Raw genomic sequence first — 55869 nt, forward strand, 5'->3', positions numbered from 1 at the left:
CTCGGCCTGAATTCCCAGGAAATGGCCAAGCTCGAGGAAATCGTTTCCACCCGCAAGCGCGTCAAGCGCGGCGACCTGCTCTACCGGGCCGGCCAGCCCTTCGAAGCCCTCTACGCCATCCGCAGCGGCTTCTTCAAGACCGACGTGATCATGGAGGACGGCCGCGACCAGGTCACCGGCTTCCAGATGTCCGGCGAACTGCTCGGGTTGGACGGCATCAGCAGCGAGAACCACTCCTGCAACGCCATCGCCCTGGAAGACAGCGAGGTCTGCCTGATCCCCTTCGACTACCTGGAGCGCCTGTCGCGCCAGGTGCCGACCCTGCAAAACCACTTCCACAAGGTGATGAGCCGGGAGATCGTGCGCGACCACGGCGTGATGATGCTGCTCGGCACCATGCGCGCCGAAGAACGCCTGGCGGCCTTCCTGCTCAACCTGTCGCAGCGCTTCGTCGCCCGGGGCTATTCCCCCGCCGAGTTCTACCTGCGCATGACTCGGGAGGAGATCGGCAGCTACCTGGGCCTCAAGCTCGAAACCGTCTCCCGCTCCTTCTCCAAATTCCAGGAAGAAGGGCTGATCGCGGTGCAGCAGAAGCACATCCGCATCCTCGACATCCCGGGCCTGAAGCGCCTGATGAGCCACACCCCGGTCTGACGGCCCCTTCAGGGCACATCGCCAGACCTCTCCCTCTCATCGCTTCACGACGGCATCGGCGCCCCGCGCCGTGCCGCCATGTGCCCGCCCAGACGGCGCGCCACCTCCTCCGGCAGCACCCGCTTGGCCAGGGGCAGCAGTTCGGCCGTTTCCAGCGCGATGTGCTCCCGATACAGGGCCGCCAACCCCGCCACCATCTCGGCCGACAGGTCCGCCGCCCCACCGGCAAGCAGCTTGCCCAGGTGATCGAGCATGGCGTCCCGGGCCACGTCCATGCGCCGGTGGTCCTCTAGCAGGCGCCCGACCAGGGCCTCCACCTCGCCGCTGGCAGCCTCCTGGCCAGTCACAGCGGCCTTCAGGGCGGGGAACAGGTCCGTTTCCTCGTCCTCGTGATGGTGCGGCGCGGCCACGGTGAAGTAACGCACCACCCCCTCGATGGCCTGCCGGGCGGCGGTATCGACGCCATGGCGGGGCAGGTGCTCCACCAGGCGTTCCAGGGTCTTCAGCTGGGCTTCGATGCGGCCATGGCAGGCGTCGAGCATTTCCAGGGGTTCGTCGAAGGACGGGGCGGCCGGGCCGAGCAGGGATGCGGACATGGAACGGACTTTCAGGCGAGGAAGAGGAAGAAGCCCCAGGGATTGCGGGTCAGGGCCACCGAAACGATGTAGGCGAAGCAGGCCAGGGCCAGGATCAGAAAGACGATCCGCACGCCCTTGGTTCGACCGCGCTTCAAGGCCACGGTGCCGCACAGGATGTAGGCCAGCAGCCCCAACACCTTGGCGGTGAGCCACCCTTGGACGAAGGGGTATTGGTGCAGCAGGGCTGCCAGGCTGAGGGCGCTGACCAGCAGCAGGGTATCGATCACGTGAGGCGCGATGCGCAACACCCGGGCCTGGAGCCGGGGCGAATCGGCCAGCATCAGGCCGCCGCGCAGCAGGAAGCCCAGGCCGGACAGGGCCACGCAGGTGACGTGCAGGTGCTTGAGGATCAGGTAGGCAGTGGTCATTCGCTCATCCTTGGTCGAGGCAGTCGGCGATGCGTCGGCATTCGTGCCGGTAGAGGCGCAGCCCCCCCAGCAGGTTGGCGGCGAGCAGGGTGAAGGCGAGCAATACCAGGGCGCCGGCCAGGGGGGCCAGCCAATCCGGCGCCAGGGGCGCGGCAAGCAACGCCACCAAGGCCGCCGCGTGGCCGCGCAGGTGGCGCATCATGCCCGCTTCTGGCAGCAGGCGCTTCATGTTGGGCGGAATCACCCGCCCCCGTCCCCGGTTCTGCAAGTCGAGCCAGATCAGGAACGGCATTATTTTGTAGAGCATGCCGCAGATCACCGGGATGAACCCGCCGAACAAGGCCAGCACCCCGATCCACAGGGCCAGCCGGTCGCCGTTCCCCACACCCCAAACGCCCCGCCCCGCTTCCCCCGCTCCCCACAGGAGCGCGGCCGCCGCCAGGCCCACCAGTCCCAGGCGCCAGAAGCGCTGGGTCGGGTCCCCCCAGGGACGGCGGCTGCGGCGCTGCAAACCCAGGGTGACCAGGCAGAAGCCGAAAGCCACGGCCGCGAGCAGCAGCGACCAGGGCAGCACCTGCACACCGCTGCCTTCCCCGGCCCCCAGCCGGGCAACGCTCCAGCCCAGCAGCAGGAGCGTCAGGAGCGGCCCCAATCCCCGGCCGACCCAGCCTGGATAGGCCGGGGTGAGCTGGAACATGGGCACCACCACCAGGGAAACACCCAGCAACAGCCCCCCGGCCCAGCCAAACAGCCCCCAGCCCGCGTGCAGGGCGGTGGCCAGGAAAACCGGCGGATTGCTCCAGCCGGCCAGGCCGCCGACCAGCCACAGCCCCAGCAACAGGGTAGCCAGCAGGGCCGGGAATGTCAGATGCAGCGCCCCCACGATGCCCACCAGGGCGAAACGTCGGCGCAGGGCCATGACCCCGGCCAGGGCAAAGGCGCCAACGCCCAGGGCCAGGGTCGCCCCGGCCAGCAGAAAGGCCGGCTGCCCCGCACCGAGGAAGGCAATCACCAGGGCCAAGCTGCCCGCCGTGACCGCCCCGTGCACCAGGGGCACCAACCACCGCTGCCCGGGCAAGACCACGCCCGCGCCCACCGGCAGGAACTGAACCAGGGCACCAAGCATGATCTGGAGCATGAACCCGGCGGTCAGGCAGTGGGTGGCGGCCAGGGCCTCGCCAGTCCAGCGCGACGCGAACACCGCGCCGCCGCGAACGAGCAGCAGCCCGCCGGCCAGAATCCCGAACAGGGGGGCGGTGAGGAAAAAGCGCAGCGGCAGGTGCAGCGGCGGTGCCTGGTCGTAGGACAGGGCGCTGGCTGGGGAGCGGGCCACCCGGGTCAGTCCTTCATGGTCGGAAGATGCGCACCACCACCAGGCCGTCGTCGCTGTAGGTGGTGTCGTGGGTGAAGCTGTTCATCGCCAAGGCGTTGTAGAGGGGAAAGGGCTCCCGGGGCAGGACCAGGTAGAGGGACTGGCCCGGCCCCACGTCATCCAGAGCCGCCATGGTGCGGACGAAAGGTTCGGGGGGTTCCAGCTCCCGGGCATCGATGACGGGGCCGTCGAAATTGGCGAAATTGAGTGGCATGACGAATCTCCCCGGACGGGGCGTTGAATTGACTGAACGGTGAATTATGCGACCGTTCTTGACGTCACATCGTTCCCAGCGCGGCGGCGCAGCGCTCCAGCAGTTCGGCCGCCCGGGGCGCCAAGTGGGCGTCGCACATGGGGTAGAGGACGCCTTCTTCCTTGAGGTTGTGCTGCTCCATGAGGATCAGCAGGGTGTCGGTCTCGCCGAGAAAGGCGTCCGCATCCCGGTCGGCCAGGGCCTGGCGGGCATTGGCCAGCAGGCCACGCATCTGCACGTGTTCGTGGCGCATCACCGAAGTGGGCCCGCCGGTCATGCCGGAGGCGGCTTCGAAGGCGGGAAAGAGCTGCTCCTCCTCGGCGGCGAAGTGGGCCAGCAGGTCGGTGGAAAACGTATCAAAGGCGGTCTCGGCCACAGCCCAGTCGCCGCCGGATACGGCTTTTTCCGCGGCGGCGAAAGCCTCGTCGCAGTGGCGATGGTGCTGGGAGAACAGGCCGGACAGGGTCGTCGCGGCAGAAGCGGATGTCGGGGAGGCAGTCATCGGGGCACCCTGTCTGGGAATCTGAAAATCGTGGGCCGATTCTCGACAGCCCCCCCGCAAGGCGCCTTGATGGCTGTCAAAATGCGCCTGCCGCACTCCCCTGTCTCGTCAAACCCCAGGCGGGGCGGGCTTCTCCGCGCCTCCCCCGCGAAGCCCCGCACCCGCCCTCGGGCTTCCGCCCCTCTGGCTGAAAGTCCGCATCTGGCGCGGACTTTCAGGGCACGGCCGAACGATCCTCAACACGTTCGGCAGCGCAACCCCGCGCCCCTCCCCGGCGTCGGGGCCGCCCAAAGGAGCGGCTTGGCACTCGGCCAGCCACGGCCTGGACCGTGGCAAAAACCGGCCGGCCGCACCGACGGCGGCTGGCCTGGGATGGCTCAGGCCAGCACCGGGCGCTGGCCTGTCATCAGGTAGTGGATCAGTTCCTTCACCGGCCGGATCTTGTCGCCGAAGGGCAGGCTGTCCGCCCCGCGGAAGAAGAGGCCCTTCTGCACGTCGCCGCGCAAGGCGGCAGCCAGCTGGCTGTCGATGCAGAACTGGCCGAACTTGGCGATGCCGTCGCGCAGGCCGCACTGGACCAGGCAATCCCAGGCCAGGGTGCACTTATGCTCGCCGCTGGCGGCGGCCTGGAGCTTGTCTTCGCGCTTCAGGTACTTTTCCAGCCAGGGGGTGCGCACCGCCCGGGCGGGCAGCCCGGCGCAGCTCATGAACTCCACCACATCGTCGGGGGCGGCACCGGCCAGAATCTGCTTGAAGGCCAGATCCGCGTCCCCTTCCTCGGTGACGGCGAAGGCCGAGCCGAGCTGAACACCCGAGGCGCCCAGGCCGATCAGCTCGCGCACCTTCTCGTGGCTGTTGATGCCACCGGCGGGAATCACCGGGATGTTCTCCGATTCGATGCCCAGGTCCTTGTAGGCTTGCAGTACGCCGGGGATGACGTTCGCGAAGGCAAAGCGCGGATCGGCCAGATCTTCCTTGCGCGCCGCCCCCAGGTGGCCGGCGGCGTGGGCCGGATGTTCGATCACGATGGCGTCGGGCAGGACGTTCTTGCGCATCCATTTCTTGAGCACCACTGTCACCCCGCGCACGTCGGAAAGGATGGGCACCAGAGCCACGTGGGGATGGTCCCGGGTCAGTTCGGGCAGTTCCAGGGGCAGGCCAGCCCCCATGACGATGGCCTCGGCGCCGGATTCGCAGGACTGGCGGATGCAGGCGGCGTATTCGGACACGGCGCGCATGACATTGACCGCCACCAGCCCCAGGCCCCGGGCCATGGCCTTGGCGGCCTGGATTTCCCGGTCCAGGGCCACCAGGTTGGCCGCGTCGATGCGCGCCTTGTCCCGGCAGCGGCCGGTTTCTTCCATCAAGTCCGGATGGTGGCGGCGCAGATCCACGCTGGCGATGGTGCCCACGGCGTTCTCCCGGGCCACGGCGCCGGCCAGGCGGTGGGCGGACACCCCGACCCCCATCCCTCCCTGGACGATGGGGAGGAGCGACTTGCCGCGGATCTTGAGGGAAGGAAGCTGGAAGGACATGGGGGCACCGCCGTTGAAGTGGCGGCGACGATAGCACAGCCCTCCGGGGCGCCTTTGACGTAGGTTAACCCTGGCGCAATTCCTTTTGCGCCAGGGATTTAGCCATCCTTCAGGCAGCGCGCTCAGTGCTCCAGCACGTAAGTGCCGGGGGCTTTTTCCAGGGCCGGATAGCTGCGGTGGGATTTGGGCGGCGCCACCTGTTCGCCGCACCGTTCGTCCAGCCATTCGATCCATGCCGGCCACCAGCTGCCGGCATGGCGCGGCGCCCTCTCCTTCCAGCTGTCGCTGCCCTCGCCGCGGCTGGCGTCGGCCATCCAGTAGGCCCGCTTGGGCGGATCCACCGGGGGATTGATGATGCCCAGGATGTGGCCGGAGGTGGACAGCACGAAACGCATCGGCGCCGGAATGTGGCGGCGGATGTGGAAGCATTGCTTCCACGGCGCGATGTGGTCGTCCTCGGCGGTGACGGCGAACAGGGGCTGGACGATGCACTCCATGTCGATGGACTCGCCGGCCAGGGCGATGGCGTCCTTTTTGACCAGGTTGTTTTTCAGGTACATCTCGCGCAGGTAGTAGCTGTGCATGGCCATGGGCATGCGCGTGGTGTCGCTGTTCCAGAACAGCACGTCGAAGGGCGGCAGGGGCTCGCCGTACAGGTAGCTGTGCACCCAGTAGTGCCAGATCAGGCTGTTGGAGCGCAGCATACGGAACGAGGAGGCCATGTCCTTGCCATCCAGGTAGCCCTGCTGGGACATCTTCTTTTCCAGCCACTCCACCGCCCCCTCGTCGAGGAACACCTCGATATCGCCCGGGTGGGCGAAGTCGGTCAAGGTGGTGAAGGTGCTCCAGTGGGCCACCGGCACCTTGGCCGGGTCGCCGTAGCGACGGTTGGCCCAGGCCAGGTAGGCGGTCAGCCCCGTGCCGCCGATGCAGTAGCCCACGGCATGGACCTGAGGCACCTTGGCGATCGCCGTCGCCGCTTCGATGACCTTCTGGTAGCCCTCTTCGAGGTAGTTGTCGAAGGTGACGTCGGCCATATCCGGCGTCGGGTTCTTCCAGCTCGCCAGGAAAACGGTGAAGCCCTGGTCCACCAGGTATTTCACCAGGCTCTTCTTGGCGTTCAGGTCGAGGATGTAGAACTTGTTGATCCAGGGCGGGAAGATCACCAGCGGCATGGCCCGGACCTGGTCGGTGCTGGGGGAATACTGGATCACCTCCACCAGGCGGTTGCGGAACACCACCTGGCCGGCCGTGGTGGCCAGGTCCTTGCCAACGGTGAAGGCATCCTCGTCCACCATGCGGATATTGCCTGCCCGCAGGTCCGCCAGGAAGTTGCGACAGCCCTGGGCGAGACTGTCGCCGTGGCTGGCGGCAAACTTGCGCATGGCCACCGGGTTGGTCCAGAAGAAGTTGGTCGGCGCCATTGCGTTCAACCACTTGCGTAGCCAGAAAGCGGCCCGGCGGCGTTCCTTGTCGGACTGCCCCGGGGTTTCGAAATACATGTCCTGGAGCCGGTGGGTGATCGCCAGGTAGGTTTCCTTGAGGATGTCCCAGGTCGGCGCCTCGGCCCACACCGGGTCACTGAACCGGGCATCGCCGGGGTCCGGCGTGACCACATCTTCGGAAGGCAACCCCCAGGCGCGGCGCAGGATGTGTGCTTGCAGGGCCAGGGCGTCGCCTGACAGGCCCATCGCCACTCGGGCCATTTCCTGGGGGTGGAGCCACCAGGCGATCTGGGCATTGGCCAGGGAGGTGGCGATGCCGAAAGGGTCCACCTGCTGGGCGAATTTTTCGCCCAGGGCCTCCAGCGGGCTGAGCCCTTGTAGGTCGACGGTGCAGTGACGGTGTGTGGGGGACTTTGCCGAAGCCATCATTGGAATCCTTGCGGAAAGGCGAGGCGCGCGCCAACGCGAACGTGGCCCGGCACTCGTCGCACCGGGCCGCTTTTCTGGATATACCACAAATCCATGCTAGCGTTATGGCCATGGCGCCCCAGGCGCAAAGTCCGCGCCCGGCGCCGCTTCCGGGGCCATACGCCGCTTTTCCCGACAGGCTGGGCGGCGTACCATAGGTCAGGAAGAAACCCCGAACGAATCATTTTGCGGAGGCACCATGTTCAAGCATATTCTGGTTCCCACTGACGGTTCCGAGCTTTCCCAGGAAGCGGCCCAGCGGGCCGTCGGCTTCGCCAAGGAAATCGGCGCCCAGGTGACCGCGTTCTACGCCAAGCCCGAATACCCGATCACCTATTACGGCGAGGGTGCGCTGATCGACCCCACCACGCCAGAGAAATTTGCCGAATTGGCCGAACAGCAGGCCCAGGAATTCCTCGGCTCGGTCGCCAAGCTGTGCGGCGACCAGGGCGTGGTCTGCAAGACCCTGTCGGTGACCAGCGACGTGCCCTACGAGGCGATCATCGACTCGGCCAAGGCCAACAACTGCGACCTGATCTTCATGGCCTCCCATGGCCGCCGGGGCATCTCCGGCCTGCTGCTAGGCAGCGAGACCAACAAGGTCCTGACCCACTCGACCATCCCTGTGCTGGTCTACCGCTGATCGCCGCCGCCCGGCATCGGGCGGCACCAAGGCATCAGCCATGAAAAAAGGGGCCGGAAGGCCCCTTTTTCGTTACGGTGTTGCTTGCTTCTCGTTTCCCTTGTTGCGGGATTCTTCATTGATTTTTTTGTTGAAATACCAGGCGTAGTACGCGGACATCAGGATAACAGTGACGATCACTGCCAGACTGAGGAGCCCAACGTCGGTACTGAACAGTACTTGCCAAGCCATAACTCACCTCCCTGTCGTTGAAGAAAACCCGGTGCCGTCCTGCTTTTTATTTTTGCGGCTCGGACTGCAGATTTGCGGCCAATGTATCGGTATCCCATTCCCCGACCAGCCGCCAGCTGGCCTCGGGATCTTCCAGGGCCAGATGGCGCTTGCCGCTGGCCTGGACTATCGGTTCCTTGAGCATTCCCACGTACGTCCCTTTGCCGTCGAGGCTGAGGGGCACTACCTGGTCCTGGCCGCGCCGGGTCGGGTGGACCAAGGCCAGGTTGACGCTGGGCGGCAGGGGAGCGCTGCTGTTGTGCTCCACCTGCACCTTCAGGGTCTGACGGTCGTCGCCGAAGGCCACCGAAGCCTTCAGCCCCAGTTCGGCGGCCTTCCGGTCACGGCCGATGTCCTGGTTCACCGCCAGACCACGCTTGTAGTAGTCGTCGGCGACCAGGCCATCGTCGGACTTGATGGCCAGGGAAACGGTAATGGCGCCGGCGACGATGACCATCGCCGGTCCGGCCATGAGAATCCAGGGCCATGGTTCGCGGAACCAGGGCTTGCCGGAAGTGCGCAGGGAAGCTTCGCTCACGGAATTACCTTTATTGCATCAAGAAAGTGGTTTTTTCATGGACGGCCACCGAACTGTCGTCCAGGGCCTTGATGTCGAAGAACAGTTTGTTCGATCCCTGGCGCAGGGACTCGGCCGGCACCTGGACGGTCACAGTCAGTTCCGCAACCTGGGCCGGCTCCATGTCCACCACGTGGCGGCCGGCCAATTCGGCACCGTCGATGCCGCTGACGTTGATCTCGAAGTGCCGCGGCTGCTCGGCAGCGTTGATGATGCGCAGGATGTAGCCGTTTTCGATCTTGCCGTCCTCCGCTTCCCGGCTCAGCACCGCGCGGTCGCGCAGCACGTCGACCTTGAGGGGGATGCGGGTGGCGATCGACCAGACCATGGCGGCGACGATGATCACGAGAATGCTGGAGTAGAGCAGCACCCGCGGGCGCAGCACATGGCCCAGCATCTGGCGCCGGTTGTAGTGCGCCGCCACGGCGTTTTCCGTGGAATAACGGATCAGGCCCCGGGGGTAATTCATCTTATCCATGATCTGGTTGCAGCCATCGACGCACAGGCCGCAACCGATGCACTCGTACTGGAGCCCCTGGCGGATGTCGATGCCGGTGGGACAGACCTGGACGCAGACGCCGCAATCGACGCAGTCCCCCAGCCCCTGGCCTTTGTAGTCCGTGCCCTTGCGGCGGCCGCCCCGGGGCTCGCCACGCTCTTCGTCGTAGGTCACCACCAGGGTGTCGGGATCGAACATGACCCCCTGGAAGCGGGCGTAGGGGCACATGTACTTGCACACCTGCTCGCGCAGGAAACCGGCCTGCATCAGGGTGAAACCGGCGTAGAAGAACATCCAGAACCCCTCCCAGGGACCCAGGTTCCAGGTCACCAGGTTGTGGGTCAGTTCTTTGACCGGCGTGAAGTAGCCGACGAACGTCAGGCCGGTCCAGAAGGCGAGAAGGCCCCAGACCAGAAACTTGGTGGCCTTGATGCGCAGCTTGCGCGCACTCATCGCCTGGGCGTCGAGCTTCATGCGGGCGTTGCGCTCCCCCTCGATCTTGTTCTCGATCCACATGAAGATTTCGGTGTAGACCGTCTGGGGACAGGCGTAGCCGCAGAACAGGCGCCCGGCGATGGCGGTGAACAGGAACAGCGCATAGGCCGAGACGATCAGCAAGCCGGCCAGATAAATCACGTCCTGGGGCCAGAACACCAGGCCGAACAGGTAGAACTTGCGCTGGAGGATGTCAAACAGGACCGCCTGGCGGCCGTTCCAGTCGAACCAGCACAGACCGTAGAAAAGGGCCTGAGTGAGGAAGACCAGCAGCCAGCGCAGGTTGTTGAAGTTCCCGGCGATCGGCCGGGCGTAAATCTTGATGTGCTTTTGGTAGAGACTGCGCGGTGCTTCAGACGCAGCTGCCTGAGTGGCGGGGGATTTGGCTTCGGCGGGCGCCGCTGCCTTTTCGAGGGGAGAAGTCATTTAAGAACACTGCCTTGTTTCAGAATCACACATCACTGGACTTCGCCGAAGCTGCCAGTAAGGATCAATCCACCCGTGCGATTTTGATACAAGTCGGTGCTTGTATCGCTTCTTTTTATGGCCCGGAGCGGACGCGCCGCCCCGGGTTTTGCCGGCCCCGCAGAGATAGCGGGACCGGACGATTGCTGCTATGACTTACTTCTGCTGCTCGCCAGCCTTGCCGGAGAGGCTCATCACGTAAGCGGCCAGGATGTGCACCTTGGCGTCGCCCAGGAATTCCTTCCAGGCGGGCATGCGGTTGGCGCGGCCCTTGGTGATGGTCTCGACGATGGTGGCTTCAGAGCTGCCGTACAGCCAGACCTTGTCGGTCAGGTTGGGGGCGCCCAGGGCGTTCATGCCCTTGCCTTCGGGGCCGTGGCAAGCCACGCAGACCTTGTCAAACTTCTCCTTGCCCTTGGCTGCCAGGGCGGAGTCGTGGGACAGACCGGACAGGGAGCGGACGTAGTTGGCCACTTCCTTGGCACCGGCTTCGCCGCCGATCACGTCGGGCTGACCGCCGTAAGCCGGCATCATGCCCATACGACCTTCGGCGATGGTGGTCTGGATAGTTTCCGGCTCGCCGCCCCACTGCCAATCAGCATCGGTCAGGTTGGGGAAGCCCTTTGAACCGCGGGCATCCGAACCGTGGCACTGCATGCAGTAGGTCAGAAACAGGCGCTTGCCCATTTCCATGGCTTCCTTGTTGGCAGCCACTTCATTGAGGGGCATCTTGGCGAACTTGTCGTAGATCGGACCGTACTGGGCATCGGCCTTCTGCACCTCAGTCTTGTACTGACCCACCGACGACCAGCCCAGGATGCCCTGGAAGCGGCCCAGGCCCGGGTAGAGCACCAGGTACACCAGGGCGAACACCACGGTGATGTAAAACAGCCACATCCACCAGCGCGGCAGGGGGTTGTTGTACTCCTCCAGGGTTTCGTCCCACACGTGACCGGTGGTCTCGACCTTGCCAGCCGGAGCAGCTTTGACCTTGCTCTGGCTCCACAGGACAACGCCGCAGGCGATCACGCTCGCCAGGACGATGCCCACCACATAAAAATTCCAAAACTCGCTAACGAAATCGCTCATGATTCCATTCCTTTAGTCCCGACGGACGAGGCGGGTTTCCGCCTCATCCACGTCCTTATCTGCGAACGGCAGGTTTGCTGCCTCGTCGAACCGAGACTTGCGTCCCTTGCTGAAAGCCCACCAGATGATCCCGACGAAAGTCGCAAGCGACACGACGGTCATGATGGATCGCAGATCGTTGATGTCCATAGGACCCCTTACTTGGTGTTCTTGAGCGCCAGGCCCATACCCTGCAAGTAGGCGATCAGGACGTCTTGCTCGGTTTTCCCTTCGAGCGCCTGCTTGGCACCGGCGATTTCTTCATCGCTGTAGGGAACGCCGACCTTGCGCAGCGCCTTCATCTTGGCATCGACGTCGGAGCCGACAGTGTCGAGCGCCTTGGTCTGAGCCAGCCAGGGGTAGGCAGGCATGTTGGACTCGGGAACCACGTCGCGCGGCTGGTTCAGGTGAGCACGGTGCCATTCGTCGGAATAGCGGCCGCCCACCCGGTGCAGGTCGGGACCGGTACGCTTGGAGCCCCACTGGAACGGGTGGTCGTACACATACTCACCCGCCACCGAGTAGTGGCCGTAGCGCTCGGTCTCGGCGCGGAAGGGACGGATCATCTGGGAGTGGCAGTTGTAGCAGCCTTCCCGGATGTAGATGTCCCGACCGACCAGGCGCACCGCATCGTAAGGCTTGACGCCCTCGACCGGAGTCGTGGTGGACTTCTGGAAGAACAGGGGAACGATTTCCAGCAGGCCACCGACGCTCACCACCAGCAGGGTGAGGACGATCAGCCAGCCTACGCTCTTTTCAACTTTGTCTTGAGAAACCATGGTGATCCTCCCTCAGATCAGGCGTGGTGAGCGGCCGGGGCCAGCACCGGGGCTTCCACTGCCTTGTTGCCGGATGCCGTCTTGAGCACGTTGAAGAGCATGACGAACATGCCGCCGAGGAACAGCAGACCGCCGATGAAGCGAATGGCCCAGAACGGATAGGAGCTCTTCACGGCTTCGACGAAGCTGTAGGTCAGGGTGCCGTCGGCGTTGACCGCACGCCACATCAGGCCTTGCATCACACCGGAGATCCACAGGGAAGCGATGTAGAGCACCACGCCGATGGTGGCCAGCCAGAAGTGGACGGTGATCAGCTTGATGCTGAACATTTCCTTGCGGCCGAACATGCGGGGGATCAGGTAGTAGATGGAGCCGATGGACACCATGGCCACCCAGCCCAGGGCACCGGAGTGCACATGGCCGACGGTCCAGTCGGTGTAGTGGGACAGGGCATTCACCGTCTTCACGGACATCATCGGGCCTTCGAAGGTCGACATGCCGTAGAAGGACAGGGAGGTGACGAGGAACTTCAGGATCGGATCGTCACGCAGCTTATGCCAGGCGCCGGACAGGGTCATGATGCCGTTGATCATGCCGCCCCAGGAGGGAGCCAGCAGAATCAGCGAGAAGATCATGCCAACGGACTGGGTCCAGTCGGGCAGCGCGGTGTAGTGCAGGTGGTGGGGACCCGCCCACATGTAGGTGAAGATCAGGGCCCAGAAGTGCACCACCGACAGACGGTAGGAATACACCGGGCGCTCAGCTTGCTTCGGCACGAAGTAGTACATCATGCCCAGGAAGCCGGCGGTCAGGAAGAAACCCACGGCGTTGTGGCCGTACCACCACTGCACCATCGCATCCTGCACGCCAGCGTAGGCGGAGTAGGACTTGGTCAGGCTCACCGGGATCTCAGCAGAGTTCACGATGTGCAACAGGGCCACGGCGATGATGAAAGCGCCGTAGAACCAGTTGGCCACGTAGATGTGGGAAATGGTGCGCTTGGCGATGGTGCCGAAGAACACCACAGCATAGGCGACCCACACCAGGGTGATCAGGATGTCGATCGGCCATTCCAGCTCGGCGTATTCCTTACCGGAGGTGAAACCCAGCGGCAGGGAGACGGCAGCCAGCAGGATCACCACTTGCCAACCCCAGAAGGTGAAGGCGGCCAGGCCGTCGGAGAACAGGCGAACGTGGCTGGTGCGTTGAACCACGTAGTAAGACGTGGCGAAGAGAGCCGAGCCACCGAACGCGAAGATTACCGCGTTGGTGTGCAGCGGCCGCAGACGGCCATAGGACAGCCAAGGAATGCCGTACGTCAAATCGGGCCAGACAAGCTGAGCCGCGATGAAGACACCGACGGCCATACCAACGATGCCCCAGATGACGGCCATGATGGCAAATTGCCGTACAACCTTATAGTTGTATGTGGTTTGCGTTTCCGACATGGACCCACCTCAGTTTTTAGAAAGTAAAAATCTTGCGCCGCCTCCCTGATGATGAGCCTCGACCGATGCCATGACCGACACTCACCCCCACTTTTGGCGGCTATGCGCATGCTATTTTACGGTCCCCGGGGGCTTTTTGACATAGGTCAACCTGCTATTGATCTGGGTCAATTCAGGTGCTAGGGAGAAGCCAAACCCCGCGCCAGCATTGGGGTTCCGCTAGGCAGGCAGCCTAGGAAGAGAAAAACTGAGGGCGCTGCACGGCACGGGGCCGTAAACGAAAAAAAGGGTGCGTTTCCACGCACCCCAACCCCAACAGAGAAACAAATCAGATCGCCCCACGAAGGCAACGATCTGGGACGGATTATGTCCGACGTACCCAAGTTCGATTTTGACCCAGATCAAACCCCGATGCCCCCGGCAAAGCACGGCTCATCCATGGCCCCAAACCTCCTGCTGGCCTGATCACGCCTTTGGCGGCGATGTCGAATCGGCGGCCGGCTTGGCCCCCCTCTCCTCTCCCGGCTCCTTATCCATCAGGATCCGGTAGGCCGGCCCTTCCAGGTCCTCAAACTGGCCGCTCTTCACCGACCACCAGAAGATCAGGGCAATGAGGAACACCAGGAGCACGGAGAGGGGGATCAACAGGTACAGGCTTTCCATGACGACTCCGAATCAGGCCTCCGTGTCCACAGCACGCTGCAGGCGCAGGGAATTGAGGACGACCAGCAGCGAGCTTCCCGACATGACGATGGCCGCCAGCCAGGGGGTGACATAGCCGGCGATGGCCATGGGAATGGCCACCACATTGTAGCTAACCGACCACCACAGGTTCTCGCGGATGATACGCAGCGCCTTGCGCACCAGGACGACAGCCCCCGTCAGGTGACTCAGGTTGTCGGACAGCAGCACCAGATCCGCCTGGGTCCGGGCCAGGGGCGCACCGCCGCCCATGGCGATGGAAACCTGGGCCTGGGCCAGAACCGGCGCATCGTTGACCCCGTCGCCGATCATGGCCACGACTTCACCTTCGGCCTGCAAGGCGGCCACGGCGTCGTGCTTGCCCTGTGGCGACACGCCGGCCCGCACGTCATCGATGCCGAGCTGGGCCGCAACCCGGGCCACGGCCGCGGGCGCATCCCCGGACAGCAGTACCACCCGGCGCCCTTCGCGGCACAGGCGGGCGATCAACTGATCGGCGTGGGGCCGGATGTCGTCGTCCAGATCGAAAAAGGCCAACCAGCCCCGGGCATCGCCCAGGGCGACCCGGGTGGCCGACGCCTCGGCAGCATTCAGAAGCTCTTGCGGCAGCGCCTGCCCGTGCAGGTCGGCCACATACTCGGGACGACCGCAGCGCAATTCCCGGCCATCGATCCAGCCGCTCACCCCTTGGCCGGCCACAGCCGCCGCCGTGGTGACGGGGAGCAACGGGTAACCCCGTTGCTCCACCGTGCCCACCAGGGCACGGGCGATGGGGTGGGCCGAGGCCTGCTCCAGCGAGGCCGCCAGTTGCAATGCATCGTCCGCCGCACCCCCTGAAACGGAATGGATGTGCTCGACCCGCATCTGCCCCATGGTCAGGGTGCCGGTCTTGTCGAAGACGAAACAGGTGGCCCGAGCTAGGGTTTCGATGGCATGGCCGCGGGTCACCAGCACGCCGTCCCGGGCCAGGGCGCCGCTGGCCACGGTCAGAGCAATCGGCGTCGCCAGGGACAGGGCGCAGGGGCAGGTCACCACCAGCACCGAAACGGTGATCCACAATGCCTGGGACGGATCGAACCAGGCCCAGCCGATGGCCGTGGCGGCGGCAATGGGCAGAATGGCGGCGATGAAGCGCCCCGCCGCCCGGTTGGCGATTTCCACCAATTGCGGCTTTTCGCTGGCTGCCCGCTCCATCAGGCGCACGATGGCGGACAAGCGGGTCCCCTCGCCCACGGCGGAAACTTCCACCACAAGGGGGCTTTCCACGTTCTGGGCACCACCCGTCACCACATCGCCGGGGCGTTTGGCCACCGGCCGGCTTTCGCCGCTGAGCAGCGCCTCATCCGCGGCGCTCACCCCTTCCACCACAATGCCATCGGCAGGAATGGTTTCCCCCGGCTTGACCAGCACCCGGTCACCGGGACGCAAATCCGACACCAGCACCTGTTCGGTTGCGCCCGCGCCAGCAGGCAGCAGGCGCAAGGCGAACGCCGGCATCAGCTTGGCCAGAGCCTCGGTGACGCTAACGGCCTTCTGCCGTGCCACCATTTCGAGGAAGCGCCCGCCGAGCAGGAAAAAGACGAACATGGCGACCGAATCGAAATACACCTCGCCGGTTCCCACCAATGTTGCCCAGACGCTGGCGACAAAGGCCGACCCGATACCCAGGGCCACCGGCACGTCCATGCCGACCCGGCGGAAGCGGAAATCGCGCCAGGCGTTGCGGAAGAACGGGGCCGAGGAGTAGATCACCACCGGCAGGGTCAGCAGCAGGCTGGCCCAGCGCATCAATCCCTCGATATCCCGGGTCATCTCGCCATCGCCGGCCATATAGACGGGAATGGCGTACATCATCACCTGCATCATGCCGAACCCGGCCACCCACAGGCGCCACAGCATGTCGCGGCGCTCGCGGCGGGCGATTTCCTCGTGGCGCGCGGCATCGTAAGGATGGGCCCGATAGCCGATGGCCTGGATGGCCGCGAGGATGCCGGAAAGCTGGATGCGGGATTCGTCCCAGCGCACCCGGGCGCGGCGGGTGGCGTAGTTGATGTCGATGGCCACCACCCCGGGCAGCCTAGCCACGTGCTGCTCATTGAGCCAGACACAAGCGGCGCAGGTGATGCCCTCCAGGATCAGGGACGCCTCGCGCTCATTGTCGCCAAGGGCGCGCACGAAGCTTTTCTGGAAATCGGCGTGATCGTAGAGCTTGAGTTCGCCGACGATGGCCGGCAGGGCTTCCCGGGGGGATTCGGGCAGGGCATCGCGGTGGCGGTAGTAGTCCTCCAGCCCGTTGGCGACGATGGCCTCGGCAACGGCCTGGCAGCCATTGCAACACAGCTGGCGATCAACCCCGTCGACCGTAACGGCCAGATGAACGTCGGCAGGTACGGGCAACCCGCAGTGGTAGCAATCCCCCACGGCAACAACCCTCGGCTCTGTAAAAGGGGCAGAGCATACCACCCCCGCCCCCCGACCGCCCCGCCGCTCTTGAACGGACTCCGGGTACCGGAGCAGAAACGACGAGGCCCCGGGGAATCCCCGGGGCCTCGTGTTTGTCCTGGTGCTGCTGACCGGAATCGAACTGGTGACCTACTGATTACGAATCAGTTGCTCTACCGACTGAGCTACAGCAGCGTGGGGGCGGATTCTAGCACAGCGGCGAAAACGAAGTCACTGCCAACAGGTCGCCAGAGTCCCGCTGGCGCTGCTTTTGACGTTGGTGCTGCTCAGTGTCAGCTGACCGCATCGGGGGTCGCTGAAACCATTGGCAGGCGTAGCGGTAATGATGTAATCGGTTGCCAGGTTGGTCGCCGCAGCAACTGTAATGTCGTACCTACGATTGGCGGCACTACTGCCCGAAAAATTGGCCCATCCGTTCGGTGCGGCCGTGGGCAGTGCGCTGACCTGAAGGTAGGTCTGATTGTCCGAGTAATAGCGCTCTTCCTGCTGGGCAAGGTTGGCCATGGCCGCCCGCGCCTCGGCACGGGCTCCGGAACGGACCGAGTCCATGTACGACGGATAGGCGATTGCCGCCAGGAGGCCAACGATGGCCACTACGATCATCAATTCGATCAATGTAAAACCCCTGCATCGCTTCATTGCTGATCCTCAACGGATGATTTGCCGCCAGAGCATGCGCCCGGTCGGCGTGGAAAAACATTTGCCGGAACCAGCTAGGCTATTGCCCGTGGAACCGATCAACTCACCAGAAGTAACGTCAATGACGCATTTGTTGCGTAGCGCCAACTGGGACGGGCACCCCCAACCTGGGATGAAATCGGGGCAGGCCGTTGTCTGGGTTCCCGTCCCGCTGGACGCGGTAGGTGGCGGAGTCTGCAGGCGCACCGGAGTGTCGCTGGCTCCATTCAGACGGCGACCCGACGGGGGGAGCGCGAGATTCGCACCTCCGGAAACCAGGCTGGTCGTCACCCGATCAAGACTATTCAAGAAGCCATTGCCGTCCAAGTCGAAAACCCCCTGAGACGAGGCGCCACCGGTCAGGTAGCTTACGTCGTATTCCCATCCCGTAATGTTGCCGGTGCAGGGGTCGGATGCCGGCGTCCGGGAGGTAAAGGTCACGATCCCGCCCTCCACCAGCGGATGATCCGAAGCCACCCGTTCCCCGCTGCCGGGGAAATCGAATACCCACCCCCGCTGTAACCCGACGCTGGTCGGCGCAATAGCCGCCGGGCACAGTACGGTGGGCGTAAAGGTCAACGGAGCGGTGGTGTAATTCACTGGACACTGGGACATGAACGTGAACAAATCCCCGCCACTGGTCTGGGTAGTCAGAATTTGCTGTGGCTGCAGGGCACTACGGCCACTCACCGTAGACCCGGTCGACACTTGATTGGTCGTGGGATCAACCCACCCCATATTGTCCCAGATACCGTAGTAGGAATCTGTCTTGAACGGCGGCAAGGCATCGGTGGTTTCGATATAGGAGCCCGTACCGAAAAGCACCATGTAACCGCCGTTGGGGTGGCGGGACAATTCCACGCCTGTTGTAATTCGCTGGCGATTGCCGGAAGGATCGGTTGCCGTAAACAGTGGGAGCGGATTTGCCGTAGTGCCGAACGCGGCTCCCCAAGCTGTCGGATCCGTGCTGGTGACGTCGATTTTCCACATATTACCTTGCTGGTCGCCGGCATATATGTAATCCACCGTACCATCCAGATTCACATCCAGCCCCACCGCAGAAGACAGCCCGTTCGCGGGATTAAGGGGCAATGTCGGATTTGTCGGTTCGCTAGGGGATTTGAGCGCGATCTTGACGTAGTTGCTCGAACTCCAGGCTTGACCGCTCCCAGGGCCATCGACATAGACGATGTACAGATAGGCACGCCCCGTCGTACTGACGGAACTGTCCGGGTAGGTGTTCTGGAAGCCGTTGCCAAAAATAGCAGCCCAGCGCCCATTATTCATTTTCTTGATGAGGGGCTTACTGAAGGTATAGCCCAGATCGGGGTCGTTTCGATCAGTGAACTCCCACAACACAATATTCGCTGCGTTACTGGCCGTAAAGTTGGCCGGATTGGTCACATCAAGCGCATAAACCCCCTGCCCTCCCGCATTGAGTCCTCCGACGAGAATCGTTTTCCAGTCGGAAGACGAAGCACAACTACCGAAGCATGCCTCGCTCACCGTCGGACTGCCATCCACGTAATAGTTATGGCTGTAACGAGGTGACATGTACTGATTCAACTTGCCATAAATGGCGCTGGGCACAAAGGCAATCAGCTCCTGTCCCGGCGTAGCACCGACCGTACCGGCCGGGCTGGCGTCGAACCCATGCAGCATTCCATCGTTCCCACCCACATACACCATGGGCTTACGGCTGAAAACACTATTGGCAAAGTCTGAGTAGCCGGTTCCGGTTAAACCATAAGCAGGCAACCCTACATAGACAGGGTTCGAATTGACGATGTCGCCTAAAAGCGAATTGCGCGCACGCCAACCATGCCCTAGGGCTCCTTCATTGGACTGATTGCCACGCAGATAATTGACACGGTCAGCGCCGAAATTATCAACAGTTGCCACATCGTTGGTGTTGAGCAACGCTTTTTGCCGGGAAGAGAAATTGCTGTTGCTCGCCAATGCGGGATCGTTACTGGCCGCCGAGAAAACAACGCCTTTATACGCATTGCTGGTGCTCTCGGTGGTACCGGTAGGCGTCAAGCCATCGTTATAGGTAAAAACAAGTCTGCTTGCCGCAGCAGGCAGCAAGGATGCAGCTGACCATTCCGGCGTCGAGCCGATCGCCCCGGTGGAGCTCAAGTGAAATGCCTGCAAGTCCCCTGTCCAACCATTGGAACTGAAAATAGCCCGATAAATATAGGCACCGTTCGAGGTACGCAAATCCCCTGCCGATTGAGCCAGGGCCGCTTCGCTCATTACTTGGGCTGAAATTGTCGAAATCGCGCTTTGAACCGCCGAAATCATCGACTGAGGATCACCGGCACGCAGCAGGGTTTTGGGCCAGGCACCATTGAAGGTAGAGTATGGTGCGCCAATCGAAATATTTTGCGACCAGTTTTGTGGGGCTCCGTTTGCAGCAAAGCTGTCTGCTCCACCGTATTTTGCGGCATACCAATATTGAGAATTGATTCCGAGGTCTTTATTCTCCTCGACATCGATAACATAGCTCTTGACGTTTTGATTCCCAAGTGTCTGGACCTTGGTAGCATCATCGGGACGAATATCATTAAGCGCAGCCCAATACGCCAGACCCGACATATAGAAACTGGCACCGCCGGCCCCAGTCATCGTAGTTGCCAGCGACGCATTGCCTTCCATGGCCCCAAGCTTATTCGTCCAGGTTGTGACGTTTACCCCAGTGTCGCCAGGCAAGCTGCCCTGATCCGCTGCCTGACCATTCTGCGCATTACAAGTGCCACTGCCTGTCGTGGTATAGCTACCCCCTGGAAGACGCTTATCACACCAGGTATGGCTATCCCCCATGGTGATGATGTAATTGCGCTGACAAGAGAATTGCAGAGGATCATCCCAGCTGGTGATAATCGGGAACGCATCGCTCCCAGCAGCAGTAGCCTTGACATAAAAGTCAGAAGTAGGCTGCAAGCCGCGCAAATATTTTAGCGCCTCGTAATAAACCTTACCGACATCGTCATAAGTTTTATAATTTCCCGACGCCTTGCCAAATTTATTGATGTAATTAATTACACCGGACTGACTAACTGCTGAAGGATAAGACGCACTGGCATCAGCAGGATCCGGATTGGTAACTAGCGTCCCGTCGGCCGACAACCACTCCGCATTAGCATTGGAAATATTACCTCCAGAGGATGAGTACATTTGCGGAGCAACATATTTCAAACGCGAGCGCATCACCGCGTTATCAATGTCATTAGAGTTGTAATATGAAAAAACGCCGAAGCGCATCTTATCGCCGTTATTCTGGATGACTCCGGTTGGCTTATATGTTGAGCCATAGCCTTGGCAGTTACTCTCAAGGCCTATGGATGTATCGCAAACCTTAACGCGTACCTGATACGTCGTAGCAGAAAGCGGATATGTAACTTGCTGGGCAGTACAAACATATTTCCCGCCAGAATTTTTCCCAGTAGTAGTGCAGCTGGAAATGGTCAAACTCTCATTCCCGGAAAAAGTATTGAATGACGAGCACGCATAAGCCTTAGCCGCACTAGAACCATCCCCTGACCAGTTCTTACAAGTCCCCGTATGCCCATTGGACAAAGTAAAGCTTGCGCAGTAAGGAGAACTTGTCCCCAATGTTCCAGAACACGTCGCAGTAGAGGGAGTCGTCCCTGAAACAGCCACTGCAACACCCTTTCCCTGGTTCTGGATAGTCAGGGAGGTGTTATCAAATGGTGTAGATCCCGCTGTAGCTGCCGCCCCCGCCGTCGTCGTCTTATCGGGAAAGTTGTTTGTTCCACCCTGGCCAGATTGGTACGTGCGCTCAAGCACGGTCAGCGTGGACGTATCCTGGTAGCGGTTGCCGCCAGTCATGGCGTAGCGGAATTCGTCCAAACCGGTCATGGTTGCCCAGTTGAGAAAGTTGCCGCTCCACTGCCCCGAACAGGTCTGAGTGGTCGTGATGCTTACCGGATAGAACCAGTTGTTGGTGCTGTCATAGGCATAGCATTTCTTCGGGTCGAACAACCCCAGGTACTGGTTTGCCGAGGTGTAATCGTTGGTGCCCTGGTAGGCCGCAGTGTTTGCCGTCGGGAATTCCACCGACAAGGCAAACAGCACGTTTGGGGGCACACTGCCTTTCAGACTTAACGGCGCACTGGCCAGCGGCGCCGCCACCGCGCTTGACGTAAACAGAACCGCCAGCAGTCCAAACACGGTTTTTTTTATCGCGTTCATCATCAAACCCCCAACGATCCCAGCGGTAATCCGCCTCAATTCAGCACGTAGACTTCTTGTAGCAACACTTGCGCCTCGCCAAGACGGCCACCACTCTGCGCAGAAATGCGGTAGAGATAGCGGCAGGGGCTCCCGCCCGTCGCCGATATGCCTTCCCCAAACAAAGGTGCAGCGCAAACGATTTCAATCAGGTAGCGCGGCGGATTGACCAGACCGCTGATTGCAGGCGATTGGGTCGTAGTTCCGAGGCTCACGCTCGGCGAGCCTGTCATGCTGTAGGCGGTATACACCGGCTGGGTCGCAGCCTGCCCATCGCAAAGGCCGTTGGTACAATCGGCCTTGAAGCTGAAAGGACTGACCGGCTGGGCCGGATTGGTCCAGAAACCGGTGATACGAATTTCCGCATCCCGCAACGCCGCTTCTGCGCCGGCGAACGCCAGTTCGTGATCGCGGAAATTCCGGGCGATACGCTCTTCGAGGCTGGTGGAGTTAGTCACGCTCAACCCCAGCATGGTGAGCACCACCATGAAAATCAGCGCCGTCAGCAATGCTGCCCCACCCATCGCGGCAGGTGGCGACATACGCCTCGGGCTTTTGCCTAGACGGCTAGCCGAATGAAAAATCAGGACGGGCATAGCGGGAAATTCCGGAAAGCAATCGTCGACGTAGTGATCTGACGGATACGCCGATCCAGGGGAGCGGTAAACACGGCCCCACCATCGTTGGTCGCGGCATAGTCGGCGCCGAAAAGACGGAAGGATTTGGCGGTCGTGGTGGTGTCGGTGCTGACAGCATTGGGGGTACGGGCCACGATGCCGGCCATGACACTGACCACGCCGTCGGAAAGACTGCTAGCCGTCAGTCCGCTGTATGGCACGTAACGGTTGGGCACCCCATCGCCATCGGTATCTTCGCCGTAGAGGAACTGCAACACTTCGACCCCCGGAACCAAGGCAATCGCCGTGGTGCTGTACTGGGTGCCATTGGCGGCCTTGTTGTCGGAGTAGCAAAACAGGGTCGGCTCATTGTTGTTGTTCACGTCTGCCGCAACGAACAGCGTGTCCCGAACCAGGGAATTGCGCCGCACGGCATTACCCAGGCAATCCAGCAACACGCCATCGGCAGCAGTGCCGGCCGCATTGTCCTCGCCATAAAATGAGACCGTCAGTACATCGCTGGAATTGAGGATGGTCCACGTCCCGGCAACGGCACCGAGATTAAGGGTGGCTGCATCGTTCTGCCCGGTAAAAACGGGGCGGCTAGTTGGGGATTTGGCGCAAAAGTCCTGAGCCTGACTCCCCAGGACATAGGTGTTGCGGTACCCCGCCCGCCGGATTTCCTTGGACAAGAGATCGAAGGCAAAGCGTGAGGTTTCCTGGATCCGTGTCAGGTCGGTCTGGGTGCGCTGGCTGCCAACACCGGTCAAGTAGGCCTGAGTGACGACCAAGGCGATAAGAAGACCGATGGTGACCGCCACCATCAGCTCGACGAGGGACAGCCCTGACTGGTGGGCGATGCGCGGACTGGATTTCATATATTGGCCCACACGCAGGTAGTGGCGCCGGAAATGGCGACCCGGGCTTCGCTCCAGCAAATCTTGACGACGTAAATGCCGACACCGGAGCACTGCCAGTTGGCCGGCCCCCCGTCGCCCGGCGTATCGTCGCGGCAAACGGTACCCGCACCGCTGGGCAATAGGGCCCCCAGCCGGCTCTGCCAGACATAGAGATCGTTGCTGACCAGTTGGGCAGGCGTACACCCTGACGAGGAAAGACACCCAGCCGTCAAGGCCGATGCCGGTGAGTTGTAGGCACTCAGGCTGCTGATATTGGCCCGGATCGAATCGGCCATGGCATTGGCCTGTTCGGCGGCAATGCTGCGGTAGTTCGATGACGAGGTCAGCTTGATGCTGTTGAGCAACACCCCCAGCATGCCGAGCAACCCAAGCGAGAGGATCAGGATCGCAATCAGCACCTCCAGCATGGAAACGCCCGACTGCCGTTTCGGTAACGCCATCATGTGCCTCCTCACGGGCAAGCAACCTGGGTTGCCACCGGCCGCCCGGTGATCGATATGACGAGCTGCCGACCGGTCGCGCTGGCCGGGGAGCATAGCTTGAAGGTCGCCTGGGCCGCGCCGACGAGCCCGCCGTAGGAGCGGAATACCAGCGGATCGGTCGTCGCGATGCCGGTCAGTGCAAACGTGTTGCCGCCAGTCAATGCCGGGCTGACCCGCAGGATGACCTCCGTGCTGTCCCGGGTGGAGTTGTTGTTCAGGTCGGCAAAAACGATGCGGCCGTTGGACCAGGAACCGGTGCACGTGCTGCCATCCGAACTCGGGCACACCACCACCCGCCCTCCTCGGGTCGCCGCTTCGCTGCGGGCATAGGAAACATCGGCCAGCAGGTCGTTGATCTGGGATGTGAGCCGGTTATTGACCACGAACTGGCTGAAGGCCGGTACCGCAATGGTCAGCAAGATGCCAACCACCGTGATGGTGATCATGAGTTCGATCAGGGTAAATCCGCTGCCGGTTGCTGATCGCGTGGAAGCAAGGCTGTTCATGAGGGGGAAGAGTCGCCGATAATCGGAACGGGCACCAACTCCGCGTGAGCGCCGATAAAGGCAATCTGCATGACGGAAGGAAACCCTCTCATCGAACTTATAAGCCCTGCCCCAGGCCGGGCCCACCCTTGAGTGACCAATGGTCCGGTTTTTGCGATAAATGGTTGAGGAGACCCCAGCCCTGACGGCGGCCCAGCAGACCCTGGTTGCCAGCCTGCTCATTTCGGCCAGCCTGCATGTCTTTTGTCTCGTGCTGCCCCTGGCTCCCCTCCCGGAGAAACCCGGCCGTTCAGGCCTTGAGGTACGCCTGCCACCGCGGGCAAGCGTCCTAGATGACAGCAACCGGATGTCGCCTCCCCAGCCGCAGGCCGACAGTACCGCCCCCGAACCCCGCCCCTCGAACCCAGCCCCAAAAGATGAGGGCCTGCCCGCACCGCTGCCCCTGCCCCCCCGCTATTACGAAGCCCAGGAGCTGACCCGCCAGGCCAGCCCGCAGTCCGAGTTGGAAAGCACAGTTCCCTTGGCAACCGACCAACCGACCGGGGGACGGATGAGCTTCCGGCTTTTCATTGATGAAACCGGCCGGCCGGAACGGATCGAAGTGGTCCGCTCCACCCTGCCCCGCAGCATCGAGGCGGGCATCGTGCAGCGCTTCTTCACCGCTCGCTACCGCCCCGGCGAAATCGACGGGCTTCCGGTGAAATCCATCCTCACGCTGGAGGCCGACATCGATGGGCAGCCCATGACTCCAGAACCTGCCTCCCCGACACCCTCAAGCAAGATGCTGTCGGGCTCTCCCCAGCCCCCCTCCCCCCCTACGCCAGTTCCTTCGGCAGCGGGAAGGTGACGTTTTCCGGAGCGCCTTCGAGTACCGCCACTTGCCCCGCGCCCAGGCTACGCAGCCGGGCGATGACCTGTTCCACCAAGACTTCGGGGGCGGAGGCGCCGGCTGTGACGCCGATGCGGGCCTTGCCCGCCAGCCAGTTGGCGTCGATCTGTTCGGGCAGGTCCACCAGGTAGGCCGGCACGCCGCGCAACTGCGCCACTTCGCGCAGGCGGTTGGAGTTGGAACTGTTGGGCGAGCCGACCACGATCACCACGTCGCATTCCGGCGTCAGCAGCTTCACCGCGTCCTGGCGGTTCTGGGTGGCGTAGCAGATGTCGTCCTTCTTCGGCCCGACGATCTCGGGGAAGCGCTCGCGCAGGGCATTCACCACCACCGCCGCATCGTCCACCGACAGGGTGGTCTGGGTCACGTAGGCGAGCTTGGCCGGGTCACGCACCGCCAGGGCGGCCACGTCGGCCGGGGTTTCCACCAGGTGCATGCCGCCCTCGGCCTGGCCCATGGTGCCTTCCACTTCCGGGTGGCCCTTGTGGCCGATCATGATGATCTCGCGGCCGTCCTTGCGCATGCGCGCCACCTCCAGGTGCACCTTGGTCACCAGGGGGCAGGTGGCGTCGAACACCTTGAGGCCCCGGGCCTCGGCCTCGCTGCGCACCGCCTTGGCCACGCCGTGGGCGGAGAAGATCACCGTGGCGCCGTCCGGTACCTCGTCCAGTTCCTCGACGAACACGGCGCCCTTGGCCTTTAGGCCGTCCACCACGAAGCGGTTGTGCACCACTTCGTGGCGCACGTAGATCGGGGCGCCGAACAGTTCTAGGGCGCGCTCGACGATGGCGATGGCGCGCTCGACGCCGGCACAGAAACCGCGGGGGGTGGCGAGGATGACTTGCATGGGGGTGGTATCTCGAAAGGCGCGTGGAATAAGGCGCTCCGGGCAGGCAGGCCCAAGAGTCAATAGGGACGGGCATCTCCGGGCATACCCCGCGGAGATGCCCACGGGGCGCGGGGTTTCAGCCCACGGGGTTCAGCCCCCCTTACAGCACACCGATCAGGTGCACGTCGAAGCGCACCGACTTGCCGGCGAGGGGGTGGTTGAAGTCGATCAGGGCGTGGCTGTCGGTAAGCTCGCGCACGAAGCCGGCGAACTCGGCCCCTTCCGGGGTGGCGAACTCGACCACGGCATTCTCCTTGAGCTCCAGACCGTCCGGCAGGGCGCTGCGCAGGATGCGCTCGACCAGCCGCGGGTTGTGCTCGCCGAAGGCTTCGCCCGGGGCCAGCTCGAAAGTCTGGCGGGCACCGGCGGGCAGACCGAGGAGCTTGTTCTCCAGGGTCGGAGCCAGTTGGCCGCCGCCCATCTGCAGGGTGGCCGGGCTCATGTCGAAGGTACTGATCACCTCGGTGCCGTCGCCGGTGGACACCCGGTAGTGCAGGGTGAGGAAGCTGGAGGGGGTAACCACCGGTTCGGTGGCGGAGGAAGCGGACATGGTCGGTTCGGTTCGCAGGTTGCGGATGGATCGGATGAACGGATCGGAACGTGCAGCAGCGGAACGCAGCGGCGGCTCAGTCGCCGTAGCGCTCCTCTTTCCAGGGGTCGGCCTCGTTATGGTAGCCGCGCACTTCCCAGTAGCCGGGGTGGTCGTCCCGGGTGAATTCGATGCCGGTCAGCCACTTGGCACTCTTCCAGCCGTAGCGTTTGGGCACCAGCAGGCGCACCGGGCCACCGTGGTCGTCGGACAGGGGCGCATCCTCCACCGAATGGGCCACCAGCACGTCGTCGTCGAGCAGGGCCGCCAGGGGCAGGTTGGTGGTGTAGCCGTCACCGCTGTGCAGCACCACGTGGCGCGCCGCCGGGGTGGGCCGGGCCAGGGCGATCACGTCCCGGGCGAGCACGCCCTCCCAGGGCATGTCGAGCCGGGTCCAGGTGGTGACGCAATGAAAGTCGATCACCACCCGGGTTTGCGGCAGGGCCAGCAACTGGGGCCAATCGAGCACCACTTCCCGCTCCACCTCGCCGAACAGGCGCAAGCGCCAGTCGTCGTGGGTCAGCCCGGGACGGATGCCCAGGTCGAGAACGGGAAAGTCGTGGACCTGGCGCTGGCCGGGGGGAATACGCAGGTGGGCAGGATGGGAATCGCTCATGGCAGATCGGGGCAAACGGAAACGAGGGTCAGGTTTGACCGCGTTACGCCGCGTTTTCTCCCGGCCCCTGTTTGCCGCCGCCGTGGCGTAGCTCGTGCCAGGCCAGCAGGGCCACGCCCAGGCAGATGGCCGAGTCGGCCAGATTGAAGGCCGGCCAGTGCCAGCCGAAGGCGTGCACGTCGAGAAAATCCACCACCGCCCCGTAAGCGAAGCGGTCGATGACGTTGCCGATGGCCCCGCCGATCACCAGGTTGAGCCCGATGCACAGCGGCCGGTGGCCGGGCTGGCCGGCGTGGCGGCGCAGCATGGCGCCCATCCACAGGGACACGGCCGCCGCCAGGACGACGAAGAACCAGCGCTGCCAGCCGCCGGCGGAGGCCAGGAGGCTGAACGCCGCCCCCCGGTTGTACACCAGCACCAGGTTGAAGAACTCGGTCACCGGCCGGGATTCGCCCAGGGTGAATACGTCCAGCACCCACAGCTTGCTGGCCTGGTCGGAGAGGATCACCGCCACGGCCAGCAGCAGCCATTTCAGCCAGACCGCTGCCGGGGCGGCATCGCCGGGACGGGCCGTCGTCGCGTCGCTCATCGTGCCGAGCCCAGCTCAGGCATGGGTCCGGGCTTCGCCGGCACCGTAGAGGTTTTCGACGCAGCGGCCGCACAGGGTCGGGTGCTCGGTGTTGGCGCCCACGTCCTCGCGCACGTGCCAGCAGCGCTCGCACTTACCGTGGCCACTCGGAGTGGCCACCAGCTTGTCTTCAGTCGACTTCACCACCGTGGCCTTGGAGCAAATGAGGACGAATTTCAGGTCGTCGCCCAGGGAGGCCAGGCGCGCGTACTTCTCGCCATCGCAGTGGATTTCCACCTCGGCCTGCAAGGACGAGCCGATGGAACCGGCCACGCGCAGGGCTTCCAGCTCCTTCATCACCTCGCCGCGCACCTCGCGCAGGGCCGCCCATTTGGCCAGCAGGGCCTCACTATCGCCGCCCACGGGCAGCGGGTGCCAGGTGGTGAACATCACCGAGTCGTCGGGCTTGCCGCTCACCACCGCCCAGATTTCCTCGGCGGTGAACGACAGGATCGGCGCCATCAGCCGGGTCAGGGCCTGGAGGATGTGCCACAGGGCGGTCTGGGCCGAGCGGCGGGCCAGGGAATCGGCGCCGGTGGTATACAGCCGGTCCTTGAGCACGTCCAGGTAGAAGGCGCCCAGGTCCTCGGAGCAGAAGGTCTGCAGGGCCTGGACCACCTTGTGGAACTCGTAACCTGCGTACTCGGCCTCGCACAGCGCTTGCAACTGGGCGGTGAACGCCAGGGCGTAGCGGTCGATCTCGAACAGCTGCTCGGGAGCCACGCCATTGGTGGCGATGTCGAAGTCGGCGGTGTTGGCGAGCAGGAAGCGCACCGTGTTGCGGATGCGGCGGTAGGACTCCACCACCCGGGCCAGGATCTCCTTGGACATGGCCAGCTCGCCGGAATAGTCCGTGGCGGCGACCCACAGGCGCAGGATGTCGGCGCCCATCTTGTCGGAGACTTCCTGGGGCAGGATGGTGTTGCCCAGGGACTTGCTCATCTTGCGTCCCTGCTGGTCCACCGTGAAACCGTGGGTGAGCAGGGCCTTGTAGGGCGGGTGGCCGTCGATGGCAGCGCCGGTGAGCAGGGAGGAATGGAACCAGCCCCGGTGCTGGTCCGAGCCTTCCAGGTAAAGGTCGGCACAGGGACCGCTGGCATGGCCGATGGGATGGGAGCCGCGCAGCACGTGCCAATGGGTGGTGCCGGAATCGAACCAGACGTCCAGGGTGTCGCTGATCTTGTCGTACTGGGCGGCTTCGGCGCCCAGCAGCTCGGCGGCGTCCAGCTTGAACCAGGCTTCGATGCCTTCCTGTTCCACCCGCTGGGCCACGGCTTCCATCAGCTCCACCGTACGCGGATGCAGTTCTCCCGTCTCCTTGTGCAGGAAGAAGGGAATGGGCACACCCCAGTTGCGCTGGCGGGAGATGCACCAGTCGGGCCGGTTGGCGATCATGGATTGCAGGCGGGGCTTGCCCCAGGCCGGATAGAAGGCGGTGGCCTCGACCCCGGCCAGGGCCTTTTCGCGCAGGGACTTGCCGTCCGTGGGCAGGCGGTCCATGCCGACGAACCATTGGGCGGTGGCGCGGTAGATCACCGGGGTCTTGTGTCGCCAGCAGTGCATGTAGCTGTGCATCACATTGCCGTGGGAGAGCAGGCTGCCCACTTCGCTCAGCTTGTCGCAGATGGCCTGGTTGGCCTTCCAGATGGAGAGGCCGCCGAAGAAGGGCAGGTCGTCCACATAGACGCCGTCGCCCTTGACGATGGAGATGATCTCGTCGTTGCCGCGGCCGTAGTGGCGCCAGGCATTGAAGTCGTCCACGCCGTGGGCGGGGGCGCAGTGCACGATGCCGGTGCCCGCATCCAGGCCCACGTAGTCGGCCAGATAGACGACGGAAACGCGGTCGTAGAAGGGATGGCGGAATTCCAGGCGCTCCAGGGCCTTGCCCTGGGTCGTCGCCAGTACCGTACCGTCGCGGCCGTAGCGCTTCAGGCAGTCGGCCACCAGCTCCTTGGCCAGCACCAGCAGGCGGTCGCCCGCATCCACCAGGGCGTATTCGTGCTCGGGGTGGACGTTAAGCGCCTGGTTGGCGGGGATGGTCCACGGGGTGGTGGTCCAGATCACCGCATAGGCGGGCTTGGGCAGGGCATTGAGGCCAAAGGCGGCGGCCAGCTTGGGGGCGTCGGCCTCGCTGACCGGGAAGGCCACGTCGATGGTGGGGGACTTCTTGTCGGCGTATTCCACCTCGGCCTCAGCCAGGGCGGAGCCGCAGTCGAAGCACCAGTTCACCGGCTTCAGGCCCTTGAAGACGTAGCCCTGCTTGACCATCTCGGCCAGGGCGCGGATCTCGCCGGCCTCGTTGGCGAAGTTCATGGTCAGGTAGGGATTGTCCCAATCCCCCAGCACGCCCAGACGGATGAATTCCTGCTTCTGCACGTCCACCTGCTCGGCGGCATAGGCGCGGCACAGTTCCCGCACCTTGTCGGCGGGCAGGTTCTTGCCGTGGGTGACCTCGATCTTGTGCTCGATGGGCAGGCCGTGGCAGTCCCAGCCCGGCACGTAGGGCGCATCGAAGCCGGCCAAGGTCTTGGAGCGGACGATGATGTCCTTGAGGATCTTGTTCAGGGCGTGGCCCAGGTGCAGGTTGCCGTTGGCGTAGGGAGGGCCGTCGTGCAGGATGAACTTGGGCCGGCCGGCGCAGATCTCGCGAATCTTCTGATAGAGCTTCTTCTCTTGCCACTGCTTGACCCATTGCGGCTCCCGCTTGGGCAGGTCGCCGCGCATCGGGAACGGGGTGTCGGGGAGATTCAGCGTGTCTTTGTAGTCAGCCATGGCGGAGTCGAGGGATCTGAGAATCTGAGGATCGGCAAAACAGGTGAATGCGGCAGGGGCCGGCCGGATCAGCGCGGAGACCGGACGGCGAAGAAGGCGCGGGCGTCCAGGGCATCCTGGGCGATCTGGGCCTTGAGGGCGTCCAGGCCGGCAAAGCGCATCTCGTCGCGCAGCTTCTTGACGAAGCGCACCGACAGGTGGCGGCCGTAGATGTCGCCGGAAAAATCGAACAGGTGCACTTCCAGCAGCGGCCGGCGGGTACCCTCCACCGTGGGACGCACGCCCAGGTTGGCGACCCCGGCGATGGGCGGCTGGCCGGGGGCGCCCAGGCCGGCCACTTCCACGGCGAAGACACCGCAAAGCGGCAGGGGGTCGTGCTTGATGCGGATGTTGGCAGTGGGAAAGCCGAGCTGGCGACCCAACTGCTGGCCCCGCACCACCCGGCCGTCGATCGAATAGGGGCGGCTCAACAGGCGCGCCGCGTGGTCCATGTCGCCCCCGGCCAGTGCTGCACGCACGGCGGAGCTGGAAACCCGCTCGCCCCCTTCCACCACGCTGCCCATGGCCTCGACACCGAAACCCCAGGTGGCGCCGGCCCGTTGCAGCAGGGCGAAGTCGCCGCCGCGCTTGGTGCCGAAGCGGAAATCGTCGCCGATCAGCAGGTGACGGGCCTTCAGGCCCTCGACCAGCACCTTTTCGATGAACTGGTCGGCGCTGAGGGCGGCAAAGGGGGCGTCGAAGCGGTACACCGCCACCACGCCCACTCCGGCATCGGCGAGCAGCTCCAACTTTTCGCGCAGGGTCGACAGGCGCGCCGGGGCCGAATCGGGGGAAAAGAATTCCCGAGGATGGGGCTCGAAGGTGAGCACCGCCGCCGGCAGCCCGGCCTGGTCCGCTGCATCGCGCAGGCGCGCCAGCAGGGCGCGATGGCCCCGGTGCACGCCGTCGAAGTTGCCGATGGTGAGCACCGTTGCCGTGGGCGAAGGACAGGAAAGACCGCGCAGGACCAGCATGGACGAGGAATCAGGGCGAAGGAAAGGTTTCGGTGCCGAACGGCCCGTCAGCGGTGCGCCGGCTGGCCAGGCAAGGTTTGCCTAGGCTACAGACTACAACCGCCGAATACCGGATCGCGCCGCAAAAAACCTTGAATTGTAAAGGAAAGCGCCGCCCCTGGGGCGGCGCCCGGGATCGCGCCGCACCAGGCGGCGCAGCCCCTCAGACTCAGTCCAGCCGGGCCAGCTTGGACTTGGCCAGGGGCGGATTCTTCGAAAAGTAGGCCTTGATGCCGCGCAGGATGGCCTCGGCCACCTGGTCCTGGTAGCCCTCGTCCACCAGGCGACGTTCTTCTTCCGGGTTGGAGATGAAAGCGGTCTCCACCAGGATTGAAGGAATGTCCGGGGCCTTCAGCACGGCGAAGCCGGCCTGCTCCACCCCGGCCTTGTGCAGGGTGTTGATGCCGCCCATCTCCTTGAGCACGGCCTTGGCCAGCTTCAGGCTGTCGTTGTTGGTGGCGGTCTGGGACAGGTCGAGCAGGGTCTGGGCCAGATGCGCGTCCTTGACCCCGAAGTTCACCCCGCCCACCAGGTCGGCGTCGTTTTCCTTCTGCGCCAGGTAGCGGGCGGCGGCGCTGGAGGCGCCCCGCTCCGAGAGAACGAACACCGACGAGCCCCGGGCGTCCGGTTTGACCCAGGCGTCGGCGTGGATCGACACGAACAGGTCGGCCTGAAGCCGCCGGGCCTTCTGCACCCGGGTGCCGAGAGGGACGAAGAAGTCGGAATCCCGGGTGAGCACGGCGCGCATGTTGGGCTCGGCGTCGAGCTTGGCCTTGAGGCGCCGGGCGATGGCCAGGGTCACCACCTTTTCCTGGCTGCCGCGCTGCCCCACCGCCCCCGGGTCCTCGCCGCCGTGGCCGGGATCGAGGGTGACGGTCACCAGGCGGTCCACGATGGGCTTGCCGCCCTTGCGCGGCGCTTCCCGGGCCACCTGCTGCTGGGGAGGCGGGTTCTCGGGTGCGGCCTCGACGGGCCGGCGCGGTTCGCCGCGAACCTGGGCCTGGGTTTGTGCCGGCGCCGGTTCCGGGGCCGTCGGCGCGTCGCCCCGGGCGGCAGCCTGCATCGGGTCGCCCTGGACTTCGCGCTTGTCGAGCAGGGACATCAACGGGTCCGCCGGCACCGCCGGGTAGATGTCGAGCACCAGCCGGTGGCCGTACTCGCCCACGGGCTTGAGGGCGAACACCTGGGGCGCCACCTCGGTCTTCAGGTCCATCACCAGGCGCACCACGCCGGGCTTGTAGTTGCCGGCGCGCAGCAGCTTGATGTACGGGTCGTCGGCGCCGATCTTGTTGGCCAGGCTCTTGAGCACGGCGTTGAGTTCGATGCCCTCGATGTCCACCACCAGCCGATCCGGATTCTTCACGGCGAAGTAGGAATACTTGAGGGGGGCGTCGTGCTCCAGGGTCACCCGGGTGTAGTCGGCCGCGGGCCAGACCCGAACCGCCAGGATCGACGGCGGGCCGGAGCGGGCGGCGGCGCGCACCCAGGGCGAGCAGAGCAGCAGCAGGGAGGCACCGCCGGCAATGACGCGGCGGCGCGCCGGGGAAGCGGTCACTTCGCCCGGAGGGGGGAGATCAGTGTGGGATCGAGTCGAGTCAGACATAGGGCCCCCTTCTGGCTAGCAGGGACGAACTCCGCCCGGCGCCCGGCGCCCTCATGGCGCAGGCCGATGCGCAGGTCGGGGGCGGGCGCCACGCCCGCCGCCTTGTCCGGCCACTCGACGACACAGACGCTGTCGTCGCGGAAATATTCGGCCAACCCCGCATCGACAAACTCTTCCGGGTGTTCGAAGCGATAAAAATCAAAGTGATACAAGTATAAGTTCAAAAGTTTATAAACTTCAACCAGTGCGTAGGTAGGGCTTTTCACCGGGCCGGCATGGCCGAGGGCCCGCAGCAAGGCCCGGGTCAGGGTGGTCTTGCCCGCCCCCAGGTCCCCTTCCAGGTGGATCACCAGCCCCGGCGCCAGGGCGCCCGCCAGGGCCTGACCGAGGCGCTCGGTATCCGCTTCCCGGGCGAGGTGCAGGGTAAGTGGGGACTCGCTAAACTCTTGGCTATGCACGGGCAACACTTTCCTTCGTCGGATCTGGATCACATGGATGACGCCGCGCGGCAGGCCGCCCTGACGGCGCTGCCCGGGCAGATTCGCGCCTGGGCGCAGGAACTGGGTTTCGCCACGGCCCACATCGGCCGGGCCGAGATTTCCCCCGCCGCTCGGGAAAAGCTGACGGCCTGGCTGGCCGCCGGCCGCCACGGGGAGATGGATTATATGGCGCGCCATGCGGACCTGCGCGCCGACCCGGCGGCCCTGGTGCCCGGCGCCCTGACGGTGGTGTCGGTGCGGCTGCCCTACTGGCCCGAGGGCGAGGGGCGCGGCACCGTTCCGGCGGAGCAGGCGCTCACCTCGCCGGAAACGGCCTATCTGTCGCGCTACGCCCTGGGGCGGGATTACCACAAGGTGGTGCGCAACCGGCTGCAGAAGCTGGCCGATCGCATCGCCGCCGCTGCCGGCCCCCACGGCTACCGGGTGTTTTCCGACTCGGCGCCGGTGATGGAGGTGGAGCTGGCGAGCAAGAGCGGCCTGGGCTGGCGCGGCAAGCACACCCTGTTGCTGACCCGGCAAGGCTCCTACCACTTCCTCGGCGAAATCCTCACCGACCTGCCCCTGCCCATTGAGCCCGACCCGGACAGCGGCAGCCACTGCGGTGATTGCCAGCGCTGCCTGCCGGCCTGCCCGACCGGGGCGATCACCGCCCCTTACCAACTGGATGCGCGGCGCTGCATCTCCTACCTGACCATCGAGTTGCACGGCCCCATCCCCGCCGAGCTGCGCCCCCTGATGGGCAACCGCATCTACGGCTGCGACGATTGCCAGCTGGCCTGTCCATGGAACCGCTTCGCCCACACCGGCGACCCGGACTTCGCCCCGCGCAACGGCCTGGACGGCGCCGCCCTGGCCGACCTGTTCGCCTGGAGCGCCGAGAAATTCGAGCAGCGCCTGGCCGGCAGCCCGATCCGGCGCATCGGCTGGGAACGCTTGCTGCGCAACATCGCCGTGGCCCTAGGCAACGCACCGACCAGCCCGGCGGTGGTAGCAGCCCTGGAAAGCCGGCGCGACCATCCGTCCGATCTGGTACGCGAACATGTGGCCTGGGCCTTGGCCCGCCACGGCCGCTGATGCGGAGACACCCGCCCTCTCCAATTCCCAATCAACGGCAAATCCAAGAAAAAGGGCGATTCCCGAAGGAATCGCCCTTTTTCTTGGCGGTCCGGGGCGCTGCCGCCCCCCGGCCCTACCGGCAGCGGCTTACTTGGCCGGAGCTTCGGCGCCAGCAGCGGGAGCGGCGGCGGCCTTGTGAGCCTTGTGCGCCTTCTTGGCCTTCTTCTTCGCGTGATGCTTGGCGGGCTTGGCAGCCTCGGCCTTGGGGGCCGCATCCGGAGCCGCCGCGGGAGCAGGCGCGTCGGCCGCGATGGCGGCGGAGGCGAACAGGGCAGCGAGGAGCATGGTGGCGAATTTCATGGCGGATCCTTTTTACAAGCGAAAAAATTTAGGACCGACGCGGCGCCGCGCCGGTTAGCGTTATCAACGCACAGCCATATTCCACGGTTGACGGCAAAACATCAACTTTTATGTCGTCAGCTTATTGTCAGCGAGCCACCGGCCGAGCCGGATCGCTGACCCATTCGCTCCAGGAACCGGCATAAAGACGCGAACCGGACAGCCCCGCCACTTCCATCGCCAGCAGGTTATGGCAGGCGGTGACGCCGGAGCCGCACTGGTGCACCACGGCCCCAGGCGAGCGATCGCCGAGCAGAGCCAGCCATTCGTCCCGCAATTGCGCGGCCGCCTTGAAGCGCCCGTCCGGCCCCAGGTTGTCGCGGAAGAAGCGGTTCACCGCCCCGGGGATGTGGCCGCCCACCGGGTCCAGGGTTTCGTTCTCGCCACGGAAACGGTCCGGCGCCCGGGCATCGACCAGCTGGAAGCCGCGCCGCTCGATGTTTTCCAGCACCTCCCCGGCGGAAACCACGCCCAGCGCCGCTTTCCACGACAACACCTTGGCGGCCGGCTGCGGACGGGCCGTTTCAAGGGGATGGCCCGCCGCCTTCCAGGCCGTCAGGCCGCCGTCGAGCACCGCCAAGCGCTCATGGCCGAGCCAGCGCAGCAGCCACCACAGGCGGGCGGCGAACATGCCGGGGCCGTCGTCGTAGGCCACCACCATGGTGTCCGGGCCGATGCCGAGGCGACCCAGGCGGGCCGCCAGGGTCGCGGCATCGGGCAGGGGATGACGGCCGTTGCGGCCGGTCATCGGGCCCGACAGATCCCGATCCAGGTGGGCGAACACCGCGCCGGGCAGATGGCCGGCGGCGTAGGCGGCCTCGCCGGCATCCGGCTTGGCCAGGTCGTGGCGGCAATCCACCGCCACCCAGGCCGCATCGCCCAGATGCGACGCCAGGTCGGCGGCCGAAACTAGGGAGGCTACCGGCGGCGCCACACTCAGACCTCGTCGACGGCAGAGAGCCAGGCTTCGGCGTCTTTCGCGCTGTCGAACACGGCAATCTCGGCCTCGACGAAGCTGCGGTTGAGCCAAGCGCTCCAGGCCACCCACTGGTTGTTGGACACCACGGCGATGCGACGGAAGTCGGTGGCGTGCTGGCGGGCGAACTTCAGTTCTTCCCAGGCCACATCCACGGTGAAGCCCCCCATCTCTTCCAGGTTGAGCAGCAGGTCCATCGGCCCTTCGAACTTCGCCTTGTAGTCGACCAGCTCCTCCAGCTCCCGGTAGTCGGCCAGGGTGAATTCACCGTAGACGTTGACGCTGACCCGCCCGTTCTGGTGGTCGGTGACGATCATGGAGTCCTCCACTTGTTGTGATTAGATTGATTCAGTCTAACACCGGCGCGGGGACTTGTTCTCCGCCGCTCAGGCGGGTTTTCCGCCCCGGCTGGGGGTCCGGCTGTAGTGGCTGGCCAGCAGCCCGCTGGCGGCGATCAGCGTCATCGCCAGCCAGCCGTCCGGACCGATTCGCTCGCCCCACAGCAGCGCGCCGAACAGGCTGGCAAATACCACGGTGGAGTAGGCCAGGCTGGCCGACAGGAAGGTCCGGCCCCGCTTGTAGGCCCGGGTCATGGCCAGTTGGGCCAGGGTGGCGAAGCCGCCGACGCCGAGCAGTTCCAGGGTGGCGATGCCGTCCCGCAGGGCGAAGGCGCCGAACCCTTCGCCGTTCAGCATCAGCCACAGGGCGGCGCCGACGGTGGACAGGCCAGAGAAGTACAGCACGGTGCGCCATTCCGATTCCCCCAGGGCGCCCAGTTCCTTGACGTTGTAGTAGGCCAGCCCGGCCAGCACGCCGGAGCCCAGGGCCAGGCTGCCGGCCAGCCATTGCTCGCCGGAGAACACCGGATGCAGCAGCAGGATCACGCCGACGAAGCCCAGCCCCAGGGACACCCACAGCATCAGGGGCGGGCGGTGCCCGGCCAGCACCACCAAAAACAGGGCGAGGAACAGGGGCGAGGTGTAGTTGAGGGTGACGGCAGTGGCCAGGGGCAGCATCACGATGCCGTAGAAGTAGAGCATTAGCGACAGCAGCCCCGAGACGCCCCGTTGCAACTGGAAACGCCAGTGGGGCGTGGTCAGGGGCAGCCCCCGGCTGCGGGCGTAGGCGTAGATGAAGAGAAACGACAGCAGGGAGCGCCAGAAGACGATCTCGGCGGCGCTGTGGGCGCTGCTGGCGAGCTTGACGCACACGCCCATGCAGGCAAACAGCAGGCTGGCGGCCAGCATCCACAGGGATTGCATGGGCGGGGCTCCAAAAATGAAACGGGGCGCCGGATTGTACGGCCAGCGCAGTGCACGGCCGCCACATCGGCGCCCCGGGGGCAAGAGCGTGGGGGGCGAAAGCGGCGAACCGCCGCGACCGCACCGCGCTGCTTACATGTGGGGAACGATCAGCTTGCGGTAGAACTCGTGGAAATGCTGCATGCCGTCCTCCATCGGGCTCTGGTAGGGGCCGACCTCGTTGCGCCCTTCCTTCATCAGGGCGTAGCGGCCCCGGTCCATGCGCTCGCCGATGTCGTCGTCCTCGATGGCGGTCTCCATGTAGGCGGCCTGCTCGGCCTCGATGAACTCGCGCTCGAAATCGACGATCTCCTCCGGGTAGTAGAACTCCACCACGTTGAGGGTCTTGTTCACGTCCTGGGGAATCAGCTGGGACACCACCAGCACGTGGGGGTACCACTCCACCATGATGTTGGGGAAGTAGGTCAGCCACACCGCGCCCTGGCGCGGGGTTTCGCCCCGGCCGGCGTAGAAGTCGCGCACCGCCTTCTGCCAGCGGCCGTACACCGGAGAGCCTTCCTTGAGCAGGGAGGTGATGCCCACCTTCTGCACCGAGTACCAGTCGCCGAACTGCCAGGTCAGGTCGTCGCAGGTGACGAAGTTGCCCAGGCCCGGGTGGTAGGGGACCACGTGGTAGTCCTCCAGATACACCTCGATGAAGGTCTTCCAGTTGTAGTTGCACTCGTGCAATTCGACCCGGTCGAGCTTGTAGCCGGAAAAGTCGAACTCACCGGCCACCTTCATGCCCGCCAGGTCGGCGCCCACGTCGCGCCCCCCCTGGAAGAGCAGGCCGTTCCAGTTCTGCAACCGCACCTTGTTCAGGTTCAGGCAGGGGTTTTCGGGAAAGTGCGGCGCACCGATCAATTCGCCCTGGCGGTCGTAGGTCCAGCGGTGGATCGGACAGACGATGGTCGAATCGAGGGTGCCCGAACCTTGCAGCATGATCGCCTGGCGATGGCGGCAGATGTTGGACATCAGCCAGGTGCCCTGGTCGGCGTTGTTGACCAGCATGCGGCCGTGGTCGGCCCATTCCAGGGAACGGTAGTTGCCGGCTTCCGGCACCATCAGTTGATGGCCGACGTACCCGGGACCGGCATCGAAGATGAGCTTTTTCTCCAGTTCGAAAAGCTTCTCGTCGAAATACCAATCCACCGGCAGTTGGGAAACGGCCGGGGCAAGTTGTGCGCGGGTAGCGATGTCGGTCATAGCCGGACCTCCGGATTCAGAGCCCTAGGCGGAAACAAGAAGAAATACCGAAAAATTCTGTTAAAACAACAGGGAGGCGGGATTTTAGCCGGGTTCCAATTTGACCAAAAGCCTTTTTTTACGGTACGTTTCCCGGTTTCCCCTGTCCCATTGATATGGATCAACCCGGCACCCACACCCGGAAAGCCGCGCCAGCGGCCGGCGACACGGCGCCTTCCGCCTCCGGCGCGCCCACCTTCGAGGACGCCCTGGCCGAGCTGGAGCGCCTGGTCCAGGGCATGGAAGGCGGCCAGCTGCCGCTCGAAGCCTCCCTCGAAGCCTATCGCCGCGGCATGGAGCTGCTCAAGCTCTGCCAGGGCCAGCTGGCCGAGGCGGAACAGCGCATCCAGGTGCTCGAAGCCGGCGCCCTGCGCGACCTGCCCGCCCCCGGAGGCGCGGCATGACCGCCCCGCTGCACGACGCCAACGCTCCCTGCACTCCCTTCCCCGACTGGATGGCAGCCGCCCAGGCGCGCACCGAGCGCGCCCTGGCCCGCCTGCTGCCCGGCGCCGACCAGACGCCCGCCCGGCTCCATGACGCCATGCGCTACGCCGCCCTGGGCGGCGGCAAGCGGGTGCGCCCCCTGCTCGCCTTCGCCGCCGGCGACGTGAGCGGCGCCGCCCCTGCGGCGGTCGAGGTGGCGGCCTGTGCCGTGGAGATGATCCACGCCTATTCCCTGGTGCACGACGACCTGCCGTGCATGGACGACGACGTGCTGCGCCGCGGCCGTCCCACCTGCCACGTCGAATACGACGAGCCCACCGCCCTGCTGGTGGGCGACGCCCTGCAGACCCTGGCCTTCGAGCTGCTTGCCCGGGAGTCCATCGCCACCCCGGCGGTGCAACTGGAGATGGTCGCCCTGCTCGCCCATGCCTCGGGCTCCCAGGGCATGGCCGGCGGCCAGGCCATCGACCTGGCCTCGGTGGGCAAGCCCCTCACCCAGCCCGAGCTGGAGTTGATGCACGTGCTGAAGACCGGCGCCCTGATCCGCGCCGCCGTGCTGCTCGGCGCCCTGGCAGGCTCGCCCCTGCCCGCCGCCGAACGGGAGCGCCTCGACCACTTCGCCAAGCGCGCCGGCCTGCTCTTCCAGGTGGTGGACGATATTCTCGACTGCACCGCCAGCACCGCCACCCTGGGCAAGACCGCCGGCAAGGACGCCGCCGCCGACAAGCCCACCTACGTCAGCCTGCTCGGCCTCACCGCCGCCCAGGACTTGGCCGAATCCCTGCAGCGCGACGCCCTGGCGGCCCTCGAACCGTTCGGTCCCCGGGCCGAACGGCTACGCCAGCTGACCGGATTCATCACCAACCGTCGCTATTGAGGCGGGCAGCCCACGCCACCCAACCTCCCACGCAGCAGCCCCGCGGTCATGACCTCCCCCCTTCTCGCCACCATCGACCAGCCCGCCGATCTGCGCCGGCTCGACCGCAAACAGCTCAAGGCCCTGGCTGACGAACTGCGCGCCTACATCCTCGATTCGGTCTCGCACACCGGCGGCCACCTGTCGTCCAACCTGGGCACGGTGGAACTGACCATCGCCCTGCACACCGTCTTCAACACGCCCGAAGACCGACTGGTGTGGGACGTGGGCCACCAGACCTACCCGCACAAGATCCTCACCGGCCGCCGCGAGCGCATGGCCACCCTGCGCCAGTACCACGGCCTGTCGGGCTTTCCCAAGCGCTGCGAGAGCGAGTACGACACCTTTGGCGTCGGCCACTCCTCCACCTCGATCTCCGCCGCCCTGGGCATGGCCCTGGCGGCCAAGCTCAAGGGCGAGGAGCGGCGTACCGTGGCAATCATCGGCGACGGCGCCATGAGCGCCGGTCAGGCCTTCGAGGCCCTCAACAACGCCGGGGTCTCGGACGCCAACCTGCTGGTCATCCTCAACGACAACGAGATGTCCATCTCGCCGCCGGTGGGGGCGCTCAACAAATACCTGGTACGTCTGCTCTCCGGCCGCACCTACAACGCCGCCCGGCGCGGCGCCGAGAAGGTCCTCGGCGTGGCCCCGCCGCTCCTCGAACTGGCGCGCCGCGCCGAGGAGCACATGAAGGGCATGATCAACCCGGGCACCCTGTTCGAGGAATTCGGCTTCACCTACTTCGGCCCCATCGACGGCCACGACCTGGACGCCCTGATCCCCACCCTGGAGAACCTGAAGAGCCTCACCGGGCCGATCTTCCTCCACGTGGTGACCAAGAAGGGCCAGGGCTACAAGCTGGCCGAGGCCGACCCGGTGCTGTACCACGGCGTCTCCAAGTTCGACACCGAGAACGGTATCCAGGGCGGCAAAAGCGGCGGCAAACCGACCTATACCGCCATCTTCGGCGACTGGCTGTGCGACATGGCCGCCGACGACGACAAGCTGATGGGCATCACCCCGGCCATGCGCGAGGGCTCCGGCCTGGTCAAGTTCGCCGAGCAGTTCCCCAAACGCTACTTCGACGTGGGCATCGCCGAGCAGCACGCCGTCACCTTCGCCGCCGGCCTGGCCTGCGAGGGCCTCAAGCCGGTGGTGGCGATCTATTCCACCTTCCTGCAACGCGCTTACGACCAGCTGGTCCACGACGTGGCGCTGCAAAATCTGGACGTGACCTTCGCCATCGACCGGGGCGGCCTGGTCGGCGCCGACGGGGCAACCCACCACGGCGCCTTCGACCTGTCGTTCCTGGCCTGCATCCCCAACATGGTGGTGATGGCTCCGGCCGACGAGGCCGAGTGCCGTGCCCTGCTGTCCACCGCTTACCACTACCCCGGCCCGGCGGCGGTACGCTACCCCCGCGGCAGCGGCCTGGGCGTGGCCCCGGGTGCCAGCCTGGACCCCCTGCCCCTGGGTAAGGGCGAAATCCGCCGCGAGGGCAACGACGTGGCCCTGCTGGCCTTCGGCAGCATGGTGGCGCCGGCCCTCAAGGCCGCCGAGGCCCTGGACGCCACCGTGGCCAACATGCGCTTCATCAAGCCCCTCGACGCCGACCTGGTCGAACAACTGGCCCGCAGCCACGGCACCCTGGTGGTGATCGAGGAGAACGCCGCCATCGGCGGTGCCGGCAGCGAAGTGGCCCGGGTGCTCGAAGAGCGCGGCCTCACGCCCCGCCTGATCCGCCTCGGCCTGCCCGACCGCTTCGTCGACCACGGCGACCAGGTCCAACTGCTGGCCGAAGTCGGCCTGGACGCCGCCGGAATCATTGCCGCCGTGCGGGGAAACTAGCCCTGGCGCGGTTCTCCGGCCGACAGGTGCCAATAGCCGCCGATAGTCAGCCCCCATGGCGGCAATAGTTGAGTATTTTGCTTAGGTATTTAAACTGGCTCATGTTAGCCTCCCCTAACCCCTAACCGAGCCGTTAGGTAAAACAATGACTGCTACCCCCCAACACCTCGCCATCCCCGACGTCCAGGCCAGTGCGGACACCCGCCAGCTGGCGATCAACAAGGTCGGCATCAAGTCGATCCGCCACCCGGTCAAGATCAGCGACCGCAGCGGCGACGTGCAGCACACCGTGGCCAACTTCAACATGTACGTGGGCCTGCCGCACAACTTCAAGGGCACCCACATGTCCCGCTTCGTGGAGATTCTCAACTCCCGCGAACGCGAGATCTCGGTGGAATCGTTCCCCGCCATGCTCAGCGACATGGTGCTCCGCCTGGAGGCCGAAACCGGCCACATCGAGATGAATTTCCCGTACTTCATCAACAAGACGGCGCCGGTTTCCGGCGTGCAGAGCCTGATGGACTACGACGTGACCTTCATCGGCGACATCCGCAACAACCAGGTCACCTTCTCCCTCAGGGTGGTGGTGCCGGTGACCAGCCTGTGCCCCTGCTCGAAGAAGATTTCCGACTACGGCGCCCACAACCAGCGTTCCCACGTCACCATCACCGCCGAGCTCGACGGCCACCTGTGGATCGAGGAACTAGTGCGCCTGGTGGAGGACGAAGCCTCCTGCGAGCTGTACGGCCTGTTGAAGCGCCCGGACGAGAAGTTCGTCACCGAGCGCGCCTACGACAACCCGAAGTTCGTCGAGGACATGGTCCGCGACGTGGCCGCCCGCCTCAACGCCGAACCCCGCGTGGTGGCCTACGTGGCCGAATCGGAGAACTTCGAGTCGATCCACAACCACTCGGCCTACGCCCTGATCGAGCGCGACAAGCGCCAGGGCTGAAACGGCCTCACCGTCCCGGCGCCGCGCGACCGGCACGACCGCAAAAAAGCCCGGCCTGAGTGCCGGGCTTTTTCGTTCCTCCTACCCCGGTGCTGCCGCCCACCGGACAAAAGGACAAATAAGGACAAAAAAACGGGGCGCCCGGAAAACCGGGCGCCCCGTTGCGTCGTTGCCACCGGCAACCCGCCGCGGAACGGCGGACTGTCGGCAGCAGGGCATCAGCCCTGGCGACGCTCGAGCTTTTCCTTGATCCGGGCGGACTTGCCGGAACGCTCGCGCAGGTAGTACAGCTTGGCGCGGCGCACGTCACCGCGGCGCTTCACTTCGATCGAAGCCACCAGGGGGGAGTAGACCTGGAAGGTCCGCTCCACGCCTTCGCCGGAGGAGATCTTGCGCACGATGACGGAGGAGTTGAGGCCGCGGTTGCGCTTGGCGATCACCACGCCTTCGTAGGCCTGCAGACGCTCGCGGTTGCCTTCCTTGACCTTGACCTGGACGACGACGGTGTCGCCGGGGGCGTAGTCGGGAAGGGTCTTGCCCAGGCGGGCGATTTCTTCTTGTTCCAGTTGCTGGATCAGGTTCATGTCGAACTCCTTGTTGGACGGGAAGGCTGCTGTGATACGACCCGTTTATGTCGACCGCAGAGCTGCTCGTTTCAGGTCGAAGGGGATTCCGCCTGGGCGGCCTCCCGCTCGATTTCCGCGAGCAGATGCGCTTCTTCGGCCGTAAACGGCCGACTTGCCTTCAGCTTCGCGAGAAGCTCCGGGCGGCGTTCCCGGGTCCGCGCCAACGCCATTTTCAGGCGCCAGCGGCGAATTTCCTTGTGGTTGCCGGACAGTAACACGGCCGGCACCGGCATTCCTTCGTACACCTCGGGGCGGGTGTAGTGGGGGCAGTCGAGCAGCCCCGTGACGAACGAGTCCTCCACGGCGGAAGCGGCATCGTTCAGCACCCCCGGCAATTGCCGCACGACGGCGTCGATCAACGCCATCGCCGGAATCTCGCCCCCTGAAAGGACGAAATCCCCGAGCGAAATCTCTTCATCGACGCAGCGCTGGATCAGCCGCTCGTCGACCCCTTCGTAGCGCCCGCACAGCAGCACCAGCCCGGGTTCGTCCTTCAGCGCCATGACCCGCTCGTGGGTCAGGGGCGCGCCTTGCGGCGACAGGTAGATCACCCGGCTGCGCGCCGCACCGGCCGCGCGTTGCCGCGCCTTGGCCGCCTCAATCGCTGCCGCCAGGGGCGCCGGCTGCATCACCATGCCGGGACCGCCGCCGAAGGGCCGGTCGTCCACCCGCCGGTAGTTATCCGACGTGAAGTCGCGCGGGTTCCAGCAGTTCAGCGTCCAGCGGCCCTCTTCCAAGCCGCGGCGGGTGACACCATATTGTCCGACGGCGGCGAACATTTCCGGAAAAATGGTCACCACGTCGAAGGCCAGGGCAGACACCGGCTGCTGCGCCTGCAAAACCTGCTCCGGCTGCGTCACCGCGTTTACCAGTCCCGCTGCCAGTCCACCCGGATCACCCCGGGGGCGCCGTTCTTCGGCAAGATCACCTCGCGGACCACCTGCTCGACGAAGGGCAGCAGATGCTCCCGGGGCTTCTTCTCGCCGGGGGCCGCCGCGTCCTCGCGGACTTGCAGCACATCGTTGGCGCCGGTTTCCAGCAGGCCGTAGACCGTGCCGAGGGCGTCGCCCTGCAAGGTTTCCACCGGCAGGCCGATCAGGTCGCCCCAGTAGTAGGCGTCCGGCTCGGGCCGGGGCATCTCGGACCGGGGCGCGCCGATGTAGGCGCCTTTGAGCGCTTCGGCACCGCTCCGGTCGGACACGCCGGTGAATTGAGCCACCAGACCGTCGCCGTGCCACTTGCACCCAGCCAGGGGCAATGCCTTCCAGCCGGTTTCCTCGGAGCCGACCCACCAGTGGAGCATCTTGCCCCACTCCAGCGGATCGTCGCCGAAGGGATGGACCCGCACCCAGCCACGAACGCCGTAGGCGTCCGTGATCCGCCCGAGCACGATGACCGGAGCCGCTTGCTCGTGAGAGGCAGCAGCGTCAGCCATGGCTACGGGACGGGGCGAATCCGGCAAACTCACTCCCCGAGCGTGGCTCAGGCAGCGACTTTGGCAGCGTACTGCTTGGCCAGACGGGCCACGGTCGGGGACAGCTGGGCGCCGGTGCCGATCCAGTATTGCAGACGGTCCATGGCGATGCGCAGGCCTTCCTCGGACTCGGCAGCCACGGGGTTGTAGAAGCCGATGCGCTCAATGAAGCGGCCGTCGCGGCGATTACGGGAATCAGCCACCACCAGAGTGTAGAAAGGACGTTTTTTCGCGCCACCGCGGGCGAGACGAATCACAACCATCGTTGTTCTTCCCGGTTAAGGATTGTGGAAAAAGCCGGAAATTATAACAAGATCGGGGACTTAAACAAGACCGGCGGGACTTTTTTTGCCGTCCCGCCCGCCCCAGAAGCCCTGGCGCCCCGCCACGCCGCCCCGGGACGTTTTGCGCTATGCTGCTCGCACGCGCCCCGCGCCCGCACACACAGCGATCAACACGTCGACGAACACCCACCCGGACGGCCGGTACGGAAGCCCTCCCGACACTCCGGCACATCCCCTACCCGCTCCGCCGCCCATGCCCGATCCAACCGCCGACGCTTCGCGCCTCGCCGCCATCCTGGAGTGGCTGAGCCTGCCTCCACTGCCCGACGCCACGGCGGATCTGGCGGCCCTCGACCAGCAGCGTGCCGCCCTCCGCCCCTTGGCGCTCACGGGCCAGGAGCGCCTGCAAGCGCTCAACCGGCTGGCCGCCCGGACCATGGTGGCCATCAACGGCGCCCAGTCCCAACTGAGCGACCAGCCCCTGCCCCTGCCGCGCAAGCTGCGTGGCCTGACCCGGGCCCTGCTCGACCTCAGCGCCGCCCTGGCGGACGATTTCGACGCCCTGCTGGCCAGTCCCGGCACCGCCGGCCAACTGGCGCCGCAGCGGGCCCAGATTCGCCACCGCACCCTGCTGCTGCGCCGCCTGCACCTGGAAATCGCCGGGCTCGCCGGCACCCCGCCCCATCCCGATGCCTGGTCCGGCCTGCACGGCGCTTTTACCGCCGCCGAGCGTGAGGGCCTGGCCGACGGCAGCCCGTCCCGGGGCGAGCGCAGCGCCCGCCTCGAATACGCCCACGCCCTTTTGCTCGGGCTGGTGCCGGCCGGCGCTCTGGGCGCCGGGGCCTACGCCCTGGCCCGGCGCATCGGTGCTGCTCTGGCCGAGGAGCTGGAATTCCTACCCGGCCCGGACGGCGGACACCGGGGCCTGTTCTGGATCGAACCCGGCCGCGACATCCCGCCGGTAGCCCTGGCGCGCCGCCCGCCCCCACCGGACACCCCGGCGCGCTGGGTGGCCGGCGACCGGGCTGCCCGGCGCCTGGTCCAGCTGGCCGCGAGCGGCCAGGCGGAGCGCCTGGGCCTGCCGGCCGCCCACGGCGTTGCCCTGCTGCAACAACACCAACCGACCCTGGACAAGCTGGCCGGCCTGTGGGGAAAACCGGCCAAGCGCCGCTTCCCCCGCCGCCGCCAGAACTACCGGGCGCGCCTGTGCATCGGCCTGCCGGCGGTCTGGGCGCTCCTGGCCGGCCGTCTGCCCGAGGATGACGAAACCCGCTTTTCGCGCTGGATGGTGACCAACGAAAGCCCCGACGGCTATGCCGCCATGCACTTGTCCGGCCCCACCGACCCGGTGCGGCCCGGCGAAGTGGTGGCGATCCAGGGGGAAAAGTCGCCCCAATGGCACGTCGCCCTGGTGCGCTGGGTGATCTCGGAAAATCCGGAGCATCTGGAACTGGGGCTCCAGCTCGCCGCCCCCCGGGCCCAGGCCGCCCGGGTCGGCGACCCGGCCCAGGGCGCCGCGGGGGAAACCCCGGCCCTGTTCCTGCCCGGCATGCCCGGAGTGCGCCCCGCCCCGGCCCTGATCGTCCCCGTCGGCACGGTGGACGAGGACACCCCCAGGTTGGCCGTGACCATCGAAAGCCGGGACGGCGCCACCGCCGAAACCCTGGAGGCCCAGCCCACGTCGCGCCTTGAGAGCACCGCCAGCGTCTGCCTACTGCAACTGGCGACGATGACCGCAGCGCACTGAAGGCGCCAATCCTCACCGGCGCTCACCATACCCGCACCGACGTCCCTGAAGGCTCCCCCAGGGCGAAAGCCCGCCGGATTACCCTACCCCGCCTCCCCCACGCCGCCCCGGGTGGCCGCCACCAGGGCGCCCACCAGCACCACGTTCCAGGTTAGGTAAAGCCAGAGCAGAAAGATCGGCACGGCTGCGAAGGCGCCGTAGATCAGGGTGTAGGACGGAAACGAGGCCAGGTACCAGGCGAACAGGCGTTGCAACAGCGCCAGCCCGGCGGTGGCGGCCACCGCCCCCACCAAGGCGTCGCCCCAGCGCACCGGGGCGTTGGGCACCCGCCAGTAGAGCAGGAAGAACATGCCCACCGGCGCCGCCCAGGCCAGCAGGTTGAAGAGCCACTGGCGCAGCCAGCGCCCCTCGCTGAACCAGCCCAGGGACAGGGACAGGGCGAAGGTGACCACGCCGAAACCCAGCGCCAGGGCCGCCGGCCCCAGGATGAGCATGGCCCCGAACAGCTTGGCCCGGCCCGCCAGGGTGCGCCCCTGGGCGACCTGCCAAACGTGGTTGAAGGCCCGCTCGATGCTCACCGCCAGCAGCAGGGTGGTGAGCAGCAGGAAGCCCAGGCCCACCAGGGTGAGCTTGGTGGCCTTCTGGGAAAACAGCAGGGCGTACTTGGTCACCACCACCCCGGCCTTGTCCGGCAGCAGGTTGGCGAACAGCACCTTCTGCACGTCGACCATCAGGGTCGAATAAAAGGGTAGGGACGACACCACCACCAGGGCGATGGTCACCAGGGGCACCAGGGACAGCAGGGTGGTGTAGGCCAGGCTGGCAGACAGCTGGGCGAAGTGCTCCTGCCGGTAGCGGCGCGCCACCCGGGCGGCGAAGCGCAACGGGTTGGACGGGCCGCCGACAGAGCCGCGACGGGCGGCAGGGGAACGGTGCAAACGGGAACGGGCCATGGGGCCGCTATAATAGCGGATTGCCCGGGGAGGCCGGCCGGTGGCGCCAGTCGGCACACCAACCGGACTCCGCGCGAATCCCACGCACTCCCCAGCATTGCCGGCGTCATGGGCGGCCCAGCCACATCCTTGGCCCACGCCTCTGGCGGCCAGAAACGCCACGCCGGCGCCCCTCCCCTTTTTTCCCGTCCTTCCAACCAGACGACGCCCTCCTTCGCCATGGCCGACATCCTCGTCCTCTATTACAGCCACCGCGGCTCGGTGGCCGCCCTGGCCCGCCAGGTGGCCCGCGGCATCGAATCGGTGCCGGGCATGAGCGCCCGGCTGCGCACCGTGCCCAAGGTCTCGCCGGTGAGCGAAGCCAGCGCCCCGGCCATTCCCGACGACGGCCCGCCCTACGTGGAGCCCGCCGACCTGGCCGAATGCGTTGGCCTGGCCCTGGGCAGCCCGACCCGCTTCGGCAACATGGCCGCGCCGATGAAGTATTTCTGGGACGGCACCATCCCGGCCTGGACCCAGGGCCACCTGGAAGGCAAGCCGGCGGCGGTGTTCACCTCCACCGGCAGCCAGCACGGCGGCCAGGAGACCACCCTGCTGTCGATGATGCTGCCCCTCTTCCACCACGGCATGCTGCTGCTCGGCCTGCCCTACAGCGCCCCGGAACTGTCCGCCACCCCGGCCGGCGGCACCCCCTACGGCGCCAGCCACGTCGCCGGCAGCGGCGGCGATCCCACCCTCCACCCCGACGAGGCGCGCCTGGCCTTCATCCTGGGCCAGCGCCTGGCAAACACCGCGTCCCTATTGGCTCTCAAGGCATGACTCCTCAACAACAAGCATCGGTGCGGCTCTCCAGCCTGGCCGCCAGCGTGGGCCTGATCGGCCTGATCTTTCTCGGCCTCTACTGGGAGATGGCCGGCGCGCCGATCCACCCGGGGGGCTCGTGGATGGTGCTAAAGATCACCCCCCTCCTCTTCGCCGTGTTCGGCATCCTGCGCGGCACGCGCTACACCTACCAGTGGAGTTCCCTGCTCGCCCTGCTCTACCTGATGGAAGGTCTGGTGCGCGCCACCAGCGACCAGAGCCCGGCCTCCCGGGCCTTCGCCTGGTGCGAGGTGGCACTCGCCTGCCTGTACTTCGGCGGCGCCGTGGCCTACGCCCGGCTGACCCGCCCGGTGAAGGCATCGGGCATCACCCAAGGCAAGTAAGGCAGAGCCGCCCGGGGCGGCGATATATTAATTTTCTTCAAGTATCCCGAAGGCTGCCTCGTCAAACTCGGCGACTGGCGCGGACCTTGGCTTTTTTCCTACCCGGACGTATTAATTTTTTTCAAGTAACCGCCTGCTACGCTGCGGACCGCAGGCGCCGGACCGGCTTCGAGCAAAAGCCGATAAGCACAACCGGAACGACGCCCGGCGCAACTCTGCCGCAACGAAAACGCCGCATCCGAGGATGCGGCGTTTTCGTTTCCGGAACCGACCGGGCAGCCAGGCGGAGCCGCCCGGACCGGCGCCGGCAAGCGCGGCGTTTTGACGCTTAGATGTCGCCCTGGGGGTTCACCTTGCCCGGACAGGATTCCAGCTTGTTCAGGGCGTTCAGGTAGGCCTTGGCCGAGGCGATGACGATGTCGGTGTCGGCGCCCTGGCCATTGACGATGCGGCCGCCCTTGGACAGGCGCACGGTCACTTCGCCCTGGGCGTCGGTGCCGGTAGTGATGGCGTTCACCGAGTACAGCAGCAGCTCGGAACCGCTCGCGGCGATCTGCTCGATGGCCGAGAAGGCCGCATCCACCGGGCCGCTGCCCGTGGCCTGGGCCTTGCGCTCGGCGCCGCCCACGGACAGGGTCAGGCTGCATTCCGGAGTCTCGCCGGTTTCGGAGCAGACGTGGGAATAGACCAGCTTGTAGTGCTCGCTCTCGGCGGACACCACCTCGTCGGACACCAGGGCTTGCAGGTCTTCGTCGAAAATCTCGTGCTTCTTGTCGGCCAGTTCCTTGAAGCGGGCGAAGGCCGAATTGAGGGCCTCGTCGGAGTCGAACACGATGCCCAGCTCGGTCAGCCGGGTCTTGAAGGCGTTGCGGCCGGAGTGCTTGCCCAGCACCAGCTTGTTCTGGGTCCAGCCCACGTCCTCGGCGCGCATGATCTCGTAGGTCTCGCGGTGCTTGAGCACGCCGTCCTGGTGGATGCCCGATTCGTGGGCGAAGGCGTTGGCGCCGACGATGGCCTTGTTCGGCTGCACCGGGTAGCCGGTGATCTGGGAGATCAGCTTGGAGGCCGGCACGATCTGGGTGGTGTCGATGCGGGTCTCCACCGGGAAGATGTCGCCCCGGGTACGCACCGCCATCACCACCTCTTCGAGGGAAGCGTTGCCGGCCCGCTCGCCCAGACCGTTGATGGTGCATTCCACCTGACGGGCGCCGGCCTGGACGGCAGCCAGGGAGTTGGCCACGGCCAGACCCAGGTCGTTGTGGCAGTGCACCGACCACACCACCTTGTCCGAGTTGGGCACCCGGGCGATCACCTGGCGCAGGGTCTCGGCGAACTGGCAGGGCAGGTTGTAGCCGACGGTGTCGGGCACGTTGATGGTCTTGGCGCCGGCCTTGATCACCTCTTCGAAGATGCGGCAGAGAAAGTCCAGCTCGGACCGGCCGGCGTCCTCGGCGGAAAACTCCACGTCGTCGGTATGCTGGCGCGCCCAGCCCACCGCCTTGACCGCCTGCTCGACCACCTGGTCCGGGGTCATGCGCAGCTTCTTCTCCATATGGATCGGGCTGGTGGCGATAAAGGTATGGATGCGGCCGCGCTGGGCGGGCTTGATCGCCTCGCCAGCACGGCGGATGTCGTTCTCGTTGGCCCGGGCCAGGGAACAAACGGTGGAATCCTTGATGGCCTCGGCGATGCTGTGGATGGCGTCGAAATCGCCCGGGGAGGCGGCGGCGAAGCCGGCCTCGATCACGTCCACGCGCATGCGCTCCAGCTGGCGGGCCACCCGCAGCTTCTCGTCCTTGGTCATGGAAGCGCCGGGGCTCTGCTCGCCGTCGCGCAAGGTGGTATCGAAGATCACCAGCCGGTCTTTGTTCGTACTCATGATGCCCAAACTCCGAATGTGAGGATTCGCGGCGCGGCCGCCGGAGGCGCCGGCCCGCTTGTCGTTGTTGTTGCCGCGCCGGACGCGGCGGCGGCCCGATGCGAATAGTACCAAAAGTACCCAAGCCCGCCCCGGGCCGTCGCCGGATGCCGTTTGCATCGCCAATCACCCATGCACCATTTTGGGGCTTGTCATATCCCAGTCAGCGAGACCGGGGAGAATGCTCCGCCTTGATCGTCGGCGTGGTGTATCCACGCTTTTCTTTTTTGCCAATGGCCCAGCCGCACATGACCACCACTCCCCAGTCCGCCCAGCCCGCCACCCTGCTCCTGACCGGCGCCACCGGCTTCCTCGGCGGCGCCATCATGGCGCGGCTGATCGAGGGCGACCAGTGGGACAACACCCTGTTCCTCGTCCGCGCCGCCACTCCCGAGGAAGGCCTCGCCCGGCTCACCGCCGTCCTGCGCCGCTTCGAGGTGCCCGAGCGCCTGCTGTGGCGCTTCTCCCTGTCCTAGGTGATTTGCGGCGACCTGGGCAATGTGGACGACTACATCAACGACGAGCGCCTCGCCAAGGTCACCCACGTGATCAACTGCGCGGCCATCGCCTCCTTCGGCAAGAACCCGCTCATCTGGGCCACCAACGTCGAAGGCACGGAAAATTTCGCCACCCTGCTGCACCGCCGCGCCAAGCTGCAACGCTTCGTGCACGTGGGCACCGCCATGGTCTGCGGCCCCGAGGCCACCACGCCGGTCCACGAAGCGGTGGACCCGGGCCAGGACATCAGCCACCTGGTGGAATACACCGAAAGCAAGATCGAGGCGGAACGCCGCCTGCGCGCCATTCCCGGCCTGCCCCTGGTGGTGGCCCGGCCCTCCATCGTGGTCGGCCACAGCCGCCTGGGCTGCAAGGCCTCCGGCAGCATCTTCTGGGTATTCCGCATGGCCCTGGCCATGGGCTGCTTCACCTGCGACTTCGACGAGAAGATCGACGTGATCCCGGTGGACTACTGCGCCGACGCCCTGCTGCTGCTCGCCCGCAAGCCCGAACTGGCCCACGACCTGTACCACCTGTCCGCCGGTACCGACTGCGCCAGCTCGTTCCGCGAGATCGACGCCGCCATCGCCGAGGCCACCGGCCGGCCGCGCCACGACCACTACCGGCGCCTGCCCTTCGACGCCCTGGCGGCCATGTCGCCCCGCTTCCAGGATTACTTCGGCCCCTGCAACAAGCGCATCATGCTGCGGGCCATCCGCACCTACGGCGACTTCGCCGAGCTGGGCCTGCTGTTCGACGCCAGCCGCCTGCGCGGCGAAGGCATGCCGCCCCCGCCCCGCTTCAACACCTACGCCGGGCTGTGCGCGGCCACCAGCAAGGGCAGCACCATCGCCGAACAGATGACCGTCGATTTCAAATAATTTCAAATACGTAAAAGCTCACGAAAGAGCCCATCAACCCATGGCAGGGCGCCGGGCACGGTGGTAAGTTGACCGGAACGCACCGCCCGGCGCCCGCCGCGCCGGGGCAACCTGTGCGACACTGTTGCCCGTGGGGTCTTTCCCCGCTCGGGCGATTTTCGCCCTCTCACGTTCGCTCACCACGCCCGTTCACGCCATGCGCCTGCTGCTTGTAGAAGACGACTGCCTGTTGGCCGACGGCCTCACCCAGGCCCTCAAATCCGCCGGTTTCGTGGTGGACTGGGTCAAGAACGGCCGGGACGCCGACCGCTGGCTGACCGACCAGGAATACGAACTCGCCATCCTCGACCTGGGCCTGCCCGGGCTGGACGGCACCACCGTGCTGGCGCGCCTGCGCGAGCGCCGGCAGCGCACCCCGGTGCTGATCCTGTCGGCCCGGGAAGCCCTGGAAGAACGGGTCAAGATGCTCGACCTGGGCGCCGACGACTACCTGGTCAAGCCGGTGGCCCTGAGCGAACTGGTGGCCCGCATCCGCGCCCTGATCCGCCGCGGCCGCGCCGCACCCGAGCCGGAACTGCGCCTGGGCCGCCTGCGCCTCGACACCGTGGGCCGCCGCGCCTTCGTGGACGACACCCCCCTGGAACTGACCGCCCGGGAATGGGCCGCCCTGGAATTCCTCGCCAGCCGGGCCGGGCGCATCGTCAGCAAGGAACAGATCATGCAGTCCCTCTACGGCGGGGACGAGGACATCACCCCCAACGCCGTGGAAAAGTTCATCTCCCGTCTGCGCACCAAGCTCGATCCGGAGGGCATCCCCATCCGCACCGTGCGCGGCCTGGGCTACTACCTGGAAAAACCGACCGACGCCGACCACGGCGAAGGCGTCAGCGCCTCCCCGGACGCCGATCTGGCGCCATGAAGCGCCCGGCCAGCCTGCGGGGGCTGCTGCTGCGCTGGCTGCTGCCGGCGACCGTGCTGTTCTCCGGCGCGGCGGCCATCACCGCTTACGGCATCGCCTTCACCAGCGCCTCCCACGCCTACGACCGGGCCCTGCTCGACACGGCCCTGGCCTTGTCTGAGCAGGTCCGGGTCTTCGAGGGTCAGCCCTACGTCACCCTGACCCGCCAGGCCCAGCAGATTCTTCTCACCGACCGCTACGACCGGGTCTTCTACGAGGTGGTGGGCCCGGGGGACGAATTCATCTCCGGCCACCGGGGCCTGCCCCGGCCCGACGAGCCGATCGACGAGGACGACCGCCTCTACTACGACGGCACCTACAGCGGCGAACCGGTGCGCATCGCCGCCCTGTCCATGATCAAGGACGGCATCCCGGTGCTGGTGTTGGTGGCCGAAACGGTAACCAAGCGCGGCAGCCTGGCCCGGGAAATCCTGCTTGGCATGCTGCTGCCGGTGGGGGCATTGATGCTGATGACCCTGGCCTTCGTCTGGTACGGCATCCGCGCCGGCCTGCGCCCCCTGGACGCCCTGCGCGAGGAGCTGGCCCAGCGCTCCCACCACGACCTGCGCCCGGTGGAAACCCGGGTGCCGGTGGAATTGCAGCCGGTGATCAACGAAATCAACCAGCTGCTCGCCCGCCTCGACCTGTCGCTAGCGTCCCAGCGCAGCTTCGTCTCGGACGCCGCCCACCAGCTGCGCACCCCCATCGCCGCCTTGCAGGCCCAGGTGGAAGTGGCTCTGGACGACACCAACCCGGAAACCCGGCGGCACCAGCTCGACCAGATCCGCGCCGCCACCGCCCGCCTGTCGCACCTGGCCCACCAGTTGCTCGCCCTGGCCCGGGCCGAGCCCGGCGGTCTGTCCACCAGCGAGCCCCTGTCCCTGCCCGACATCGCCCATCGGTGCGCCGAAATCTGGCTGCCGGCGGCCCTCAAGAAGGGTATCGACCTGGGCTTCGAACTGGAGCCGGTGACCGTGGTCGGCTCGCCCCTGCTCATCCAGGAACTACTCGGCAACCTGGTGGACAACGCCATCCGCTACACCCCCGGCGGCGGCAACGTGACGGTGCGCTGCGGCCCCCAGGACGGCCTGGCCTGCCTGGTGGTCGAGGACAACGGCCCCGGCGTGGCCCCGGCGGACCGGGCGGCGGTGTTCAACCGCTTCCACCGGGTCGCCGGCAGCCCGGGCGACGGTTGCGGCCTGGGCCTGGCCATCGTCCGGGAAATCGCCCGCCAGCATGGCGGCGACGTGATCCTGGACGAAGCCCCCGGGGGCGGCGCCCGCTTCACCGTGCTGCTGCCGGCGGCACCGGTCGCAAACAGCGCCCGGGACAAGGCGGCCGCCTGAACCCCGCGCCAGTAGGGCATCTCCAGGCATCCCGCCTGAAGCGCCGCATCCGGCGCGGCTTTCCGGTTTAGCCCCACGGAAAGCGGCGTCCAGCCTGGCGCTGCGGGCACCGCCTCCTCAGCCCTTTCCGTCCTCATCCTCCGGCATGGGCATGCCCGCGGCGGCGAGAAAATCGAGCAGGATCGGCCCGCTGTCGAGCAGGTCCGGGGCGCCCATGTGGAATTCCGGGTGCCACTGGAAGCCCGCCACGTAGCCCGCTCCTTTCCAGCGGATCGCCTCGACGATGCCGTCGTCCGGGCAGCGGGCCTCCGCCACCAGGTCGTTGCCCAAGCGGCGGACCGCCTGGTGGTGGATGCTGTTGACCCGCCCGGCCAGCGTGCCGCCGTAGAGGCCGGCCAGGCGCGAGCCGGGTTCGATGGACAGGTCGTGGGCAAGCCGGTCGTAGAGGGCCGAATCCACGTGGGAGCGGGCGCCCGGATGCTGCAAGCCGATGTCCTGGTAGAGGGTGCCGCCCATGGCCACGTTGATCAGCTGGCAGCCGCGGCAGATGCCCAGCACCGGCTTGCCCTGGATGATGAATTCCCAGAGCAGCTCGATCTCGTACAGGTCGCGCACCCGGTCGCCGGGCCACAGGGGCGAGATCGGGTCCTCGCCGTAGCTCAGGGGGCTGACGTCGGTGCCGCCTTGCAGCACCAGCCCGTCCAGGGCCGCCACCACGGCCTTCACCGAGATGCCCCGGCGCTCCAGCCCGCCGCCGGATTCCAGGGTCGGCACCATCAGGGCGATGGCGCCCCGGGACATGATCCAGTGAGCGATCGACTGCTCCAGGTACTGCAAGGTCTTGCCGGGGAAACCCAGCTCCGCCGGCGGCGTGTGCATCAGCCGCGCCGACAGGCCGATGCGCAACGGACGGTCAGGGGCGACGGGGCTCACCGCGTGTCCTCAACCCCAGCGCAGGCACTGCTGGCGCACCATCTCGGGCTGTTGGCCACATCCATCGAACACCCGGCGCAGCCAGGTGGCGTCGTTCTCGCCGGTTTCGGCCATCTGCCGCACCTCCCGGCAGGCCTGTTCGGCCTTGAGCTCCATGGCGTGGTTTTCCAGGGCCGCCAGGGTGGCCAGGATATCGTCGCGCAGGGT

Annotated in this window: 56 protein-coding genes, 1 tRNA gene and 1 pseudogene (2 of these 58 running past the window's edge); 14 read left to right on the forward strand and 44 right to left on the reverse strand. The window is 65.7% G+C overall.

From position 1 onward, the window contains the following. Positions 1 to 654, forward strand: partial view of a fumarate/nitrate reduction transcriptional regulator Fnr gene (gene fnr / locus V7Z98_RS01760; protein WP_334156770.1) — the 3' portion only. Its footprint begins 90 nt before the window's first position; 654 of the gene's 744 nt are visible here — the last part of the coding sequence; the start codon falls outside the window, past its left edge; it ends in the stop codon at positions 652 to 654. A gap of 44 nt (positions 655 to 698) precedes the next feature. Here fnr and V7Z98_RS01765 read toward each other — a convergent pair whose 3' ends face one another. The 7 genes from V7Z98_RS01765 to V7Z98_RS01795 all read right to left on the reverse strand — a co-directional run bounded on the left by V7Z98_RS01765 (position 699) and on the right by V7Z98_RS01795 (position 7193). Next, positions 699 to 1250: a hemerythrin domain-containing protein gene (locus tag V7Z98_RS01765; RefSeq protein ID WP_334156771.1), complete on the reverse strand. Its 552-nt coding sequence runs from the start codon at positions 1248 to 1250 to the stop codon at positions 699 to 701. Between the two features lie 11 nt (positions 1251 to 1261). Beyond that, positions 1262 to 1660, reverse strand: a complete 399-nt coding sequence (locus V7Z98_RS01770) for a SirB2 family protein (protein WP_334156772.1) — start codon at positions 1658 to 1660, stop codon at positions 1262 to 1264. 4 nt (positions 1661 to 1664) lie between these two features. Then, the gene (locus V7Z98_RS01775; protein WP_334156773.1) at positions 1665 to 2993 is read right to left on the reverse strand and encodes a hypothetical protein; all 1329 of its coding nucleotides are present in this window, start codon (positions 2991 to 2993) and stop codon (positions 1665 to 1667) included. Positions 2994 to 3006: 13 nt separating this feature from the next. Continuing rightward, the gene (locus tag V7Z98_RS01780) at positions 3007 to 3246 is read right to left on the reverse strand and encodes a DUF2249 domain-containing protein (RefSeq protein WP_334156774.1); all 240 of its coding nucleotides are present in this window, start codon (positions 3244 to 3246) and stop codon (positions 3007 to 3009) included. Positions 3247 to 3310: 64 nt separating this feature from the next. Then, positions 3311 to 3787, reverse strand: coding sequence for a hemerythrin domain-containing protein (locus tag V7Z98_RS01785; RefSeq protein ID WP_293259777.1), 477 nt, complete (start codon positions 3785 to 3787; stop codon positions 3311 to 3313). A 377-nt stretch (positions 3788 to 4164) separates the two neighbouring features. Continuing rightward, a complete protein-coding gene (locus tag V7Z98_RS01790; RefSeq protein ID WP_334156775.1) occupies positions 4165 to 5322 on the reverse strand; it encodes an NAD(P)H-dependent flavin oxidoreductase in 1158 nt (385 codons plus the stop codon). Positions 5323 to 5444: 122 nt separating this feature from the next. Then, positions 5445 to 7193, reverse strand: a complete 1749-nt coding sequence (locus V7Z98_RS01795; protein WP_334156776.1) for a PHA/PHB synthase family protein — start codon at positions 7191 to 7193, stop codon at positions 5445 to 5447. A gap of 241 nt (positions 7194 to 7434) precedes the next feature. Here V7Z98_RS01795 and V7Z98_RS01800 point away from each other — a divergent pair, with 241 nt between their 5' ends. After that, positions 7435 to 7878, forward strand: coding sequence for a universal stress protein (locus V7Z98_RS01800; protein WP_293259765.1), 444 nt, complete (start codon positions 7435 to 7437; stop codon positions 7876 to 7878). 72 nt (positions 7879 to 7950) lie between these two features. Here V7Z98_RS01800 and V7Z98_RS01805 read toward each other — a convergent pair whose 3' ends face one another. The 16 genes from V7Z98_RS01805 to V7Z98_RS01880 form a co-directional block, all read right to left on the reverse strand. After that, complete coding sequence (locus V7Z98_RS01805; protein ID WP_293259762.1) at positions 7951 to 8109, reverse strand: DUF3149 domain-containing protein; 159 nt, start codon at positions 8107 to 8109, stop codon at positions 7951 to 7953. A 46-nt stretch (positions 8110 to 8155) separates the two neighbouring features. Then, positions 8156 to 8686, reverse strand: coding sequence for a FixH family protein (locus V7Z98_RS01810; RefSeq protein ID WP_334156777.1), 531 nt, complete (start codon positions 8684 to 8686; stop codon positions 8156 to 8158). Positions 8687 to 8696: 10 nt separating this feature from the next. Next, a complete protein-coding gene (gene ccoG, locus V7Z98_RS01815; RefSeq protein WP_293259756.1) occupies positions 8697 to 10145 on the reverse strand; it encodes a cytochrome c oxidase accessory protein CcoG in 1449 nt (482 codons plus the stop codon). Positions 10146 to 10340: 195 nt separating this feature from the next. Beyond that, a complete protein-coding gene (ccoP, locus tag V7Z98_RS01820) occupies positions 10341 to 11273 on the reverse strand; it encodes a cytochrome-c oxidase, cbb3-type subunit III (protein WP_293259753.1) in 933 nt (310 codons plus the stop codon). Positions 11274 to 11285: 12 nt separating this feature from the next. After that, the gene (locus V7Z98_RS01825; RefSeq protein WP_293259750.1) at positions 11286 to 11462 is read right to left on the reverse strand and encodes a cbb3-type cytochrome oxidase subunit 3; all 177 of its coding nucleotides are present in this window, start codon (positions 11460 to 11462) and stop codon (positions 11286 to 11288) included. A gap of 8 nt (positions 11463 to 11470) precedes the next feature. Next, positions 11471 to 12091, reverse strand: coding sequence for a cytochrome-c oxidase, cbb3-type subunit II (gene ccoO, locus V7Z98_RS01830; protein WP_334156778.1), 621 nt, complete (start codon positions 12089 to 12091; stop codon positions 11471 to 11473). A 17-nt stretch (positions 12092 to 12108) separates the two neighbouring features. Continuing rightward, positions 12109 to 13539, reverse strand: a complete 1431-nt coding sequence (gene ccoN, locus V7Z98_RS01835; protein ID WP_293259744.1) for a cytochrome-c oxidase, cbb3-type subunit I — start codon at positions 13537 to 13539, stop codon at positions 12109 to 12111. A gap of 465 nt (positions 13540 to 14004) precedes the next feature. Next, positions 14005 to 14202, reverse strand: coding sequence for a cbb3-type cytochrome oxidase assembly protein CcoS (gene ccoS / locus V7Z98_RS01840; RefSeq protein ID WP_334156779.1), 198 nt, complete (start codon positions 14200 to 14202; stop codon positions 14005 to 14007). 12 nt (positions 14203 to 14214) lie between these two features. Continuing rightward, positions 14215 to 16704 carry a heavy metal translocating P-type ATPase gene (locus V7Z98_RS01845; RefSeq protein WP_334156780.1) on the reverse strand — a complete coding sequence of 830 codons (2490 nt, stop codon included), beginning with the start codon at positions 16702 to 16704 and terminating at the stop codon, positions 14215 to 14217. Positions 16705 to 16802: 98 nt separating this feature from the next. Continuing rightward, positions 16803 to 16878, reverse strand: a tRNA-Thr gene (locus V7Z98_RS01850). Between the two features lie 36 nt (positions 16879 to 16914). Beyond that, positions 16915 to 17319, reverse strand: a complete 405-nt coding sequence (locus V7Z98_RS01855) for a type IV pilin protein (protein ID WP_442951796.1) — start codon at positions 17317 to 17319, stop codon at positions 16915 to 16917. 33 nt (positions 17320 to 17352) lie between these two features. Further along, positions 17353 to 21600: a pilus assembly protein gene (locus V7Z98_RS01860; protein ID WP_334156782.1), complete on the reverse strand. Its 4248-nt coding sequence runs from the start codon at positions 21598 to 21600 to the stop codon at positions 17353 to 17355. 32 nt (positions 21601 to 21632) lie between these two features. Continuing rightward, positions 21633 to 22178: a pilus assembly PilX family protein gene (locus V7Z98_RS01865; RefSeq protein ID WP_334156783.1), complete on the reverse strand. Its 546-nt coding sequence runs from the start codon at positions 22176 to 22178 to the stop codon at positions 21633 to 21635. A gap of 41 nt (positions 22179 to 22219) precedes the next feature. After that, positions 22220 to 23131 (reverse strand): PilW family protein, encoded by a 912-nt coding sequence (locus V7Z98_RS01870; RefSeq protein WP_334156784.1) that lies wholly within the window; start codon positions 23129 to 23131, stop codon positions 22220 to 22222. Then, positions 23128 to 23709: a type IV pilus modification protein PilV gene (gene pilV / locus V7Z98_RS01875; protein WP_334156785.1), complete on the reverse strand. Its 582-nt coding sequence runs from the start codon at positions 23707 to 23709 to the stop codon at positions 23128 to 23130. Before pilV ends, V7Z98_RS01870 begins: the two co-directional genes overlap by 4 nt. Continuing rightward, positions 23625 to 24161 (reverse strand): GspH/FimT family pseudopilin, encoded by a 537-nt coding sequence (locus tag V7Z98_RS01880; protein ID WP_334156786.1) that lies wholly within the window; start codon positions 24159 to 24161, stop codon positions 23625 to 23627. Before V7Z98_RS01880 ends, pilV begins: the two co-directional genes overlap by 85 nt. Positions 24162 to 24321: 160 nt before the next feature. On the opposite strand from V7Z98_RS01880, the gene V7Z98_RS01885 reads away from it, so the two are divergent. After that, complete coding sequence (locus V7Z98_RS01885) at positions 24322 to 25008, forward strand: energy transducer TonB (protein WP_334156787.1); 687 nt, start codon at positions 24322 to 24324, stop codon at positions 25006 to 25008. On the opposite strand, the gene ispH is transcribed toward V7Z98_RS01885, so the two are convergent. The 8 genes from ispH to tsaE form a co-directional block, all read right to left on the reverse strand. Next, positions 24977 to 25897, reverse strand: coding sequence for a 4-hydroxy-3-methylbut-2-enyl diphosphate reductase (ispH, locus tag V7Z98_RS01890; protein ID WP_334156788.1), 921 nt, complete (start codon positions 25895 to 25897; stop codon positions 24977 to 24979). The two genes, V7Z98_RS01885 and ispH, sit on opposite strands and share 32 nt — an antisense overlap. Positions 25898 to 26039: 142 nt before the next feature. Further along, on the reverse strand, positions 26040 to 26489 hold the full coding sequence (locus tag V7Z98_RS01895) for an FKBP-type peptidyl-prolyl cis-trans isomerase (protein WP_293259711.1): 450 nt from the start codon (positions 26487 to 26489) through the stop codon (positions 26040 to 26042). A gap of 76 nt (positions 26490 to 26565) precedes the next feature. Next, the gene (locus tag V7Z98_RS01900) at positions 26566 to 27144 is read right to left on the reverse strand and encodes a sulfite oxidase-like oxidoreductase (protein WP_334156789.1); all 579 of its coding nucleotides are present in this window, start codon (positions 27142 to 27144) and stop codon (positions 26566 to 26568) included. A 43-nt stretch (positions 27145 to 27187) separates the two neighbouring features. Continuing rightward, positions 27188 to 27733: a signal peptidase II gene (gene lspA / locus V7Z98_RS01905; RefSeq protein ID WP_334156790.1), complete on the reverse strand. Its 546-nt coding sequence runs from the start codon at positions 27731 to 27733 to the stop codon at positions 27188 to 27190. 15 nt (positions 27734 to 27748) lie between these two features. Further along, positions 27749 to 30544 carry an isoleucine--tRNA ligase gene (ileS, locus tag V7Z98_RS01910; RefSeq protein ID WP_334156791.1) on the reverse strand — a complete coding sequence of 932 codons (2796 nt, stop codon included), beginning with the start codon at positions 30542 to 30544 and terminating at the stop codon, positions 27749 to 27751. Positions 30545 to 30612: 68 nt separating this feature from the next. Beyond that, positions 30613 to 31557, reverse strand: coding sequence for a bifunctional riboflavin kinase/FAD synthetase (locus tag V7Z98_RS01915; protein ID WP_334156792.1), 945 nt, complete (start codon positions 31555 to 31557; stop codon positions 30613 to 30615). Between the two features lie 208 nt (positions 31558 to 31765). Further along, entirely contained in the window at positions 31766 to 33199 is a 1434-nt protein-coding gene (locus V7Z98_RS01920) for an N-acetylmuramoyl-L-alanine amidase (RefSeq protein WP_442951797.1), read from the reverse strand. Continuing rightward, positions 33148 to 33663 (reverse strand): tRNA (adenosine(37)-N6)-threonylcarbamoyltransferase complex ATPase subunit type 1 TsaE, encoded by a 516-nt coding sequence (gene tsaE, locus V7Z98_RS01925; protein ID WP_293260312.1) that lies wholly within the window; start codon positions 33661 to 33663, stop codon positions 33148 to 33150. Before tsaE ends, V7Z98_RS01920 begins: the two co-directional genes overlap by 52 nt. A gap of 27 nt (positions 33664 to 33690) precedes the next feature. On the opposite strand from tsaE, the gene queG reads away from it, so the two are divergent. Continuing rightward, positions 33691 to 34773, forward strand: coding sequence for a tRNA epoxyqueuosine(34) reductase QueG (gene queG / locus V7Z98_RS01930; protein WP_334156793.1), 1083 nt, complete (start codon positions 33691 to 33693; stop codon positions 34771 to 34773). Positions 34774 to 34902: 129 nt separating this feature from the next. Here the strand turns inward: queG and V7Z98_RS01935 are convergent, their stop codons facing one another. The 5 genes from V7Z98_RS01935 to V7Z98_RS01955 form a co-directional block, all read right to left on the reverse strand. Next, positions 34903 to 35115 (reverse strand): hypothetical protein, encoded by a 213-nt coding sequence (locus tag V7Z98_RS01935; protein WP_293259691.1) that lies wholly within the window; start codon positions 35113 to 35115, stop codon positions 34903 to 34905. A 127-nt stretch (positions 35116 to 35242) separates the two neighbouring features. Next, complete coding sequence (locus tag V7Z98_RS01940) at positions 35243 to 36088, reverse strand: sulfurtransferase (protein ID WP_334156794.1); 846 nt, start codon at positions 36086 to 36088, stop codon at positions 35243 to 35245. 2 nt (positions 36089 to 36090) lie between these two features. Further along, on the reverse strand, positions 36091 to 36447 hold the full coding sequence (locus V7Z98_RS01945; protein ID WP_293259685.1) for an STAS/SEC14 domain-containing protein: 357 nt from the start codon (positions 36445 to 36447) through the stop codon (positions 36091 to 36093). 69 nt (positions 36448 to 36516) lie between these two features. Next, positions 36517 to 37392: a DMT family transporter gene (locus tag V7Z98_RS01950; RefSeq protein WP_334156795.1), complete on the reverse strand. Its 876-nt coding sequence runs from the start codon at positions 37390 to 37392 to the stop codon at positions 36517 to 36519. Between the two features lie 132 nt (positions 37393 to 37524). Beyond that, positions 37525 to 38637: an aromatic ring-hydroxylating oxygenase subunit alpha gene (locus V7Z98_RS01955; RefSeq protein WP_334156796.1), complete on the reverse strand. Its 1113-nt coding sequence runs from the start codon at positions 38635 to 38637 to the stop codon at positions 37525 to 37527. A 155-nt stretch (positions 38638 to 38792) separates the two neighbouring features. Between V7Z98_RS01955 and V7Z98_RS01960 the strand changes: the two genes are divergently transcribed. The 4 genes from V7Z98_RS01960 (at position 38793) to folE2 (ending at position 42839) form a co-directional block, all read left to right on the forward strand. Further along, positions 38793 to 39080, forward strand: a complete 288-nt coding sequence (locus tag V7Z98_RS01960; protein ID WP_334156797.1) for an exodeoxyribonuclease VII small subunit — start codon at positions 38793 to 38795, stop codon at positions 39078 to 39080. Continuing rightward, on the forward strand, positions 39077 to 39997 hold the full coding sequence (locus V7Z98_RS01965) for a polyprenyl synthetase family protein (RefSeq protein WP_293259674.1): 921 nt from the start codon (positions 39077 to 39079) through the stop codon (positions 39995 to 39997). Before V7Z98_RS01960 ends, V7Z98_RS01965 begins: the two co-directional genes overlap by 4 nt. A gap of 48 nt (positions 39998 to 40045) precedes the next feature. Next, on the forward strand, positions 40046 to 41887 hold the full coding sequence (gene dxs, locus V7Z98_RS01970) for a 1-deoxy-D-xylulose-5-phosphate synthase (RefSeq protein ID WP_334156798.1): 1842 nt from the start codon (positions 40046 to 40048) through the stop codon (positions 41885 to 41887). A 145-nt stretch (positions 41888 to 42032) separates the two neighbouring features. Next, complete coding sequence (gene folE2, locus V7Z98_RS01975) at positions 42033 to 42839, forward strand: GTP cyclohydrolase FolE2 (RefSeq protein WP_293259669.1); 807 nt, start codon at positions 42033 to 42035, stop codon at positions 42837 to 42839. Positions 42840 to 43057: 218 nt separating this feature from the next. On the opposite strand, the gene rplS is transcribed toward folE2, so the two are convergent. The 4 genes from rplS to rpsP all read right to left on the reverse strand — a co-directional run bounded on the left by rplS (position 43058) and on the right by rpsP (position 45202). Continuing rightward, positions 43058 to 43423: a 50S ribosomal protein L19 gene (gene rplS, locus V7Z98_RS01980; protein ID WP_293259667.1), complete on the reverse strand. Its 366-nt coding sequence runs from the start codon at positions 43421 to 43423 to the stop codon at positions 43058 to 43060. Between the two features lie 71 nt (positions 43424 to 43494). Then, a complete protein-coding gene (gene trmD / locus V7Z98_RS01985) occupies positions 43495 to 44325 on the reverse strand; it encodes a tRNA (guanosine(37)-N1)-methyltransferase TrmD (protein WP_334156799.1) in 831 nt (276 codons plus the stop codon). Positions 44326 to 44330: 5 nt separating this feature from the next. After that, positions 44331 to 44900: a ribosome maturation factor RimM gene (gene rimM, locus V7Z98_RS01990; protein ID WP_334156800.1), complete on the reverse strand. Its 570-nt coding sequence runs from the start codon at positions 44898 to 44900 to the stop codon at positions 44331 to 44333. A gap of 47 nt (positions 44901 to 44947) precedes the next feature. Further along, positions 44948 to 45202: a 30S ribosomal protein S16 gene (gene rpsP / locus V7Z98_RS01995; protein WP_334156801.1), complete on the reverse strand. Its 255-nt coding sequence runs from the start codon at positions 45200 to 45202 to the stop codon at positions 44948 to 44950. A 274-nt stretch (positions 45203 to 45476) separates the two neighbouring features. On the opposite strand from rpsP, the gene V7Z98_RS02000 reads away from it, so the two are divergent. Next, positions 45477 to 46970 (forward strand): hypothetical protein, encoded by a 1494-nt coding sequence (locus V7Z98_RS02000; protein ID WP_334156802.1) that lies wholly within the window; start codon positions 45477 to 45479, stop codon positions 46968 to 46970. 83 nt (positions 46971 to 47053) lie between these two features. On the opposite strand, the gene V7Z98_RS02005 is transcribed toward V7Z98_RS02000, so the two are convergent. Further along, positions 47054 to 47923, reverse strand: coding sequence for a YihY family inner membrane protein (locus V7Z98_RS02005; RefSeq protein ID WP_334156803.1), 870 nt, complete (start codon positions 47921 to 47923; stop codon positions 47054 to 47056). Between the two features lie 219 nt (positions 47924 to 48142). Here V7Z98_RS02005 and wrbA point away from each other — a divergent pair, with 219 nt between their 5' ends. Beyond that, positions 48143 to 48742 carry an NAD(P)H:quinone oxidoreductase gene (gene wrbA, locus V7Z98_RS02010; protein WP_293260306.1) on the forward strand — a complete coding sequence of 200 codons (600 nt, stop codon included), beginning with the start codon at positions 48143 to 48145 and terminating at the stop codon, positions 48740 to 48742. Then, positions 48739 to 49128 (forward strand): DUF2069 domain-containing protein, encoded by a 390-nt coding sequence (locus V7Z98_RS02015; RefSeq protein ID WP_334156804.1) that lies wholly within the window; start codon positions 48739 to 48741, stop codon positions 49126 to 49128. Before wrbA ends, V7Z98_RS02015 begins: the two co-directional genes overlap by 4 nt. A gap of 328 nt (positions 49129 to 49456) precedes the next feature. Here the strand turns inward: V7Z98_RS02015 and V7Z98_RS02020 are convergent, their stop codons facing one another. After that, positions 49457 to 51007 (reverse strand): 2-isopropylmalate synthase, encoded by a 1551-nt coding sequence (locus V7Z98_RS02020; RefSeq protein WP_334156805.1) that lies wholly within the window; start codon positions 51005 to 51007, stop codon positions 49457 to 49459. A gap of 287 nt (positions 51008 to 51294) precedes the next feature. On the opposite strand from V7Z98_RS02020, the pseudogene V7Z98_RS02025 reads away from it, so the two are divergent. The 3 genes and pseudogenes from V7Z98_RS02025 (at position 51295) to V7Z98_RS02035 (ending at position 54729) form a co-directional block, all read left to right on the forward strand. Next, positions 51295 to 52425: pseudogene (locus V7Z98_RS02025) on the forward strand (SDR family oxidoreductase). A 196-nt stretch (positions 52426 to 52621) separates the two neighbouring features. Next, on the forward strand, positions 52622 to 53344 hold the full coding sequence (locus V7Z98_RS02030; RefSeq protein ID WP_334156806.1) for a response regulator transcription factor: 723 nt from the start codon (positions 52622 to 52624) through the stop codon (positions 53342 to 53344). Next, a complete protein-coding gene (locus V7Z98_RS02035) occupies positions 53341 to 54729 on the forward strand; it encodes a sensor histidine kinase (protein ID WP_334156807.1) in 1389 nt (462 codons plus the stop codon). Before V7Z98_RS02030 ends, V7Z98_RS02035 begins: the two co-directional genes overlap by 4 nt. Before the next feature lie 117 nt (positions 54730 to 54846). On the opposite strand, the gene V7Z98_RS02040 is transcribed toward V7Z98_RS02035, so the two are convergent. Both V7Z98_RS02040 and V7Z98_RS02045 read right to left on the reverse strand, forming a co-directional pair. Beyond that, positions 54847 to 55662: a gamma-glutamyl-gamma-aminobutyrate hydrolase family protein gene (locus tag V7Z98_RS02040; RefSeq protein WP_334156808.1), complete on the reverse strand. Its 816-nt coding sequence runs from the start codon at positions 55660 to 55662 to the stop codon at positions 54847 to 54849. A gap of 9 nt (positions 55663 to 55671) precedes the next feature. Then, positions 55672 to 55869, reverse strand: partial view of a YbdK family carboxylate-amine ligase gene (locus V7Z98_RS02045; protein ID WP_334156809.1) — the end only. 939 nt of this gene lie beyond the right edge of the window; 198 of the gene's 1137 nt are visible here — the last part of the coding sequence; its start codon lies off the right edge, out of view; its stop codon occupies positions 55672 to 55674.

The organism is Oryzomicrobium sp. (assembly GCF_036820405.1).
GTDB lineage: Bacteria > Pseudomonadota > Gammaproteobacteria > Burkholderiales > Rhodocyclaceae > Oryzomicrobium.

Coding starts and splice junctions, on each gene's coding strand:
- V7Z98_RS01965 (WP_293259674.1), top strand. CDS start 39,077: ATGACCGCCCCGCTGCACGACGCCAACGCTCCCTGCACTCCCTTCCCC.
- V7Z98_RS01825 (WP_293259750.1), bottom strand. CDS start 11,462: ATGGACATCAACGATCTGCGATCCATCATGACCGTCGTGTCGCTTGCG.
- V7Z98_RS01870 (WP_334156784.1), bottom strand. CDS start 23,131: ATGAAATCCAGTCCGCGCATCGCCCACCAGTCAGGGCTGTCCCTCGTC.
- ccoO (WP_334156778.1), bottom strand. CDS start 12,091: ATGGTTTCTCAAGACAAAGTTGAAAAGAGCGTAGGCTGGCTGATCGTC.
- V7Z98_RS01865 (WP_334156783.1), bottom strand. CDS start 22,178: ATGTCGCCACCTGCCGCGATGGGTGGGGCAGCATTGCTGACGGCGCTG.
- V7Z98_RS01950 (WP_334156795.1), bottom strand. CDS start 37,392: ATGCAATCCCTGTGGATGCTGGCCGCCAGCCTGCTGTTTGCCTGCATG.
- V7Z98_RS01785 (WP_293259777.1), bottom strand. CDS start 3,787: ATGACTGCCTCCCCGACATCCGCTTCTGCCGCGACGACCCTGTCCGGC.
- V7Z98_RS01805 (WP_293259762.1), bottom strand. CDS start 8,109: ATGGCTTGGCAAGTACTGTTCAGTACCGACGTTGGGCTCCTCAGTCTG.
- ccoP (WP_293259753.1), bottom strand. CDS start 11,273: ATGAGCGATTTCGTTAGCGAGTTTTGGAATTTTTATGTGGTGGGCATC.
- V7Z98_RS01915 (WP_334156792.1), bottom strand. CDS start 31,557: ATGCTGGTCCTGCGCGGTCTTTCCTGTCCTTCGCCCACGGCAACGGTG.
- ispH (WP_334156788.1), bottom strand. CDS start 25,897: ATGCAAGTCATCCTCGCCACCCCCCGCGGTTTCTGTGCCGGCGTCGAG.
- dxs (WP_334156798.1), top strand. CDS start 40,046: ATGACCTCCCCCCTTCTCGCCACCATCGACCAGCCCGCCGATCTGCGC.
- V7Z98_RS02035 (WP_334156807.1), top strand. CDS start 53,341: ATGAAGCGCCCGGCCAGCCTGCGGGGGCTGCTGCTGCGCTGGCTGCTG.
- V7Z98_RS01800 (WP_293259765.1), top strand. CDS start 7,435: ATGTTCAAGCATATTCTGGTTCCCACTGACGGTTCCGAGCTTTCCCAG.
- V7Z98_RS01860 (WP_334156782.1), bottom strand. CDS start 21,600: ATGATGAACGCGATAAAAAAAACCGTGTTTGGACTGCTGGCGGTTCTG.
- V7Z98_RS01920 (WP_442951797.1), bottom strand. CDS start 33,199: ATGTCTGACTCGACTCGATCCCACACTGATCTCCCCCCTCCGGGCGAA.
- ccoN (WP_293259744.1), bottom strand. CDS start 13,539: ATGTCGGAAACGCAAACCACATACAACTATAAGGTTGTACGGCAATTT.
- rpsP (WP_334156801.1), bottom strand. CDS start 45,202: ATGGTTGTGATTCGTCTCGCCCGCGGTGGCGCGAAAAAACGTCCTTTC.
- V7Z98_RS01880 (WP_334156786.1), bottom strand. CDS start 24,161: ATGAACAGCCTTGCTTCCACGCGATCAGCAACCGGCAGCGGATTTACC.
- V7Z98_RS01955 (WP_334156796.1), bottom strand. CDS start 38,637: ATGACCGACATCGCTACCCGCGCACAACTTGCCCCGGCCGTTTCCCAA.
- ccoG (WP_293259756.1), bottom strand. CDS start 10,145: ATGACTTCTCCCCTCGAAAAGGCAGCGGCGCCCGCCGAAGCCAAATCC.
- V7Z98_RS01770 (WP_334156772.1), bottom strand. CDS start 1,660: ATGACCACTGCCTACCTGATCCTCAAGCACCTGCACGTCACCTGCGTG.
- queG (WP_334156793.1), top strand. CDS start 33,691: ATGGATGACGCCGCGCGGCAGGCCGCCCTGACGGCGCTGCCCGGGCAG.
- V7Z98_RS02005 (WP_334156803.1), bottom strand. CDS start 47,923: ATGGCCCGTTCCCGTTTGCACCGTTCCCCTGCCGCCCGTCGCGGCTCT.
- V7Z98_RS02020 (WP_334156805.1), bottom strand. CDS start 51,007: ATGAGTACGAACAAAGACCGGCTGGTGATCTTCGATACCACCTTGCGC.
- folE2 (WP_293259669.1), top strand. CDS start 42,033: ATGACTGCTACCCCCCAACACCTCGCCATCCCCGACGTCCAGGCCAGT.
- rimM (WP_334156800.1), bottom strand. CDS start 44,900: ATGGCTGACGCTGCTGCCTCTCACGAGCAAGCGGCTCCGGTCATCGTG.
- V7Z98_RS01960 (WP_334156797.1), top strand. CDS start 38,793: ATGGATCAACCCGGCACCCACACCCGGAAAGCCGCGCCAGCGGCCGGC.
- wrbA (WP_293260306.1), top strand. CDS start 48,143: ATGGCCGACATCCTCGTCCTCTATTACAGCCACCGCGGCTCGGTGGCC.
- V7Z98_RS01795 (WP_334156776.1), bottom strand. CDS start 7,193: ATGGCTTCGGCAAAGTCCCCCACACACCGTCACTGCACCGTCGACCTA.
- V7Z98_RS01780 (WP_334156774.1), bottom strand. CDS start 3,246: ATGCCACTCAATTTCGCCAATTTCGACGGCCCCGTCATCGATGCCCGG.
- V7Z98_RS01935 (WP_293259691.1), bottom strand. CDS start 35,115: ATGAAATTCGCCACCATGCTCCTCGCTGCCCTGTTCGCCTCCGCCGCC.
- pilV (WP_334156785.1), bottom strand. CDS start 23,709: ATGCTCCCCGGCCAGCGCGACCGGTCGGCAGCTCGTCATATCGATCAC.
- lspA (WP_334156790.1), bottom strand. CDS start 27,733: ATGAGCGACGCGACGACGGCCCGTCCCGGCGATGCCGCCCCGGCAGCG.
- rplS (WP_293259667.1), bottom strand. CDS start 43,423: ATGAACCTGATCCAGCAACTGGAACAAGAAGAAATCGCCCGCCTGGGC.
- V7Z98_RS01895 (WP_293259711.1), bottom strand. CDS start 26,489: ATGTCCGCTTCCTCCGCCACCGAACCGGTGGTTACCCCCTCCAGCTTC.
- V7Z98_RS01900 (WP_334156789.1), bottom strand. CDS start 27,144: ATGAGCGATTCCCATCCTGCCCACCTGCGTATTCCCCCCGGCCAGCGC.
- V7Z98_RS01790 (WP_334156775.1), bottom strand. CDS start 5,322: ATGTCCTTCCAGCTTCCTTCCCTCAAGATCCGCGGCAAGTCGCTCCTC.
- V7Z98_RS01945 (WP_293259685.1), bottom strand. CDS start 36,447: ATGATCGTCACCGACCACCAGAACGGGCGGGTCAGCGTCAACGTCTAC.
- V7Z98_RS01765 (WP_334156771.1), bottom strand. CDS start 1,250: ATGTCCGCATCCCTGCTCGGCCCGGCCGCCCCGTCCTTCGACGAACCC.
- V7Z98_RS02015 (WP_334156804.1), top strand. CDS start 48,739: ATGACTCCTCAACAACAAGCATCGGTGCGGCTCTCCAGCCTGGCCGCC.
- V7Z98_RS01885 (WP_334156787.1), top strand. CDS start 24,322: ATGGTTGAGGAGACCCCAGCCCTGACGGCGGCCCAGCAGACCCTGGTT.
- V7Z98_RS02030 (WP_334156806.1), top strand. CDS start 52,622: ATGCGCCTGCTGCTTGTAGAAGACGACTGCCTGTTGGCCGACGGCCTC.
- ccoS (WP_334156779.1), bottom strand. CDS start 14,202: ATGGAAAGCCTGTACCTGTTGATCCCCCTCTCCGTGCTCCTGGTGTTC.
- V7Z98_RS02000 (WP_334156802.1), top strand. CDS start 45,477: ATGCCCGATCCAACCGCCGACGCTTCGCGCCTCGCCGCCATCCTGGAG.
- ileS (WP_334156791.1), bottom strand. CDS start 30,544: ATGGCTGACTACAAAGACACGCTGAATCTCCCCGACACCCCGTTCCCG.